This window comes from Streptomyces albicerus (assembly GCF_008905045.1).
Taxonomy (GTDB): domain Bacteria; phylum Actinomycetota; class Actinomycetes; order Streptomycetales; family Streptomycetaceae; genus Streptomyces; species Streptomyces albicerus.
The window spans coordinates 23476-79197 of sequence record NZ_VWMY01000054.1 but is presented as its reverse complement, the minus strand read 5'-3'; the positions used below and the strand labels follow the sequence as shown (position 1 = coordinate 79197).

The 55722-nt window shown below is 68.9% G+C and carries 53 protein-coding genes, 1 tRNA gene and 6 pseudogenes; 30 read left to right on the top strand and 30 right to left on the bottom strand.

Features of this window, described 5'->3' with window-relative positions:
- Nucleotides 1-393: 393 nt before the first annotated feature.
- The 4 genes from GAS53_RS38865 (at nt 394) to GAS53_RS38850 (ending at nt 3992) form a co-directional block, all read left to right on the top strand.
- Nucleotides 394-825 carry a cupin domain-containing protein gene (locus GAS53_RS38865; protein ID WP_151482469.1) on the top strand — a complete coding sequence of 144 codons (432 nt, stop codon included), beginning with the start codon at nt 394-396 and terminating at the stop codon, nt 823-825.
- A 445-nt stretch (nt 826-1270) separates the two neighbouring features.
- Complete coding sequence (locus GAS53_RS38860) at nt 1271-1516, top strand: hypothetical protein (protein WP_151482468.1); 246 nt, start codon at nt 1271-1273, stop codon at nt 1514-1516.
- Nucleotides 1517-1980: 464 nt separating this feature from the next.
- Nucleotides 1981-2580: a hypothetical protein gene (locus GAS53_RS38855; protein ID WP_151482467.1), complete on the top strand. Its 600-nt coding sequence runs from the start codon at nt 1981-1983 to the stop codon at nt 2578-2580.
- Between the two features lie 545 nt (nt 2581-3125).
- Entirely contained in the window at nt 3126-3992 is an 867-nt protein-coding gene (locus GAS53_RS38850) for an alpha/beta fold hydrolase (RefSeq protein ID WP_225859371.1), read from the top strand.
- 96 nt (nt 3993-4088) lie between these two features.
- On the opposite strand, the gene GAS53_RS38845 is transcribed toward GAS53_RS38850, so the two are convergent.
- From GAS53_RS38845 to GAS53_RS38805, 9 genes are all read right to left on the bottom strand, one after another.
- Nucleotides 4089-4430: a hypothetical protein gene (locus tag GAS53_RS38845; RefSeq protein ID WP_151482465.1), complete on the bottom strand. Its 342-nt coding sequence runs from the start codon at nt 4428-4430 to the stop codon at nt 4089-4091.
- 495 nt (nt 4431-4925) lie between these two features.
- Nucleotides 4926-6281 (bottom strand): NAD(P)/FAD-dependent oxidoreductase, encoded by a 1356-nt coding sequence (locus tag GAS53_RS38840; protein ID WP_151482464.1) that lies wholly within the window; start codon nt 6279-6281, stop codon nt 4926-4928.
- A gap of 198 nt (nt 6282-6479) precedes the next feature.
- Entirely contained in the window at nt 6480-7598 is a 1119-nt protein-coding gene (locus GAS53_RS38835; RefSeq protein ID WP_151482463.1) for a PQQ-dependent sugar dehydrogenase, read from the bottom strand.
- A gap of 40 nt (nt 7599-7638) precedes the next feature.
- Nucleotides 7639-8790, bottom strand: coding sequence for a pyrroloquinoline quinone biosynthesis protein PqqE (pqqE, locus tag GAS53_RS38830; protein ID WP_151482483.1), 1152 nt, complete (start codon nt 8788-8790; stop codon nt 7639-7641).
- Complete coding sequence (gene pqqD / locus GAS53_RS38825) at nt 8778-9044, bottom strand: pyrroloquinoline quinone biosynthesis peptide chaperone PqqD (RefSeq protein ID WP_225859374.1); 267 nt, start codon at nt 9042-9044, stop codon at nt 8778-8780. Before pqqD ends, pqqE begins: the two co-directional genes overlap by 13 nt.
- 104 nt (nt 9045-9148) lie before the next feature.
- A complete protein-coding gene (pqqC, locus tag GAS53_RS38820) occupies nt 9149-9877 on the bottom strand; it encodes a pyrroloquinoline-quinone synthase PqqC (protein ID WP_404829389.1) in 729 nt (242 codons plus the stop codon).
- Nucleotides 9874-10764 (bottom strand): pyrroloquinoline quinone biosynthesis protein PqqB, encoded by an 891-nt coding sequence (gene pqqB / locus GAS53_RS38815; RefSeq protein ID WP_151482462.1) that lies wholly within the window; start codon nt 10762-10764, stop codon nt 9874-9876. The genes pqqC and pqqB overlap by 4 nt, the downstream gene beginning before the upstream one ends.
- A gap of 9 nt (nt 10765-10773) precedes the next feature.
- The gene (pqqA, locus tag GAS53_RS38810; RefSeq protein WP_225859369.1) at nt 10774-10932 is read right to left on the bottom strand and encodes a pyrroloquinoline quinone precursor peptide PqqA; all 159 of its coding nucleotides are present in this window, start codon (nt 10930-10932) and stop codon (nt 10774-10776) included.
- Nucleotides 10933-11645: 713 nt separating this feature from the next.
- Nucleotides 11646-13232, bottom strand: coding sequence for a glycoside hydrolase family 32 protein (locus GAS53_RS38805; protein ID WP_225859368.1), 1587 nt, complete (start codon nt 13230-13232; stop codon nt 11646-11648).
- Between the two features lie 197 nt (nt 13233-13429).
- Here GAS53_RS38805 and GAS53_RS38800 point away from each other — a divergent pair, with 197 nt between their 5' ends.
- The 4 genes from GAS53_RS38800 to GAS53_RS38785 all read left to right on the top strand — a co-directional run bounded on the left by GAS53_RS38800 (nt 13430) and on the right by GAS53_RS38785 (nt 18163).
- On the top strand, nt 13430-14839 hold the full coding sequence (locus GAS53_RS38800) for an extracellular solute-binding protein (RefSeq protein WP_151482461.1): 1410 nt from the start codon (nt 13430-13432) through the stop codon (nt 14837-14839).
- Nucleotides 14836-15831, top strand: coding sequence for a carbohydrate ABC transporter permease (locus tag GAS53_RS38795; protein WP_151482460.1), 996 nt, complete (start codon nt 14836-14838; stop codon nt 15829-15831). The genes GAS53_RS38800 and GAS53_RS38795 overlap by 4 nt, the downstream gene beginning before the upstream one ends.
- Nucleotides 15832-15896: 65 nt before the next feature.
- A complete protein-coding gene (locus GAS53_RS38790) occupies nt 15897-16757 on the top strand; it encodes a carbohydrate ABC transporter permease (protein ID WP_151482459.1) in 861 nt (286 codons plus the stop codon).
- A gap of 5 nt (nt 16758-16762) precedes the next feature.
- The gene (locus GAS53_RS38785) at nt 16763-18163 is read left to right on the top strand and encodes a glycoside hydrolase family 32 protein (RefSeq protein ID WP_151482479.1); all 1401 of its coding nucleotides are present in this window, start codon (nt 16763-16765) and stop codon (nt 18161-18163) included.
- Here GAS53_RS38785 and GAS53_RS38780 read toward each other — a convergent pair.
- The 3 genes and pseudogenes from GAS53_RS38780 to GAS53_RS57790 all read right to left on the bottom strand — a co-directional run.
- The gene (locus GAS53_RS38780; RefSeq protein WP_151482458.1) at nt 18126-19190 is read right to left on the bottom strand and encodes a LacI family DNA-binding transcriptional regulator; all 1065 of its coding nucleotides are present in this window, start codon (nt 19188-19190) and stop codon (nt 18126-18128) included. The two genes, GAS53_RS38785 and GAS53_RS38780, sit on opposite strands and share 38 nt — an antisense overlap.
- A 185-nt stretch (nt 19191-19375) precedes the next feature.
- Complete coding sequence (locus GAS53_RS57795; RefSeq protein WP_151482457.1) at nt 19376-19744, bottom strand: protein-arginine deiminase family protein; 369 nt, start codon at nt 19742-19744, stop codon at nt 19376-19378.
- Nucleotides 19722-21074: pseudogene (locus GAS53_RS57790) on the bottom strand (protein-arginine deiminase family protein); the annotation flags it as partial. The gene GAS53_RS57795 and the pseudogene GAS53_RS57790, both read right to left, overlap by 23 nt.
- A gap of 16 nt (nt 21075-21090) precedes the next feature.
- On the opposite strand from GAS53_RS57790, the gene GAS53_RS38765 reads away from it, so the two are divergent.
- From GAS53_RS38765 to GAS53_RS57785, 3 genes are read left to right on the top strand one after another with little or no spacing between them, the layout of a single operon-like run.
- Complete coding sequence (locus GAS53_RS38765; protein ID WP_192583466.1) at nt 21091-21396, top strand: transposase; 306 nt, start codon at nt 21091-21093, stop codon at nt 21394-21396.
- A complete protein-coding gene (locus GAS53_RS38760; RefSeq protein WP_151482454.1) occupies nt 21303-21644 on the top strand; it encodes a transposase in 342 nt (113 codons plus the stop codon). The genes GAS53_RS38765 and GAS53_RS38760 overlap by 94 nt, the downstream gene beginning before the upstream one ends.
- Before the next feature lie 27 nt (nt 21645-21671).
- Nucleotides 21672-21797, top strand: coding sequence for a hypothetical protein (locus GAS53_RS57785; protein ID WP_263974207.1), 126 nt, complete (start codon nt 21672-21674; stop codon nt 21795-21797).
- 346 nt (nt 21798-22143) lie between these two features.
- Here the strand turns inward: GAS53_RS57785 and GAS53_RS38755 are convergent.
- A tRNA-Ile gene (locus tag GAS53_RS38755) sits at nt 22144-22219 on the bottom strand.
- A gap of 138 nt (nt 22220-22357) precedes the next feature.
- Complete coding sequence (locus tag GAS53_RS38750; RefSeq protein ID WP_151482453.1) at nt 22358-23383, bottom strand: alcohol dehydrogenase; 1026 nt, start codon at nt 23381-23383, stop codon at nt 22358-22360.
- Between the two features lie 380 nt (nt 23384-23763).
- Between GAS53_RS38750 and GAS53_RS38745 the strand changes: the two genes are divergently transcribed.
- Nucleotides 23764-25671: a TerD family protein gene (locus GAS53_RS38745; RefSeq protein ID WP_151482452.1), complete on the top strand. Its 1908-nt coding sequence runs from the start codon at nt 23764-23766 to the stop codon at nt 25669-25671.
- Between the two features lie 481 nt (nt 25672-26152).
- Here GAS53_RS38745 and GAS53_RS55525 read toward each other — a convergent pair whose 3' ends face one another.
- Entirely contained in the window at nt 26153-26494 is a 342-nt protein-coding gene (locus GAS53_RS55525; protein ID WP_192583469.1) for an AMP-binding enzyme, read from the bottom strand.
- A complete protein-coding gene (locus GAS53_RS56975) occupies nt 26491-26640 on the bottom strand; it encodes a hypothetical protein (protein WP_225859367.1) in 150 nt (49 codons plus the stop codon). Before GAS53_RS56975 ends, GAS53_RS55525 begins: the two co-directional genes overlap by 4 nt.
- On the opposite strand from GAS53_RS56975, the pseudogene GAS53_RS56970 reads away from it, so the two are divergent.
- The 3 genes and pseudogenes from GAS53_RS56970 to GAS53_RS56965 all read left to right on the top strand — a co-directional run.
- A pseudogene (locus GAS53_RS56970) lies at nt 26619-26969 on the top strand (zinc-binding dehydrogenase); the annotation flags it as partial. The gene GAS53_RS56975 and the pseudogene GAS53_RS56970 sit on opposite strands and share 22 nt — an antisense overlap.
- A 169-nt stretch (nt 26970-27138) precedes the next feature.
- Entirely contained in the window at nt 27139-27273 is a 135-nt protein-coding gene (locus GAS53_RS55520; RefSeq protein WP_192583465.1) for an SRPBCC family protein, read from the top strand.
- 451 nt (nt 27274-27724) lie between these two features.
- A pseudogene (locus GAS53_RS56965) lies at nt 27725-27865 on the top strand (NAD(P)-binding domain-containing protein); the annotation flags it as partial.
- A gap of 415 nt (nt 27866-28280) precedes the next feature.
- Here the strand turns inward: GAS53_RS56965 and lpdA are convergent.
- Nucleotides 28281-29693, bottom strand: coding sequence for a dihydrolipoyl dehydrogenase (lpdA, locus tag GAS53_RS38720; RefSeq protein WP_151482449.1), 1413 nt, complete (start codon nt 29691-29693; stop codon nt 28281-28283).
- A 413-nt stretch (nt 29694-30106) separates the two neighbouring features.
- Here lpdA and GAS53_RS58565 point away from each other — a divergent pair.
- Nucleotides 30107-30349, top strand: a pseudogene (locus GAS53_RS58565) (hypothetical protein); the annotation flags it as partial.
- A gap of 106 nt (nt 30350-30455) precedes the next feature.
- Here GAS53_RS58565 and GAS53_RS38715 read toward each other — a convergent pair.
- From GAS53_RS38715 to GAS53_RS38705, 3 genes are all read right to left on the bottom strand, one after another.
- Complete coding sequence (locus GAS53_RS38715; protein ID WP_151482448.1) at nt 30456-31517, bottom strand: LLM class flavin-dependent oxidoreductase; 1062 nt, start codon at nt 31515-31517, stop codon at nt 30456-30458.
- Complete coding sequence (locus tag GAS53_RS38710; RefSeq protein ID WP_151482447.1) at nt 31517-32050, bottom strand: SRPBCC family protein; 534 nt, start codon at nt 32048-32050, stop codon at nt 31517-31519. The genes GAS53_RS38715 and GAS53_RS38710 overlap by 1 nt, the downstream gene beginning before the upstream one ends.
- A gap of 115 nt (nt 32051-32165) precedes the next feature.
- Nucleotides 32166-32663, bottom strand: a complete 498-nt coding sequence (locus tag GAS53_RS38705; RefSeq protein ID WP_151482446.1) for a winged helix-turn-helix transcriptional regulator — start codon at nt 32661-32663, stop codon at nt 32166-32168.
- A gap of 93 nt (nt 32664-32756) precedes the next feature.
- Here GAS53_RS38705 and GAS53_RS58115 point away from each other — a divergent pair, with 93 nt between their 5' ends.
- Together GAS53_RS58115 and GAS53_RS38695 are read left to right on the top strand one after the other, a co-directional pair.
- The gene (locus tag GAS53_RS58115) at nt 32757-32918 is read left to right on the top strand and encodes a hypothetical protein (protein ID WP_318723324.1); all 162 of its coding nucleotides are present in this window, start codon (nt 32757-32759) and stop codon (nt 32916-32918) included.
- A gap of 197 nt (nt 32919-33115) precedes the next feature.
- Nucleotides 33116-33814 (top strand): SDR family oxidoreductase, encoded by a 699-nt coding sequence (locus GAS53_RS38695; RefSeq protein ID WP_151482445.1) that lies wholly within the window; start codon nt 33116-33118, stop codon nt 33812-33814.
- Between the two features lie 243 nt (nt 33815-34057).
- Here the strand turns inward: GAS53_RS38695 and GAS53_RS38690 are convergent, their stop codons facing one another.
- A complete protein-coding gene (locus GAS53_RS38690; RefSeq protein WP_151482444.1) occupies nt 34058-34930 on the bottom strand; it encodes an alpha/beta fold hydrolase in 873 nt (290 codons plus the stop codon).
- Between the two features lie 64 nt (nt 34931-34994).
- On the opposite strand from GAS53_RS38690, the gene GAS53_RS38685 reads away from it, so the two are divergent.
- The gene (locus tag GAS53_RS38685) at nt 34995-35600 is read left to right on the top strand and encodes a CGNR zinc finger domain-containing protein (RefSeq protein WP_225859366.1); all 606 of its coding nucleotides are present in this window, start codon (nt 34995-34997) and stop codon (nt 35598-35600) included.
- A 16-nt stretch (nt 35601-35616) separates the two neighbouring features.
- Here GAS53_RS38685 and GAS53_RS38680 read toward each other — a convergent pair whose 3' ends face one another.
- From GAS53_RS38680 to GAS53_RS38655, 5 genes are all read right to left on the bottom strand, one after another.
- Nucleotides 35617-36090, bottom strand: coding sequence for a winged helix-turn-helix transcriptional regulator (locus GAS53_RS38680; protein WP_151482477.1), 474 nt, complete (start codon nt 36088-36090; stop codon nt 35617-35619).
- Nucleotides 36091-36544: 454 nt separating this feature from the next.
- Nucleotides 36545-37429, bottom strand: coding sequence for an alpha/beta fold hydrolase (locus GAS53_RS38670; protein WP_151482443.1), 885 nt, complete (start codon nt 37427-37429; stop codon nt 36545-36547).
- A 553-nt stretch (nt 37430-37982) separates the two neighbouring features.
- Nucleotides 37983-38573, bottom strand: a complete 591-nt coding sequence (locus GAS53_RS38665; protein WP_151482476.1) for a TetR/AcrR family transcriptional regulator — start codon at nt 38571-38573, stop codon at nt 37983-37985.
- Nucleotides 38574-38628: 55 nt separating this feature from the next.
- Entirely contained in the window at nt 38629-39720 is a 1092-nt protein-coding gene (locus tag GAS53_RS38660; RefSeq protein ID WP_225859364.1) for an SMP-30/gluconolactonase/LRE family protein, read from the bottom strand.
- 118 nt (nt 39721-39838) lie between these two features.
- A complete protein-coding gene (locus GAS53_RS38655; protein WP_151482442.1) occupies nt 39839-40654 on the bottom strand; it encodes an oxidoreductase in 816 nt (271 codons plus the stop codon).
- A gap of 338 nt (nt 40655-40992) precedes the next feature.
- On the opposite strand from GAS53_RS38655, the gene GAS53_RS38650 reads away from it, so the two are divergent.
- Nucleotides 40993-41211, top strand: a complete 219-nt coding sequence (locus tag GAS53_RS38650) for a hypothetical protein (protein WP_151482441.1) — start codon at nt 40993-40995, stop codon at nt 41209-41211.
- Nucleotides 41212-41488: 277 nt separating this feature from the next.
- The gene (locus GAS53_RS38645) at nt 41489-42412 is read left to right on the top strand and encodes an NADP-dependent oxidoreductase (RefSeq protein ID WP_151482440.1); all 924 of its coding nucleotides are present in this window, start codon (nt 41489-41491) and stop codon (nt 42410-42412) included.
- A gap of 613 nt (nt 42413-43025) precedes the next feature.
- Here GAS53_RS38645 and GAS53_RS38640 read toward each other — a convergent pair.
- Nucleotides 43026-43937, bottom strand: coding sequence for an alpha/beta fold hydrolase (locus GAS53_RS38640; RefSeq protein ID WP_151482439.1), 912 nt, complete (start codon nt 43935-43937; stop codon nt 43026-43028).
- 127 nt (nt 43938-44064) lie between these two features.
- On the opposite strand from GAS53_RS38640, the gene GAS53_RS38635 reads away from it, so the two are divergent.
- From GAS53_RS38635 to GAS53_RS38615, 5 genes are all read left to right on the top strand, one after another.
- Nucleotides 44065-44682: a TetR/AcrR family transcriptional regulator gene (locus GAS53_RS38635; RefSeq protein WP_151482438.1), complete on the top strand. Its 618-nt coding sequence runs from the start codon at nt 44065-44067 to the stop codon at nt 44680-44682.
- Between the two features lie 239 nt (nt 44683-44921).
- Entirely contained in the window at nt 44922-45182 is a 261-nt protein-coding gene (locus tag GAS53_RS38630; RefSeq protein ID WP_225859363.1) for a GNAT family N-acetyltransferase, read from the top strand.
- A gap of 30 nt (nt 45183-45212) precedes the next feature.
- Nucleotides 45213-45416: a CYTH domain-containing protein gene (locus tag GAS53_RS38625; protein ID WP_151482437.1), complete on the top strand. Its 204-nt coding sequence runs from the start codon at nt 45213-45215 to the stop codon at nt 45414-45416.
- Nucleotides 45417-45543: 127 nt separating this feature from the next.
- Nucleotides 45544-46092 carry a DUF4262 domain-containing protein gene (locus GAS53_RS38620; RefSeq protein ID WP_151482436.1) on the top strand — a complete coding sequence of 183 codons (549 nt, stop codon included), beginning with the start codon at nt 45544-45546 and terminating at the stop codon, nt 46090-46092.
- A gap of 26 nt (nt 46093-46118) precedes the next feature.
- The gene (locus GAS53_RS38615) at nt 46119-46583 is read left to right on the top strand and encodes a hypothetical protein (protein WP_151482435.1); all 465 of its coding nucleotides are present in this window, start codon (nt 46119-46121) and stop codon (nt 46581-46583) included.
- Between the two features lie 156 nt (nt 46584-46739).
- On the opposite strand, the pseudogene GAS53_RS56955 reads toward GAS53_RS38615, so the two are convergent.
- Nucleotides 46740-47498: pseudogene (locus GAS53_RS56955) on the bottom strand (nuclear transport factor 2 family protein); the annotation flags it as partial.
- A 27-nt stretch (nt 47499-47525) separates the two neighbouring features.
- Nucleotides 47526-48464: pseudogene (locus GAS53_RS56950) on the bottom strand (NADP-dependent oxidoreductase); the annotation flags it as partial.
- Between the two features lie 331 nt (nt 48465-48795).
- Between GAS53_RS56950 and GAS53_RS38605 the strand changes: the two are divergent.
- Nucleotides 48796-49755, top strand: coding sequence for a GlxA family transcriptional regulator (locus GAS53_RS38605; RefSeq protein ID WP_151482433.1), 960 nt, complete (start codon nt 48796-48798; stop codon nt 49753-49755).
- Between the two features lie 167 nt (nt 49756-49922).
- On the opposite strand, the gene GAS53_RS38600 is transcribed toward GAS53_RS38605, so the two are convergent.
- Nucleotides 49923-52700, bottom strand: a complete 2778-nt coding sequence (locus GAS53_RS38600) for an AAA family ATPase (protein WP_151482432.1) — start codon at nt 52698-52700, stop codon at nt 49923-49925.
- 130 nt (nt 52701-52830) lie between these two features.
- On the opposite strand from GAS53_RS38600, the gene GAS53_RS55515 reads away from it, so the two are divergent.
- The 3 genes from GAS53_RS55515 to GAS53_RS38590 all read left to right on the top strand — a co-directional run bounded on the left by GAS53_RS55515 (nt 52831) and on the right by GAS53_RS38590 (nt 55596).
- Entirely contained in the window at nt 52831-52971 is a 141-nt protein-coding gene (locus GAS53_RS55515; RefSeq protein WP_192583464.1) for a hypothetical protein, read from the top strand.
- Between the two features lie 301 nt (nt 52972-53272).
- On the top strand, nt 53273-54019 hold the full coding sequence (locus GAS53_RS38595; protein WP_151482431.1) for a response regulator: 747 nt from the start codon (nt 53273-53275) through the stop codon (nt 54017-54019).
- Between the two features lie 125 nt (nt 54020-54144).
- Nucleotides 54145-55596 (top strand): MFS transporter, encoded by a 1452-nt coding sequence (locus GAS53_RS38590; protein ID WP_151482430.1) that lies wholly within the window; start codon nt 54145-54147, stop codon nt 55594-55596.
- Nucleotides 55597-55722: the final 126 nt, after the last annotated feature.

Below are 55722 nucleotides of genomic sequence, written 5' to 3'. Positions count from 1 at the left end.
GAGGTTCCCGAGGCGGCACCTGTGCCGGGACTGAGATGGGTGAGGCGCTGCGCCTGCGGGAGAACGGGAAGCGCCGGACAGAAGAGCGCCTGTCCGTGCGTGATGCTGCTCGCGCGGGCGTATCGGAAGTCAGCGCGGCTGAGTATGCCCGTCTGCCGAGCACACCCCTGACGGGACCGACGGGTTGCGCCCGTTGTGGACCAGCAGGAATAACACTATCTCACACTCTGCTGTGTTGACATGGTGAACGGTTCAACCATGTATGCGGTCGTGGCCTAAGGTGAGGGCCGGGCCGGCCGCTCAACTCCGGAGAACACCGTGTGACGTCATTGAGCGGGCAGCGATCTGCAGGGGCCCGACATTCACCCCCACTCACCACGAGATGGAACAATTATGCGCAATCTGTCACGTTTAGGAGCCGTTGGCGCTCTCCTCGTCGGTCTGTCCCTTCCTGGGGTCGCGTACGCCACCCCAGGGGGTCCCGGTGTGACGGGCACCGTCATCGCCCGGTCCACCATCGGCGGGACCGACTACATCCTGCGGGAAGTGACCATTCCGCCGGGCCAGGCGACCGGCTGGCACTTCCACGACGGCCCTCTGTACGCGTATGTCAAACAGGGGACCCTCAGCCATTTCGATTCCACGTGCTCGTCCGACGGGGTGTACCCCAAGGAGAGTTTCCTCAAGGAGCCCTCCGGCGCCGACCACGTGCACATCGGCCAGAACCTCGGCACAACGGACGTCGTCCTGGAGGTTCTCTACGTCCTACCGCACGGCGCGCCCTTCTCCCGCGACGCCGCCAACCCGGGCTGTGACTTCGAGTAGTCCTGCTCCAGGGCAGTACCGGCGCACTGCGCCAGGGGCACGCGGCTGATCGACACCGACTCACCTCCGCCCGGCGCCGTGGCGGCCGACAGTCCGCCACGGCGCTCTCCCGGCGAGGGCGTTCTGCGCCCGCGCCGGGCCGGCCCACACGGCAAGCAGCGTCCATCGCTCGGCTGTCACACCTCCCTCAGCTGTCCGGTCAATGCGGAGGGCGCCTCGCGCGCCGCTCGCACCAGTCCTCGCAGCGAGGAAGGAAGCACGCGTGGCCTCAGGAAGAACCGGCCGCTGAGCGCCTCGGCACCGTGCTGCCGGGCCTCCCGGGCCTGCCAATGCTCTGCTGCCCGTCCGCACACACTCCGGTTTCGTACGACTACCAGCTTGAGCCGCAGAAAGACGCGTAATGCCACGAGACCCCGACAAGCACTCCGACCCTGCAGCCGCCAGTGTGTCTCTGGCAGCCGAGGCCGCCCTGCTCGAGGCCCGCCTCCGCCTGCTTCAAGAGGCAATCGACACTGTCGACGCACGCATCAAGACAGTCTCCGACACACTGCACCTGCTGCGCCGCACATCGTCCGCCTCCGCCGAAGGTGCGGACAGTGAGAATCACTGCGGCTCATCCGGCCGCAAGGATGCCGACGGTTCCACCGACGACGCCTGCCGGGAGGCGTCGAAGCGTTCCATGCCCTGCTGACCGCGACGAGTCGGAACAGGCTGGTAGCAGAGTCGGCCCGCACAGCCGGGCGGGCGGCGTGGTTCGTCCACCGGTTCGCGGCCACACTGAGCGGACCGCGGCAGGAACCATCAGATTACGGACAGCCGCGTGTTTTCCTACCCGTTGCTTCTGCCGCGAACAGTGGCAATAATTGGTGCGATACTGTTCGCTGTGTGCCGAACTGTCCTCAACATCCTCCGGTGGTTCGGCCGTTCCCGCCGCCTCGGTAACAGCCTTCCGGCGCCACGGTGACCTGCCCTGTTTCGTGCCCCGTCATCAGTGGGGTGAGTCTCTTGGGAACGCCTGGGACCCGTCGGGTGCATCCACAGTCCGAATGGGGGCACTGCATATGATGTCGAGGGAACCCATTCCCCGCGTTCAGACCGAGCGACACCGCACGTGAGCCGGGGCGCGGCAGGAGGGCTTAAGGATGAGAGGAACACATGGTCTCTGCAACCCGCGCGGCACACAACATTGAGATCACCGCCGAGAGCCTTCAAGAGGAACTGGCCCGCCTGCAGATCCAGAAACAGGCGCTGGAAAGGGAGCTGGCCGCGGTTGTGGCGCATCTCGGCTCGGTGCAGCGGGCCCTCAGCGCCCTCGAGACCCTGATGCTCGACCCGGCTGCCGCGGCCTCGACGGCTACGGCCGGTGCTACAGGTGCGCAGCGGGGCCAGGCCACTGTGGCGACCGCCGAACCGCAGACCGACAGTGCCTCCGCCGAGCCTGCGGACACCACAACGAAGGCCGCGCCGCAGCCGCCTCGGAAGCCGCAGAGTGGCAAGGACGCGGAACGTCCTGTTGCCGTCGGCACCGACATGGACGGGCAGAAGCAGTACGGCAAGCTCACCGAGCAGATCATGGAGTACTTCGCCAGCGTCGGTGACGTCGACGTCCGGGCCCGTGATGTCGCCGCGGCTCTCGGCCGTGACACCGACAGCGGGAGCATCAACGGCGTCCGCAGTACGCTCGACCGCCTTGTCGGTGCCTCCCGTGTCCGGCGGACCGGCCGGGGTCTCTACCGCGCCGCCAAGCGTTCCTGATGAACATCATTGACCGGTGTCCTGCGGCAGTGTCGGCCTACCGGCGAACCCGTCGCCGTCGAACGGCTGCCGGCCCGGTGGCGGCGAATGGTCCCGGGCGCCACCCATCGGGGGACCGCGTGGCGCCCGGGCGCTGCACCTGCGGGCTCTAGTCGCAGGTGTCGCGTTCCGGACGCCTCTTCACGGGGGTGTTCTGCGGCATCCGGAACGCTGTGATCAGCGTACCAAAGGTTTGCTTTTTGGCTGAACCGAGCCGACGGTGACGCGAAGACAGTGTTGGCGTGGACGGATCGATGATTTGGCTACTTTGGCCCCATTTATCGGCATGATGAACAGCTCGAAACGAGGCAAATCACCGCACTGGCATGGACGCGAGTGCACTCGTCAGTGGATCGCCCAATCAGTGTTATGACAAGCTTCACAACATCTTGAGAGTTCTCGTTCGTTGGCGCAGCATCTGGGAAGTGAACGCCTCTTCTGAGCCAACGCCCCTTCCCTCCCCCGCCGCAGACCTCGCATCACCCCTATCTCCCGGCACTCACACAGTGGCAGTCCGCCATGGATCCTCCCTCACCGAGCAGCGCTACCACGTCGCCGGCACGGGTCCCGTGTGCATCGCCCACTCCGGAGGGCCCGGGATCGGCTGGGACTATCTGCGTATGCCCCTGCTCGAGCAGCACCTGACCATGGTCTACATCGAGCCTGTCGGCACCGGCGCGTCCGGCCGGTTGCCCGACCCACGCGCGTACAACCTGGCCACGTACACCCACTTCCTGCATGCGGTGATCGAGCACCTCGCACTACCCGAGGTCGCCCTGCTCGGCCATTCGCACGGAGGGTTCGTCGCTCAGCGGTACGCACTCGATCATCCCGAGCGTGTCGTCTCTTTGGTCCTGTACGACACCTCGCCGGTGACAGGCGAGGATTTCTGGTCCGTCGCGGTCGCCAACATGGAGCGGTTCGCGCAGCGCCATGTCGTCGAACACCCCGAGGCGGCCACCTATGTCGCCGGTCTCACCACACGGATCGACCAGCTGACCGACGACGATGCGACCGCGGTACTGCGCTCCATCTCTCCCGCCTACTTCTTCGACTACTGGGGACGCGAGGAGGAGTTCGGCCCCGCGCGCGCGGCGCTGCGCATGTATGCCGCTCCCTCACGCGGCGAGGGCCCGCCTTTCGACGTCCGCGAGGAGCTGCCCGACGTTACCTCGCCCACGCTGGTCCTGGTCGGAGAGGCCGACTTCATCTGCGGGCCGCACTGGGCACGAATGATCCACGAGGCGATCCCCGGGGCCCAGCTCGTGGTCCTGGACGGAACCGGCCACCTGGGGCACGTCGAGCGCCCAGAGGAATTCACCACGGCCGTGGTCACCTTCCTCGCCTCGACGCGCGAGCACGCCGAGAGCTGAGTGAGCTGATTGAGCTGACGCAGCAATGCAGCGATGGCCCGGCAGCGGGCCACGGCATCGCTGCAGAACAGATATGAGGTGACCGGTGCCGGTGGTTCAGCCCGACGTTCCCAGAATCACAGCCACGCACCCGATCATCACCACAGTGATCAGAACCATCGCCGCCAGCGTGCCTCTCAGCCATCGCCCGAAGCGGACGTGATGCTGCTTCTCCACCACACTGATGCTGTCGGCGATGTGCTCCGTCACCATGCGGGCAACGTATATCTGCTCCTTGAGATACCACCGCTCGATATCCATCTTCTGTTCCGGGGTCAGCCCCGGCGCCCGTGCGGTGAAGTCGGCCACGCGCTGATGTGCCGCTTGCAGATGAGCCTCCCGGTACAGGAATGTCTCGATGTCGGTCAGGCCGCGCGCGGCCTCCTCGCTTGCGTCCATGGTGTGCTCCAGAGGGAAAGCAAGAAGCCCAGTTGTGGCGATGCCGGATCTGGGCGGGTCAAGTGCCGGGACGCACGCACAGCGGGTCCCGGCGCACTGAGTTGCGCGGCGCACCGCCGGCACAACGTCGCCTGTTCACCGGCAAGAAGGTCGCCGCGCCACAGGCCGGCGCCGCAGTAGGGAAGTTCGGGAGTCGTCTCGACGGCCGTGAGTCCACCGTCGTCGATCACAACGTCCTTCATCGATAAACCTTCCCCTCATGCGGAGCCTGCTCCGGGAAGCCGCAAGGACATCAACCACTGCACCGTCGCAATGCGGCCTTCACATCACATAGACGGGACAGCACGCCCATCTGTGACATACACCGTTGAGGACCAGAGCCGTCGACACCACCTCCATGAGCAGACGGCAGGGCACTACCTCCTCAGCCTTCGCCCCGGAGACTTGGCCCGTGCCCTGATGCCGGCCGTCAGCCGCTGAGCGCTTCCGGCGTGCTCACGCTGCCGGGCGGTCGCTCGCCCGGCTCCCGCCGGAGCCCTGCATGTCGCTGCTCGCGACGAACGCGTCCCGCGGGTGCTGAACCGAGGCGAGGGAGACCAGATCCCGGCCGAACAGGGCGGCAGTGAGCCACACGGTCAGAACGCGGATCTTGCGCTCCCAGGTCGGCACCGCCAACACGTGGTAACCCCGGTGCATCAGCCAGGCGGGAAGTCCCTTGATGACAAGGCTCTTGTACTGAAAGATGCCCCGCCCCAGGCCCAGCGTCGCCACCACTCCCAGACTGCTGTGGCGGTAGTTGCGGATTCTCCCGCCGTGCAGGTCGGCTGCGATGTTCTTCGCGAGGCGCTTGCCCTGCCGCACGGCGTGCTGGGCGTTCGGCACCGTGCGCGCTCCCGGGCCGGGCAAAGCCAGGTCGGGAACGGCCGCGTCGTCTCCGGCCGCCCACACGTCCGCCACCGGCTCGCTGTCGGTGCCCATACGAAGATCGGGACGGACCACGAGCAGGCCCCGCTCGTCGACCGGCAGATCCGTGTGATTGTGCACCACCGGGTTCGAGGCGTTGCCGGCGGTCCAGACGATCAGTGCCGAGTCGAACTCCTCCCCGCTGGAGAGCACCACATGCCCGTCCACCGCGGAGACCAGCTGCGTGTTGAGGTGGACGCGCGCGCCGCGGCGCTCCAAAGAACGCACCACCCAGGCACCGGGCTCGTCGCCCACCTCGGGCAGGATGCGTCCTCGGGCCTCGACCAGATGGAAGGACAGGTCGTCCAGACTCAGTTCCGGATAGGACTTCAACATCGCGGTCGCCAGCGACAGCAGCTCACCAAAGCCCTCCACACCGGAGAACCCGCCGCCCACGAACGTGACCGTGAGCAGCTTGCGCCGCTCGACACCCGGCGGCAGTGACGCCGCCTGATCGAAGGCGGTCATCAGCCGGTCGCGGATGGCCACCGCCTCCTCCACGTGCTTCAGGCCGATCGCCTGCTCGGCGAGCCCGGGTATGGGGAAGGTGCGCGTCACGGCCCCGGCAGTGACCACAAGAGTGTCGTAGCCAAGGTCGTAGTCGGCTCCGCCGACAGGCCGCACAGTGATCGTCCGGTCCGCATGGCGGATCTCGGTCACGGTGCCGGCGATCAGCCGGGTGCTGCGCAGATGCCGCCGCAACGACACGGCAGCATGACGCGCCTCGATCGAACCAGCCGTCACCTCCGGCAGGAACGGCTGGTAGGTCATGTAAGGACGCGGGTCGACCACCGTGACCCGCGCCTCCCCCGCACGCAGCGACTTCTCCAGACCCCATGCGGTGTAGAAGCCCGCGTAACCACCGCCCACGATCACAATCTCACGCATGATTCCCTCACCTCGTAGCCGACGCCAGTTAGACCGGACGACGCCGACGGATGTGACAGGCGACAGCGGCCGAGCCCGCACCGTCTCGCCCGCACAGCGGACGGACCACCGCATGGGATTCGGGGAGCGGATCGGCCGCTGGTACCTCGGCGGTTGAGAGCGACGTACAGCTCCAGGCGGACCTCGATGGTGAGATGGTCAGCCGAGGGTTACCCGCAGGACGCGGTCCGCGCCGTCCGGCTCGCCTCCGTTGGCGTCGGCGTTGGTGGTCGTCAGCCACAGCTGTTCGACGCCGGGCACCTTGACCACCGTACGGAGCCGGCCGTACGTACCGACGTAGTACGCCGCCGCCGTGCCCACGTTCTCGGTGTCGCCCTCGATGGGGATGCGCCAGAGTCGCTCGCCGCGCAGCGCGGCCATGTAGACGACGTTGTCGGCGATGGCGATGGCGCTGGGCGAGGCCTCGCCGGTGGTCCAGGTCTTCTTCGGGTTGGTCATCCCGTCGACCGAGCAGGTGCCCTCGCAGGTGGGCCAGCCGTAGTTGGCGCCGGGCTTGATCAGGTTCAGTTCGTCGAATCGGGTGTTGCCGAACTCGGCCTCCCACAGCCGCCCGTTGCGGTCGAAGGCGATGCCCTGCGGATTGCGGTGGCCGAGGCTGTAGACATGGTTGCCGAAGGGGTTGCCGGGGGCCGGCTCCCCGGAGGTGGTCAGGCGCAGGATCTTGCCGTTGAGGGAGTTCCGGTCCTGGGCGAGGGCGGTGTTCTGTGCGTCGCCGGTCGTGGCGTACAGATAGCCGTCGGGGCCGAACGCGAGCCGTCCGCCGTTGTGGTAGCGGGCCTTGCTGATGCCTTGGAGGATCACCGTGTAGCCGCTGAGCGAGGTGCCGTCGTACGTCATGCGGGCGATCCGGTTGCCTTCGGCGGCGGTGTGCATGAAGTACACGTAGTGGTTGGTGGCCCACTTGGGGTCGATGGCGACACCCATGAGTCCGCCCTCGCCGTTGGTGGTCTGGCTGTTGGGGACGGTCCCGACCTGCGTCTTGGCACCGTCGGGGGCGACCTTCCAGACCCGGAAGTCGTCGCGCTCGGTGACCAGGGCGTGTGAGCCGTCGGGCAGCCAGTCGAGGCCCCAAGGGATGGTCAGCCCGGTGGTGAGGGTGGTGACGGATGTCGGTACGCCCTCGGGTGCCGCGGGGGTGGCGGTGTCGGCCTGGGCGGATCCGGGTCCGGTGAGGCCCGCGAGCAACAGCCCGGTCAGGGACAGGGCCGTGCTCGTGGTCAGCGCTCTACGGGTCCTGCGTTTGCTGGTCGGTCGCATCGGTCCTCCAAGTGGGGGGTTGGAAGGGAGCTGGTACGGGTCACGGGCGCCGAGGGCCCTGCGAAGCGCCCTGCGGGGCACCTCGCGGAGGATAGGAACGGGGGATCGTCGGAAGGGCGGACCGCGATACAGGCCCATCGACGAGCGTCCGGACCAGACCGTGATCGGGGGCCAGTCGGCACACGGGATCGGTGCGGGAGGCGTCACCGGTCAGCGCGTACGCCTGGCAGCGGCAGCCGCCGAGATCGGTGTCCCGCTGGGGACAGGAGCGACAGGGGTCGGCCATCCAGTCGGTGCCCCGGTAGCGGTGGAACGCGGGCGAGTGGTGCCAGGTCCACTCCAGGGAGCGGTCCTTGACGTTCGGGGCGTCCAGCCCCGGCAGTGTGGCGGCGGCCGGGCAGGGCAGCACCGTGCCGTCGGGGGCCACGGTCAGTGAGACGGCGCCCCAGCCGCCCATGCAGGGTTTGGCGGTCCCGTCGACGTAGTCGGGCACCACCCACACCACGTCCATGCGTCCGGCCAGCCGCTCCCGCCGGGCCTCGACGACGGCCCGCGCCCGGTCGATCTGCTCCCGGCCGGGCAGCAGCCGGTCCCGGTTGACCAGCGCCCAGCCGTAGAACTGGGTGTTCGCCAGCTCGATCCGCTCGGCTCCCCAGTCAAGGGCCAGATCGAGGAGGGCGTCGAGCGCGTCCAGGTTGTCCCGGTGCAGTACGACGTTCAGGCCGAGCGGCAGTCCCGCCTCCCGGACCAGGGCCGCGGCCTTCCGCTTGGCGGCGAAGGAGCGGTGCCCGGCGATCCGGTCGGAGGCGGCGGGCTCGGCATGCTGCACGGACAGTTGGACGCTGCGCAGCCCGCGGTCGGTGAGGGCGGTGAGCCGTTCCCTGGTCAGGCCGACACCGCTCGTGACGAGTTGGGTGTAGATGCCCGCCGCGTCGGCGGCGCCGACGATCTCGGGCAGGTCGCGCCGCAGCAGCGGTTCACCGCCGGAGAGGTGCGTGTGGACGACGCCCAGCTCCCCGGCCTGGCGCATGACGTCGGCCCACTCGTCGGTACGCAGTTCGGCGGATCTGCGGACCAGTTCCACGGGGTTGGAGCAGTAGGCGCAGTGCAGCGGGCAGCCGTGGGTGAGTTCCGCGAGCAGCGCCCAGGGAGGGGCGACGGACGCGACGGGGGCCTCGGTCACCGGATCCAGCCCTCCTCGCGCAGCCGTCCCAGGAACTCCGGGACCTCGGTGGCGACGGGCGCGCCGGGAAAGCACTCGGCCAGCTCGGCGACGATCGCGCCGACCGCGTGTTCGCCGTCGCAGAGCCTCAGGACGGCGCCCGCGCTGCCGCGCAGCACGACCACGCGTTCCGGCATGACCAGCAGGTCGGTGCCGCGCACCCGGTCGTGCCGGAGCATGACGGAGCGGCTCAGCACCGGGCTCCAGTCCCCGACGTCAGTCACGGTGTCCCCGGCGTCAGTCACGCTGTCCCCGGCGGCGGTCACGGTCCCTTCGCCGTCGTTCGCGGTCAAGACGCAGCCACCGGGGGGTGCCTCCCTCATGGGTTTCATGGCCGCTCCCCCGCTCCGTCCACGGCATCGAGCAGCGACCACAGCACCTCGCACTTGAAGGTGAGCGCGGCAACGGCCCGTTCCTGCTCCTCGCGGCTGCGCGCCCACTGCTTGACCAGGTCGAGCGCCTCGGCACTGTCCCGGCCGCCCTGCCCGACGCGGGTGCGGAAGTAGACGAGCCCCTCGGCCTCGATCCACGGGTAGTGGTGCTCGAAGGCGGCGATGCGGGTGCGCATCAGCCCGGGGGCTGACAACTCGGTGAGGGAGGCGGCGACGGCCTCCAGCGGGGACCTGAGCCGGCAGAAGTTGACGTAGCCGTCGACCGCGAGCCGCACTCCCGGCAGCACGTCCTCGGCCGACCACAGCAGCTTCCGGTCGAGTCCGGCGGCCTCGCCGAGCCGCAGCCATCGCTCGATGCCGCCCTCCCCCTCCCGTGTGCCGTCGTGGTCGACGATCCTGCGCAGCCACATGCGGCGCAGTGCCGGGTCCTCGAACTTGGCGAGGATCAGGGCGTCCTTGACGGGGATGTGCCGCTGGTAGTGGAAGCGGTTGGTGATCCAGCGGCGCAGCTCGGCCGGGGACAGGTCCCCTTCGTGCATCCGTACGTTGAAGGGGTGGCGGTCGTGGTAGCGGGTGGCGGCGACGGCACGCAGCCGCTCCTCGAATTCGGCGGGGCTCCACGGATCGTCAACCGGGTTGCCCCGCACGGGGGTTGTTGTCGTCACAGCTCGATGACCATTCCGTCGGCGGCGACCTCGAGTCCCCGGTCGGCCAGCTGTTTGTGCCGGTCGTCGTCCGGGTCGGTGAGGGGGTTGGTGTTGTTGAGATGCGTGTACAGGCAGCGGGCGCCCAGCCCGGTCAGGCGGTGCGCGGTGCCGGCCGGCCCGTCGATCGGCAGATGTCCCATGCCGCTTGCGGTTCTGCTGGAGATCCCGGTGCGCACGGGCTCGTCCTGGTCCCAGAAGGTGCCGTCGACGATGACGCAGTCGGCGGCCTCGGCGGCCTCCTGCAAGGCGTCCGGCCACGCGGCGAGAGCCGGGGCGTAGACGAGGGACTTCCCGGTGACCGGTTCGCGGAGCACGAGGGCGACCACCCAGCGCTGGTCGTCGTCGCCCGTGCCCGCCGCGTACCGGGGGCGTTTGGCTGCGATGGGCACGGCGAGTGCCTCCAGTTCCGGCCCGAGTGGCAGCGGAGCCGTGCCCAACTCCCGCCAGCGCAGCTCCGTGTACGGCCCGAGTACGGCTCCGAGGCGCGGGCCGGTGAGCAGCGCCTCGCGCACTTGGGCGGTGGCGACCAGCTCCACGCCGTCCGCCTCGCGCAGCCGCGCCACGCCGAGGGTGTGGTCGAGCTCGGCGTCGGTGAGGACGACGCCCGCGACCGGGGTCTGTCGGGCGCCGGGGCCGGGGTGCAGCGCGGGGGTGTCCTCGATCTGGTCCCCGATGTCGGGGGTGGCGTTGACGATGTACCAGCGACCGGCGTCCGCTCGCACGGCGAGGGACGCGTGGCGGCGGCGCCGCTCCGGATGGGCGCGTGCCCCGGCGCAGCCGGGACACGCGCAGTTCCACTGGGGCAGTCCGCCGCCCGCCGCGGTGCCGAGCACCTGCAGCAGCACGCGGCGGGGTTACCGCGTGGCCAGCGCGTACGCCGTCACTTCGAGCGCCGTGTCGACGACCTCGTACTCGGGTGACTGCCAGCTCGTCCCGCCGGTGACGGTGACCACCGGCTGGTCCGGCGTCTCCTGGATCTTCCGGCTCTCCCGAGGTTCCCGGATCTCCTGCATGTCTGTTCCTGCCTTCCTGCGTGGGGTTCAGGACCGAACAGATCATTACTGGTGCACCTGGACAGACCGGACACGACGTTCATAAGAGTGCCTCGTGTTCAGCCTTCTGCTTCAGAATCGCAATCTGACGGGACACGGTCAATCACTCGGACCGAATCAGGTCCGGCAGTTTTATAGAGCGCCGAAGGCAACTGGCTCGGACTCACACTTCACGATCCGAGCGGCTTCAGCCCCTCACCGAAGCCACTCGATCGCCGTTTTCCGCAGGCCAGAGAGGGTTGCCCTCGCCCCACAGTGGGGCGGGTGGGACTCGAACCCACCGCCGACGGATTATGAGTCCATTCGGGATCTTGGCGGCTCTTGCCGATCAGCGCTCATCCATGACGTTTCAGCAGCTCAGGCGAGGTGAGTGGTGTCGGTGCTCGTCAACACTTGTCGGTCTGTTCCTGTCCTTGCGGCCTCAACGCGGCCTCAATGAGGCCGCAAGGGGCAAGACCGACGGCGTCGAGAGTGATCTCGCCAGCTGGACAGGACCTCTCGAACTCGCACGCGGCGGATTCCCCTGCCGACGGGCGAGGCTCCATCACATGTGCGGGCGTGGAATCTCGTGCCCGTTTCCGCGGTGCCGATATCTAGCCTGCCTCGGTATAGACAGCCCTGGCGCGCCGGTCGTCGGCAGCCTCTCGGCCCTCCCCGGCCACCTCCCCGTCGGATCAGACTGTGAACTCCCGGATCACCACGTTCCGGAACACCGCCTGCCCGTCGATCGTGAACAGCGCCAGTGCGGTGTCGGACGGGTCGGGGAAGGCCTCGGTCGAGTGCACGTACCGGCCGTCGCCGACGAACATCTCGACGGACGTGCGGTCGACGAGGATCCGCAGGCGGACCGTGCCGGCGGACAGGTCGAACGGCGTGCGGCTCTCCTGCCAGCGGCCGGAGGTGTCGGGGCTCACGGTGTAACCGCGGTTGACGAAGGCGTAGTCGCCGTAGACCCCCGCGTCGATGTGCCGCCCACCGTCCGACGACCGCCGCAACTGGAGGCCGGCGCCCACCAGTTGGTCCCAGGTGATCTCACAGGTCAGCTCGTACGCGGTACCCGTGTAGTCGAGCGGTCGTGTGCCGTCGACCGCGATGTCGCCGAGGTCCACCGTGCGCAACACATGGTCGTCCAGGGCCGCCACCGGCTGGGACGCCAGGTAATACGTACCCGACGCGTGCTTCAGCCGTACCTCGCGGACGATCGAGTCGGTGCCGTTGAAGCCGTCGCACTCGATCGTGGGCGTGGTGTTCGCGTAGTCCCAGTGGTTCATCCAGCCGATCGCATACCGCGCGTCAGGGTCCAGGACCCCGCTCGCGTCACGTTTGTCGAAGGTGACCGCCGCGTACCAGTCCCAGCCGTGGTCCAGCCACTGGGGATCGGACGCGTCGGCGGTGAAGGTCGTACCGTCGAAGGAACCCGTCCAGTACGCGAACGTGCTCGGCAGCCCGGAGCCCTTGCCGTTGGCGCTGACGCCCAGCACCCACTTCCAGGTCCCGTCGTCCGCCCTGATCCGGAACAGGTCGGGGCACTCCAGGACGCCGATGCCTCCCTTGACGAAGCCGCCGACGTACGTCCACGCCTTGAGGTCGGCGGAGTGGTAGAAGCCGACTTTGTCGTTCTCGGCGAGCAGCATCACCCACCGCCCGCGCTCCTCGTCGCGGATCACCTTGGGGTCGCGGAAGTCCCGTACGCCGGGGTTGGGGAGGACCGGGGCGGTGCCGTGGTTCGTGAAGGTGCGGCCGGCGTCCGTCGAGTAGTACAGGTACTGGGCCTGGGTGACATCGTCGGGCGCCATGGTGGCGATGACGATCACCGCACCCGCGCCGAAGCCCGCCGTGTCGTCCGTGTCGACCACCGCCGAGCCGGACCAGACATCGCCGTTGGGCGTCGTGTCCTTCGGCACGGCGACGCCCCGGTCGGTGAAGGAGACGAGGTCGGTGCTGGTGGCCAGGCGCCAGGCGGTGCCGGCCGTCGTGCCGCCCGTCGAGTAGTCGGGGTTGTAGAGGTAGTAGTAGTGGTACTCGCCGTCGATCCAGATCGGGCGCTGCGGGTCGTTCATCCACTGGTCGGGGACCGTGAAGTGGTACTCGGCACGGTAGCTGCCCGTGCACGCGGCCGTCGCCCCGCGGGGCACCGCCACCGCCGGTCTCACGAGGTCCGGCAGCAGAACACCGGCGGCGCCGACGGCCGAGGCCGTCAGCAGCGACCGCCTGGACACGGTCTCCTCTGGGCCGAGCGAACTCCTCTTCATGCCACGCATCGTGCGGCTCCCTTCCCCGACGTCGTCGTCGGGACACGGCTCATGGGACCGGAACCGTATACCTAACTCGTTAAAGGTCAAGCCCTCGCGCACCGGCCGTCCCCCCAACTTCCCATCCGCGCATCCCTTGACAGAGCCGCAGCTGGGTTCCCATCATCATGAAATCAAACTTCGGCTAACACGAGTTAGGCTCGCCGATGACCGACTCGCTCCTCTCCCGACGGGCCCTGATGCGCTACGGCGCATACGGCGCCGGAGCCGCCGCTCTCGCCGGTGTCGCGGCCGGCTGGGACCGCCTCACCGCCGCCGACATCCCCGGCCGCGACGACGGCTCGCTCGTCATCGCCACCCTGGGCTCCGCCTTCAACCCCGAGGCGCAGCGCGCCCTGCGCGACGGATTCCGCGAGGTCCACCCCGACATCAGGATCCGCATCAACCCCGTACAGGCCTACGACTGGTCGGACTTCTTCTCCAAGATCCTCACCCAGATCGCCGCGGGCACGGCACCCGACCTCGTGTACGTCGCCACCGAGGGCGTGCAGCTCTTCGCCCAGCGGCTCGGTGTACCGCTGGACAGGTGGGCGAAGCGGGACGCGGCCGAGCTGCGCACGTACTTCGCCGACGTCCATCCCTCGCTGGTCGAGTCGATGATGTACGAGGGGAGCCTCTACCAGCTGCCGGTCGAGTTCAACGCGGCCGACATGTACGTCAACAGCCGGGTCCTCGAACGCGCGGGTGCCGACCTCCCCGACGACGACTGGACCCACGACGACTTCACCACGCTGCTGCGAGCGATGAAACGCAGCAACGGCGACCGGTTCACGCCGTACTTCTGGACCAACCGGCTGTGGGGCGGAGTGGTCCCCTGGCTCTTCGCCAACGACACCAACCTCCTCACCGAGTCCAAGGCCCCCGGCGGCGACTGGCTCTGGAACTCCTTCTATCCCGAGGCGCAGCGGCGCGGCCGGGGCGGCGGCTACCGGTGGACGACACCCCTGGCCGACTCCGACCGCGTCGCGGAGGTCTACGACTACCTCTCCTCCCTCGTCCAGGAGGACCTGTGCACCCGGCCCGAGGGCGGCGACGGCCGCAACCTCGTCGGCGTCTTCTCGACCGGCCGTGTCGGTGTCACGCCCGCGGGCGGCTTCTGGGCGGGCGGCCTGCATGAGGCGGGCATGAAACCGGCCGACTACGACGTGCGGTACTTCCCGCGCTGGCGCACCCGGCGTCACCAGTTCGGCGCCGCCGGGTACGCGATGCTGCGCACGTCGACGATGCGGGACGAGGCCTGGGAGTTCATCAAGTACACCGCCCGCAAGGACGTGATGACCCAGCTCTTCGCGGCCAACCAGACCACTCCGGCCCGCCGCTCCATGGTCGACGAGGCCCGCTACCGGGAGACCGGCCCGGCCCACTGGCAGGTCTTCTACGACACCCTCGACAAGATCCCCACCACCGGCCCGATCCCGGCCCCGCCGCAGGTCAACGAGGTCGAGCAGCTGCTGATCAAGCACACCGGAACCGCCCTCGCGAGCCCCGGCGTGGTACGTCCCGCGCTGCGCCGGCTGCAGGGGGACCTGGAGCAGGCCATGGAGCGTGAAGTGTGACGAACACCGAGATCAGGCCCGTGGGGCCGGAGCCCGCCCGCACCCGCAAGAGCCGCAGGAACCGCAGGACCGGTCAGACCCGTAAGGCATCCGAGTCCACGGCCGCCACCACCATCCGCACCCGGGGCACCCGCCTCCTCGCCGTACTGTTCCTCGCGCCCACCGTCGTCGGCATCGTCGTCTTCACGGTCGTACCGATCGTCGGCTCGGTCGTCCTCAGCCTCTTCCAGTGGGACGTGATCGACGACCCGCGGTGGGCCGGAGCGGCCAACTACCGGGAGATCCTGACCGATTCGACGGTCCTCGTCTCCTTCCGCAACACGCTCGTCTTCATGGTGCTCGCGGTCGCACTCCAGTTGCTGATCGCGCTCGTGCTGGCGATCGCGGTGAACGGCCGGATGCCCAAGTGGCTGCGGTCCGTGTTCCGTTCGGCGTTCTTCTTCCCGCTGGTGCTGTCCGCCGCGTCCATCTCGGTGGTGATGAAGTACCTGTTCAACCAGGACTTCGGCCCCGTGAACTGGCTCCTCGGCACGGTCGGTATCCCCTCGGTCCCGTGGCTGACCTCGGAGAACGGGGCGATGGCGGCCGTGGTCCTGGCGTACGTCTGGCAGCAGTTCGGCTTCTCGTTCCTGCTGTTCGTCGGCGGCCTGAACAACATCCCGAAAGAGGTGCACGAGGCGGCTTCGCTGGACGGCGCGAGCGGGGTGCGCAAACACCTCGCCATCACCCTGCCGCTGCTGTCGCCCACGCTCCTGGTGGCGTCCGTGGTCGGCATCATCAACGCCCTCCAGGTCTTCGAGCAGCCGTACGTCCTCACGGCGGGCGGTCCCGGCGACTCGACGCGCACGGTCGTGATGGTCATCTACGAGACGGCCTTCGAGCAGCTCCGCTTCGGCGAGGCGTCCGCCGTGGGCGTCCTGCTCTTCGCCCTGATCATGGCGGTCACCGCACTCCAGTTCCGGCTCAGCCGGCGTTACGTCCACTACCAGTGAGCCGGGTGAGTCAGATGAGTACGAGTTCCCTCTCAAGTCCGGCACCGAGTTCGGCATCGGGTTCGATGCCGGGTCCCCGCACGAGCCCCACCGCGTCACGCGTACGGCACGGCCTGGCGCCCTGGGGCCGGATCGCAGGCCTGGCACTGTGCGCCCTGTTGACGCTCGGCCCGGTCATCTGGACGGTGTCGACGTCACTGCGCACGCCGGCGGAGTCCTTCGACCTGCCGCCGGAGATCATCCCCACGAACCCCACCGTCGACGCCTACCGCGGGGTCTTCGACCAGATCGACGTCTGGCTGTACGCACTGAACTCCACCCTGGTGACCGCGCTGATCGCGGCCGGCCAGATGATCACCGCGGGCCTGGCGGGCTATGCCTTCGCCCGCCTCGAATTCCGCTTCAAGAAGCCGCTGTTCGCGCTGGTCCTGGCCACGATGATGGTGCCGTTGCAGGTCACGATGGTCCCGGTCTTCCTGGAACTGAAGACGATGGGTCTGACCGACACCCTGCTCGGCCTCATCGTCCCGGCCTTCCCGACGGCCTTCGGCACCTTCCTGATGCGCCAGTACTTCCTGGGCATGCCGAAGGACCTGGGCGAGGCGGCGATGATCGACGGCGCGGGTCCGTGGCGCGTCTTCCGGTCGGTGTACGCCCCCTTGGCGGCCCCCGGTCTCGCCATCGTCGGCGTGCTGGCCTTCAACTACCACTGGAACGAGTTCTTCCGGCCGCTGATCCTCGAAACCTCCACCGAGAACCTCACGCTGCCCCTGGGCCTGGTCTCCCTCCAGGGCAACCTCGGCACCGGCTCGATCTCCGTCGTCCTCGCCGGAGTCGTCCTCTCCATGATCCCCGCCGTCGTCGTGTTCGTCGTCGGCCAGCGCCCTCTGCGCGAGGGCATCACATCAGCAGGAGTCAATCGTTGAGTTCCGTGAGCCGGTCGACCGACGCCAACAGCCCGCGTTTCAGGGTCCGCCCGCCGGCCAACTGGATGAACGACCCGAACGGCCCGTTCCGCTGGGGCGATCGATACCACCTCTTCTACCAGCACAACCCCGACGCCCCCGTGCACACGAACGTCCACTGGGGCCACGCCTCCAGCCCCGACCTCGCCCACTGGGACGACCACGGGATCGCCCTGCGCCCCACGCCCGACGGCCCGGACGAGGCGGGCTGCTGGTCCGGCTGCGTGGTGGACGACGGTGGTGTACCGACAGCGGTGTACTCCGGGATCGACCACGACCACCAGGGCCTGAGCGTGATCTGTCTCGCCGTGGCCGAGGACGACGGCCTCCAGAAGTGGAAGCAACTGCCGGTGCCGGTGGTCGCCGGCCCACCACCCGGCCTGGACGTGACGATGTTCCGGGACCCTTTCGTCTTCCGCTTCGCCGGACGCCGCTGGGCGCTGATGGGCGCCGGCCACGCCGACGGCACCCCGTCCGTCCTGGTGTACGACTGTGAGGACCTGCACGACTGGCGGTTCGCCGGGGTCCTGCTGGACGGCCGGGACCCGGCGGCGGCCCGCGCCTTCGGCAAGCGGGCGATCGGCTGGGAGTGCCCGCAGTTGTGGGCGCCCCCCGGGGGCGACTGGGTGCTGGCGGTGGCCCTGTGGGACGGCGACCCGCTGAGCACGGCGTACGTCACGGGCCGTCTGGTGGAGCAGACGGACGGTGCACCGAGGTTCGCGGCCGGTACGGGCGGCGGCCCGCTGGACCTCGGCCGTGACTTCTACGCTCCCTCCGTCCTCCAGGACACGGAGTCCGGCCGCGCCCTGCTCTGGGGCTGGTCCTGGGAGTCACGCCCACCCGAGGAGGTGGACCGCGCGGGCTGGTCCGGAGTCCTCACGGCACCCCGCGTGATGGACACCCACGACGACGGCACGCTACGGGTCGTACCGGCTCCGGAGCTCGAACTACTGCGAGCGGCCGTCCCGTTCACGGCCGCACCAGGACCGCACCGGCCACTCCCCCTCGCGTACGACCTGCTGGTGACTGCCCGTTCAGCGGCGACCGTGAGTCTGCTGCGGGCCACGTCCGGGGCCGAACTGACCGTGCGACTCGATCCGGCGTCCGGCACGGTGACCCTGGACCGCACGGCCTGGCCACGCTCCCGCCCGGACGGCACGGCCCCCCTGGTCCTGCCGACCCCGCCGGGCGAGACCCTCACCGTACGGATCCTCGTGGACGGCTCCCTGCTGGAACTGTTCGCGGGTGATCGGGCGACGGCCACGGAACGGGTGTACCGACGGGACGACGACATCGCGGAGCTGACCGTGACGGGGACGGACGTCGAGGTCACGGGCTGGGAGCTGGTCCCACCGAACCCCGCGTGACGACGGGACACTCCAGCCGCCGGGTGGTGACCGGCGGCGCGGTCCCGCTGTCGATAGCGTCCAGGAGCAGGCGGACGGCCGTCTCTCCCATCGCGCGATGGGGCAGAGCGACCGTGGTGAGGGGCGGGCTGAGGAAAGCCGCCATGTGTTCCTGGTCGTCATAGCCGACGACGGACAGCTCGGCGGGCACGTCGAGGCCCAGGCGCGCGGCGGCGTGGAGGACGCCCGCGGCGACCCGGTCGTTGTAACAGACGATCCCCGTGGGCCGCCGGTGGGCGGGAACACCGTCCAGCAGCCGCAGCGCGCCCTGGTACCCGGCGGCGATCTCCCCTCCCGTCCGCATAATCCAGTCCTTCTCGGCGGTCAGCCCCACCGTCCGCAGCGCGTCCCGGAAGCCGCGCAGCCGTTCCGCGGTCGCGATGTCGTCCAGACCGCCCACCAGGGCGACACGGCGGTGGCCCGCGTCGAGAAGGACGCGTGCGGCGCTGCGGCCACCGGCCCGCTCGGCGGGGATGACGGCCGGGAGGGAGCCGTCCTCGGGAAGACAGTTGGCGAACACGGCGAACGTGCGGTGCAGCCCTTCCGGGACTCGGGCGCGGCGCAACGACAGCGCGGCGTAGATGATCCCGTCGACCCTCCGGTCGAGCAGTTCGGCGACAGCCGCGTCCTCGGCGACCGGGTCCTGCCCGGAGTCGACGGTGAGCACCAGGTGCTCACTGCGCCACGCCATGTCCATGGCCCCGCGCAGCAGCCGCCCGGCGAACGGCGAGGTGGCGATCTCGTCCGTGACCAGACCGATCACGGCGGTACGACTCCGGCGCAGGCCGCGGGCGACCGCGTTCGGCCGGTAGCCGAGCTGTTCGGCCGCCTTGCGGATCTTCTCCTGCGTCTCGGCGGAGAGGTTGCCCTGGGCACGCCCGTTGAAGACGAAGGACACGGCAGTGTGCGACACCCCGGCAAGCCGGGCGACATCCCGCGAGGTCGCCCGCTCAGCCCCGCCACCCCGCGTCTTCTCGACCCCGCTCATGCCTCGTCCCCGCCGACTTTGCCTGGTCAGGCAAAGCCTACCCGCGGGGAGATGTCGCGGAGCCCGCCGCCGCAGACCGAATGGGACACCGGGGCGGAACAGCCGCTGACCTCGGCACGCCGGGGCGCAGGTCGCCGTGCGACCGTGGACGTCCGACCGCCGTCCCTCGCGGCTGTCAGCACGCCTCAACGAGACTCGGCCTCGACCGCGCTCGACAACCTTCGAGGGCCCCCTGCGAGGTCGCTTTCTCTCGGGGCCGTTTCCTCATCACTTACGGGGGAGTTCCACCAGGCGGTGCCGGCGGCGCGGATCGTGTTGGTGCCGCAGTGCACCTCGCCGCCGAAGACGTGGTGGGTGCGCCAGTCGTCCAGGTAGCGCACCCGCGTGCCGACCTTGGCGTACGCCTTGGTCACCGCCTCAGCGAGGATGTCCTTGCCGGCCACGATCGGGCCCCACTGCTTGGGGGCGAGGTACTTGTGAGGGGCGAGTACGACCCCCGTTGATGGCTCCGGGGTAGTAGGCGGCGAGCTTGGGGGCCCCGTCCGACGGCTCACGCTGTCCGGGGAAGCCTGCGAAGCGCTCGAACATCGCCGGGATCTTCACGATCTCGTCGTCCGTGACGCCGGTCTCGCGCTTCAGCAGCCCCAGGTTCTCCTTGATCTTCCGGCCGGCGTAGGCGTTGTCCTTGAGCAGCTTCTTGTTGGACAGGGCCTGGTCGATCGTGGGGGTACGGCCATCGGCGTAGGAGCGCGGGATGGAGAACGCCTTCGTGTGGCCGTGCCCGTCGTGCTGCGCCTTGCGCAGCAGGGCGAGCGTGCCCTCCGGGTCGGCGATGCCGATCTTCCAGCCGCGCGGGGTGTCGGCGGGCAGGAACTGCACGAACTCGTCCACGTGACCGATGGCGAGCCAGCCGGTTTCCAGCAGCAGCGGGTCCTGGGCGCCCTGGGCCTTGACGAAACCCGTGTGCGCCGGCCGCTGCGAGCCGTGCCCGCCGGTGATGATCCGGCCCGCCGGGTAGGACTTGCCCTTGTGGGTGTACGGCGGGATGGTCTCCAGGTTGCCCGTGGAGTTGATCTGGTCGTACTTCCCCTTGTTGACCTGCACGACGCCGACACCGGGGCCGCGCAGCTCGAAGACCTGCCGGCCGGCCGCGCGGTCCATCTGCGCCGACCGCATCATCACCCGCAGGACGCGCGGCTTGCCGCCCGGGCCGGGCATGCTGACGTAACCGGGCTCGACGAAGTCCTGCGTCCAGATGTCGGAGCCGTCCTTGAACCGGTACGTCGGCTTGGTGATGCCGGCCTTGCGCACCTCCTTGGCGAACTCTCGCGCGAACTTCCGCTGGTTGGGGTCCTGGCGGCTTCCGTCCACGACCAGCGCCTGCTCCGCGCGCTGCAGGTGGTGCTGGGTCAGGAGCGGGGCGGCGCGCAGCATCACCTCGTCCGTGGAGGTGCGGTCGCCGTCGGTGACGGTGAACTTGACGGTGATCCGGCCGTCCCAGTCCTCCCGTATGACGTCCCGCCCGTCCAGGCCGAGCCGGAGCCCGGCGCGCAGTTCGGCGGCGGTGACGCGGGTGCCGGTGGTGACGTAGGTCCAGGTGTCGCCGCGCTTGAGGAACAGCCGGACCTTGGACTTGCCCGCGCCGACCAGCTGGAGGCTGCCGGTGCCGGCGTCCGAGACGTTGCCGACCGGGACCGTGCGCAGCGGCGCGAGGTACTCGGGCGCCCGTACGACGTTGCCCTGGGCGTCGTTGCAGGCCTCAAGCTGAGCATTGGACAGCCACCGGCCGTCCGGCGTCCTCGTCTTGCAGCGCCGCTGCTTGTCACCGATGTTCGGCAGGAAGATCGCGCCCCGCCCGCTGCTCCACGTCGTTTTGCGGTTCAAGCGGCGACCGTGCCTCGTGGACAACGGGATCAAGTGGCGGTCGATGCCCGGGGACTTCCCGCCGTGGGAGCGGGTCTATGCGTTCTTCCGCCGCTGGCGTGACCATGGTCTGGTCAGGGACTTCCCCGACCGGCTGCGCGGACAGGTCCGCGAGAAGCTGGGCCGGGATGCGGAGCCGACGGCCGCAGTGATTGACTCGCAGTCCGTCAAGGCGGATGCCGTCGTCGGATCGGACAGCCGTGGCTTCGACGGCGCCAAGCTGGTCAACGGGCTCAAGCGGCATGTCGTGGTCGACACGCTCGGCCTGCTGCTGGGGGGGTGATGGTCACGAGCGCGGATGTCGGCGACCGCACCGCCGCCCAGGTTCTGCTTGAGCAGGTCGCCGATGCGCATCACCGGCTGGCCCTGGTCTGGGCTGATGGCGGCTACACCGGCAGCCTCGCCGAGCACTGCCTGGCCACGCTCGCGCTAGTGCTGGTGCTGGTGCTGGTGCTGGTGCTGGTGCTGGTGCTGGCGATCGTCAAGCGCAGCGACGACCAGAAGGGGTTCGTGCTGCTGCCCAAGCGGTAGATCATCGAGCGCCTCTTCGCCCACCTGATGCGTACCCGTCGCCTGGTCAGCGACTTCGAACGCCGCACCACCAGCCCCGAGGCGATGGTCTACTGGTCGATGACCGGGCTCATGACCCGCCGCCTGGCCCGGCCACACCGCGGGCGAGCATGAACCGGCCTGGCGCCGGCTCGGCCAGCCAACCCCGCGCGACCAGGTGTTGCCGCCGTCCGGAACCAGCACCGTATCGACCCACCTGCGGGCGATCACCCACTCCTGCCACTCCCGCTCGGCCGCAGCCAACTCGGCCCCGACGCGGTCGGCCTCGCCGCAGCAGAGCCGACCAGAACACGCCTCACCAGCTACGTTCCCGGGCGCATACGTGCAGGTCAGAGCAACATCAGCTGACACAGACCAACCTGGCGTCGAACTCGCGAGCAGCGGATTCAGTCCGCTGAGCGGGAGTTGACGGTCCGACACCTCACGAGGAACGTTTCCGCAGGTCATCAACCTGCACAAGTGGGGCGGGTGGGACTCGAACCCACGGTCGACGGATTATGAGTCCGCTGCTCCTGGGTTCTGTGCCTCGCTTACCCAAACCCGAGGGAGTCGGCGGAAGTTCAACGATGGGATCAGGCGCCGGCAAGTACTCTGCTGCGGCCCCTCCTGACGCCGGGCAGTGTGCATGAGGAACTGCCAGGCGTCTCGCGGGTGGCGGACGAGGGGCGCGTACGTCAGCGGGTGGTGAGCACCATTCGGAAGCGGGCAGCGCCGGAGAGCATCTTCTGATAGGCCTCGCCGGCCTGGCTCAGCGGCACGGTCTCGACCGTCGGGCGGATGCCATGAAGGACGCTGAACTCCATGGTGTCCCGCACATCCTGCGCGGTGCCGGACGGGTGACCGCGGACGATCCTGCCGCTCAGGATCAGCTGGAACGGGCTGATCCCCATCGGGTCGGGAGTCGCCCCGATGACCACAAGCTCGCCGCGGTGGGACATCCCGTCCACGGTCGCCGTGATGGCGTCGGAGCTGCCGGCGGTGGCCAGTACGACCTTGGCACCGCCGAGAGATTGCAGGGCTTCCGCGACGGCGGTCGGTGCCGTGCTGTCTATGTAGTGGTGAGCGCCGAGTTGCTTGGCGAAGTCGGCCTTGTCGGCTCCCCGGGCGATCGCCACTGTCTCGAAGCCCATGGCGACCGCATACTTCACTCCCAAGTGTCCCAGGCCGCCGATGCCGAGAACGGCGACCAGATCGCCCGGCCGGGCGGAACTACGCCGCAGCCCGTTGTACGTGGTCACACCCGCGCAGGCCATGGGCCCCGCGTCGGTCGCCGACAGCGCGTCGGGAATCCTGGCCAGGGCGTCGGTCGGCGCGATCATCACCTCGGCGAAGCCACCGTCGTATGCCCACCCGGGGATCTTGAGGCTCTCGCACACGATGAAGTCGCCCTGCCTGCAGGGCTCGCAGTGACCGCAGCTGCCTCCGAACCAGCCCACCGTCACGCGGTCGCCCACCTGCCAGCCTCTGTCCTGGGTTCCTTCGCCGAGTTCCTCGATGCGCCCGGCGACCTCGTGCCCGGGAACCAGCGGAAATCGGACGCCGGGCATTCCGGCATTCACGAAAAAGTCGTCGCTGTGGCAGATCCCGCAGGCCTCCACGGCCATCCGTACATGGCCGGGGCCCGGCTGCGGCACCTCACGCTCAACGATCTCGAACGGCCCGCCGGCGGTCGCCACCTGCGCGACTCGATAGGTGTTCATCTGTCTCTCCGGGAACGGGTGCGACAGCCCCTGAGACCGGCAGACCAGCTCCGGGCCGATCGCGCACTAAAAGGAAGGAGTGAGGGGGCGGGCCTCGCCGAAACCACGATCCCAATCGCCGGGTTGGCCGACTGTGGAGTCGCACTCGGCACCCATCGCCTGATGCTCACCTCCTCTCGCGTTCCGACGCAAGAGCACGTCCATCCCACCACTGCTCGACCAGCCTGGCAACGGGAAGGCGACCGGTCGCAACCCGCCGCCGCGGTGCTCGGGGTGAACCTGGCCGGGCACAACACGACGGGCCCGTGACAGCCCTCCAAACCAGGGTAAAACGGCATACGGGTTGAAGGAGTGGTGAATAGCCGATCATCCTTGGCGCCATGAGTCTCGCCTCCACCTCATTCAACGTGCCCGCTACGGGCGACTACGCCCACGACTGGGCCTTGGTCGATGTGGAAACCTCGGGGCTCATGGCCCGGCGGGACCGGGTGCTGTCGGTCGCGGTGCTGACCATCGGTCCGGACGGCGAGCAGACCGGGGAGTTCTCGACCCTGCTCAATCCGGGCTGCGCCCCGGGGCCGGTGGAGGTGCACGGGCTGACCGCCGAGCGGCTGCAGGGTGCGCCGACCTTCGACCAGGTAGCCGGCCGGATCGGGGCGATGCTCCAGGACCGGGTCCTGGTCGCCCACAACGCCCAGTTCGACTACGACTTCCTGGCCTACGAGTTCGCCCGCGCGCGGATGTGGCTGCCGGTGTCACAGCGGTTGTGCACCCTGGCCCTGAATCGTCAGGTGGATCCGCCGACGGACGACATGAAGCTGGGCACCCTCGCCGCTCATTACGGCGTCCGCCAGCAGCAGGCGCACGATGCTCTGGACGACACCCGGGTGCTGGCCGGGATCCTGCAGGCGTCGCTGCGCGAGGCGGCGCGGCTCGATCTGCCGTTGCCACTCGTCGCCTGCCCGCCCCGGGCCGAGTCCCAGTTCACGCCTAAGCCGCCCAAGACGCCGTGCGCGTACCGGAATCCGGGACATCTGGCTCCCGGCGGGCCGCTCCAGCAGGGGATGAAGATCGCGATCACCGGTGAAACCGCCCACGCCCGGGCGGAGCTGGTCGGGCGGGCGGTTGCCGCCGGGCTGAACATGATGACCTCCGTGAGTCGGCACACCAGCGTGCTGGTCACCAACGAGCCGGCGTCCGATTCGGCGAAGGCCCGACGAGCAGTCGCCGAAGGCGTGCCCGTCATCGACGAGCACACCTTCCTGCGGCTGCTGGCCGACGTACGAACCGGGACAGCGCATGAGGCGACGGCCGCTTCCGCCGTGCCGATTGCGCCCGTGGCGGCACCGGCGACGGCACGAATCCAGGTCACCGAGCCCGAATCCACCACGGCGCTGGTCCCGGACGTGCCTGTCCTGCCGCCGCCCTCCCCTGGCGTATCCATTCCCGCCCCGCGCCAAGTCGGCGACTCGGCCGGCCTCTTGGACCAGCCGCTGACGGGTCACCGGGTACTGGTGCTCGGTGGTGTCCATGCCGTTGCCGCCGCGGCCCGTACCCGTGTCGTCGAGTTGGGCGGATCTGCGGCGATCAACCTGTCGGCCAGCGTCACCGACGTCGTCCTGCTCACCGGCGGCCAGAACGACCGCCGCATGAACCGCATCACCGCCCTTGAACTCCCCGTGCACGACGAGCATTGGCTCACCGCGCCGACAGCCGCCGACCAGGGCACGGCGGCCGTCCGGGCACAAGAGCCACAGGTGATGCCCAGGGGCGGCGTCATCGACCTGCCCATGCCACACGGCGCACCCGCGCCCGAGTGGTACGTCACGGCCAGCTGGGCTCCGCAGACCGGCTGCGAGATCGACGTCGTCGCGTTCCTCCTCGACGAGGACGAACAGGTCACCTTCGACGAGGAGTTCATCTTCTACGGCGCCCCGGAAAGCCCCGCCGGCACCGTGCGGCTCCTCACCGGCGGCCCCGCCGAACAGACCCTCGCCGTCGACCTCGCATCCCTGCCGCCCTCGACCCGCAAGGTCGTCGTCGCCGCGGCCATCGACGGTGCCGCCACCTTCGGGACGGTCGGCGCGATCCAGATCGGTGCGGCCCCGGGTAGCAGCGGAGCACCCGTCGCCCGGGCGACCCTGGACGCCGCCACCACCGAACGCACCATGCTGCTTGCGGAGATCTACCGCAGAGGTCCGGTCTGGCGCCTGCGCACCATCGGCCAAGGCTACGACCACGGTCTCGACGCCCTCGCACGCGGATACGGGGTCGACATCGCCGACTGAACGGCTATGCCGGAGATGAAGGTCTGGGTGCCAGCTGGTGCATGCTTTCGCTGTGACTGGCGCCGGCATCGTGGAGCGCAGCGGTGCACTGCGGCAGGGACGTGGCCCTGTCCCCGGGCGAGTCATGGTCGAACCCGATCCCCCATCCGCCGCCTGTGCGGCGAAGGGATCGGCCCCGTGAAAGGCCCAGCACCTCGAAGCCCCACAGGCCGCACTCCCCCAACTCTCGCCGGACGAGGTCGTGTTCCACGATCAGGCGGTGGGGGCGGCGCCTGTCGCTGTGGCTGTCACGACGACAAGCTGACGGCCGACAACAACCGCCTGCGGTCCGCCGACCGAGACCTGGCCGAGCGGCTCGACTTCGCCACCACCGCGATTCAGCGATTCAGCGGCTCCGCATCGACAACGATCGCCTGGGACGCGGCCGCGTTGCCACGGACGTGCCGCAGGCGACGTCACTGCCTCTCCTCTTCGAGTGCGGTCAGATCGCCGTCGATGATGCGGTGGCGCAGGACAAACTTCTGGGTTTTCCCCATGGCGTTGGCGGGGATGTCGCCCGCCACGTACCACTGGCGTGGCGTCTTGTGGGGAGGGCCAGGACGTTGCGCAGGTGGTCGTGGAGTTCGGCGGCGGTGGGCGGGTGGCGGGGATCGGCGGGGCTGATCACGGCGGCGATCTGTTCGCCCCACCCGGGGTCGGGGACGCCGAGCACTGCCGCCTGCCGGACGAGGGGATGGGCTGCCAGTACGGTCTCGATCTCCGCGGGGTAGATGTTCTCGCCGCCGCGAATGATCAGGTCCCTGAGGCGGCCGGTGATGGTCACATAGCCGCGTTCGTCCGTGCTCCGAACCTGCGCTCGGCCTCCGCTATGAGCTCTGGCGGGACCAAGTCGCCGCCGGACACCAGGATGTCGAGGGCCTGGAGGTCGTAGGAGTCGAAGCCGGGGTGTGCCAGGAGGGCGGCGTGCATCTGCGGAACGCCGGCGAACAGGGTGGCCCGCCCAGGCGATCGTGCACAGCCTCCAGGTGACCGCCGGCGACACCGTCCTGGTGCACGGGGCGGCGGGTGGCGTCGGACACCTCGCCGTCCAGATCGCCATAGCGCGAGGCGCACGCGTGATCGGGACGGGTTCCGAGGCCAGCCAGGCGTTCATCGAGTCCCTGGGAGCGACGCCGGTGCGGTACGGCGACGAGCTCGTCGAGCAGGTGCGGAAGATCGCCCCGGACGGGGTCGACGCGGTCCTCGACACCGCGGGGCGTGGCTCCCTGGCCACGACACAAGCAGTCGCCGTCCTCGGGGCGCGGGTCGCTTCCATCACACGGTCCACCACCGAGTACGAAGGGACCATTGACGTCTTCCTCCACCTCGACGGCGATGATCCCAGGCGGCACAGGCCCAGCAGCTGCTGGCCGGCGGCCACGCCCGGGGCAAGATCATCCTGGAAAACCGCAGGGAGGCCTGAGAAACATGCAGCACAACCCAGTCATCAGCGCGGTCACCGACATCGCCTCTCCCCCCGAGGAGGTGTGGAGGGTCCTGACCGACTTCGCCGGATACGCGCAGTGGCACCCCGACCTGAGCTTCGTCGATGTCCCCACCTAAATCCTGCCCGGAACCCGGCTGCGGGCCCGTCTGTCGAACGGATCCGAGATCGACGGGGAGTACGACTTCACGGTCCTCCACTACGAGGCACCGCGACGGCTTGCCTGGGAGGGCGGCATTCCCGGCGTCGTCACGGGGGAACATTCCTTCCTCCTCGACCCACGCGACGGCGGAACGCGATACACGGAATCCGAGGAGTTCACCGGCCCGGCCGCCGTGGAAACCGTGGAGCCCAACCGGGCCAAGTTGGAGGAGGGCTCCGCGAGCTACGGCAGGGCCCTCAAAGAACGACTCGAATCCGGGCACTGACCGCCCCGCGCAGCCCACACCCCGGACAGCCGTCCGCACCGGAACACTTCCGCGCCCGCAGACCGCAGTTACACACCCGCCACGGTCTGCGGGCGCCGACGGGTACGCCCAAAGACGAAGACCATCACCACAAGGAAAAGCAATGAACCACACGCTCGGCATCATCGGAAGCGGCAACATCGGCGGCGCGGTGGCGCGCCTGGCCGTCGACGCGGGGATCGACGTGGTGCTCAGCAACTCGCGCGGTCCCGAGACCCTGCGAGGTCTCACCGGCCGCCTCGGCTACGACACGGTCGACGCCGGCGCCACGACCGAGAGCTGGCGCGTCCAGGAGGGCAGCCCCGCCTACGTCCTCCCCTACCTGTCGGATCCCCGACTGCCCTGGCCTCGCGACCCGGGAAAGCCGGCCGACGCCAAGGAGATTCGTACGGCCCTGGAAGGGGCACGCAGCAGGCCCTGAGAAGGATCGAACGACACCTGTGCGCCGAGGTCCCTACGAATGACGGTGCCCGGCCTTCCCCAGCAGACGCGTTTGCGAATGGCTGAAACGGCAACGGGAGTTGGGCTTCTCGAACACCCCCGGGAACCACCCCTGCCTCGGATCTCCCCAACAAGGGATCAGGGCCCCTTGGCAGCTCGAGGTCGCGAAACCGATCCGAGCACCAACGGGCCCTGTTGCCGCTGCGCCGAGCGCCCCGCTACATGTTGATCATGTGGCCTGCGAGGCCGTGGACGGCTTCCTTGACCGCCTCGCCCAGGGTGGGGTGGGCGTGGACGTTGCGGGCGACCTCGTGGACCGTGAGGTCCCACTGCTGGGCCAGGGTCAGCTCGGGGAGCAGCTCGGTGACGTCGGGGCCGATGAGGTGGCCTCCGAGGAGCTCGCCGTACTTGGCGTCGCTGATCAGCTTCACGAAGCCGCTCGCGTCGCCCAGGCCGTGGGCCTTGGCGTTCGCGGTGAACGGGAACGTGGCGACCTGGACGTCGAAGCCCTTCTCCCGCGCCTGCGCCTCGGTGTAGCCGAAGCTGGCGATCTGCGGCTGGCAGAACGTGGCGCGCGGGATCATCACGTAGTCCAGCTCCATGGTCTCCGCGTCCGCGATCGTCTCGGCGGCGACCACGCCCATCGCCTCGGCGGCGTGCGCGAGCATCAGTTTCGCGGTGACGTCCCCGATGGCGTAGATGTGCGGGACCGAGGTGCGGCAGCGGCCGTCCACGTCGATCGCGCCGCGCTCAGTGACGCGTACGCCGGTCTTCTCCAGGCCGTAACCGGCGACGTTCGGCGCGAAGCCGATCGCCTGAAGCACCTTGTCGGCCTCCAGGACCTGCTGCGCGCCGTCCTTGCCGGTGACCGTGACACGGACCTGCGGGCCGGACTCGTCGATCGACTCGACGCGGGTCGAGGTGAGCACGTCGATGCCCAACTTCCGGTACTGCTTGGCCAGTTCGGCGGAGACCTCGGCGTCCTCCAGCGGGGCGACGCGGTCCAGGAACTCGACGACGGTGACCTTCACGCCGTAGTTGTGCAGCACGTAGGCGAACTCGACGCCGATGGCCCCGGCGCCGGCGATCACGATCGACTGCGGCAGGTCCTCGGCGAGGATCTGCTCCTCGAACGTCACCACGCGGGAAGTGCGGCGGGTGCCCGGCAGCAGCTTGGGAGTCGCACCGGTGGCGATGACGCAGTGGTCGAAGCCGATGGTGCGGGTGTTGCCGTCGTAGTCGGCCACCTCGATCGTGTGCGGGTCCAGGAACGTGCCGCGGCCGCTGACTTCCGTGATCTTGTTCTTCTTCATCAGGTAGTGGACGCCCTTGACCCGGCCGTCCGCGACCTTCCGGCTGCGGCGGAAGGCCTCCCCGTAGTCGAAGGAGACCTGCCCGTCGACCTTGATGCCGAAGGTCTTCGCCTCGCGCGTGAAGATGTGCGCGAGCTCGGCGTTGCGCAGCAGGGCCTTGGTGGGGATACATCCCACGTTCAGGCAGACGCCGCCCCAGTACTTCTCCTCGACGACCGCGACGCGCTTGCCCAGTTGGGCGGCCCGGATGGCGGCAACGTATCCGCCGGGGCCCGCGCCGAGTACGACGACGTCGAAGCGCTCACCCTGCTCGTCCATGGACTGCTTCCTTTCCACTGGGGCGGCCGGCTCCCGCGAGGGACCGGCTCGCTCCCGATCGAACAACCTGTTCATCAACTCGACAGCGGCGGCATCCGCCACCGCCCGCCGCAAGGGAGCCGGTGGAGGACGAGGGAGGCGCCCATATGGTTCACCACCTCGGCCCGGTTCCCCGGACGTCCGCTTCAGCGCCCCGGCGCCGTGATCTATGCCCGCTCAGCCATCATCGACGGCGGGCCGACGCCCCGTCGACTTCGTGTACTCCGGCCTCGGCGGCACCGAGCCTGAGGGTGCCGGGGCCGAAGGCGGCAACCGGGCCGTGCGCACCGGGCTTGCGGACGCATCCGGCTGACACCAGGCAACGGCCATCGGGCCCCGGGCGAACCATCGACGACCCCCTGCGCTGACAGCTGATGGCCCAGGCACCCTCGGTCCTGGGAGCGCAGTACCGGCACATCAACGACACCGTCGCCCAGCCTCCGATCGAACGGCTGCTGACCGTTCTGGCCGAACGCGGTGAACTGCGACCGGACGTCCCCGTCGCCACTGTCGCCTGGTTGCTGTTGGCCGGCCTGTGCGAGGGCAACCAGATCATCGCCGCCGCGGCGGACCGGAAGGACGCCCTGACCCGGACGTTCCATGCGATCACCCTGCTGATGTCGGGCCTGGCGGCCGACGGCGTCAGCGCCCGGTCGACCTGGACCGGGGCCCGGCGTCCGGCGTCGGCACATGGCGACGTGCCTCGGCCGCCACGACCTGTCGCTACCGTGCAGCCTCTTCCTCGATGTCGCGGACCAGCTCGATGGCCCGGCCCAGGGTGGCGAGTCGGGCATCGAGGGTCTCGCCGGCGGGATAGAGACGAACGGTGTCGACACCGGCATCGCGCCACACGCGCAGCCGCTCGCGCACCATGTCCTCGGTTCCGATCAGCGTGGTCGCCAGCACCATCTCGTCGGTGACCAGGCCGGCCGCGCCATCCCGGTCCCCGGCCTGCCAGCGGGTCCGGACCTCGGCCGCCACCTCGGCCCAACCCTGGCGACTGTAGGCGTTGTTGTAGAAGTTAGTGGTCGCGGAGCCCATGCCGCCCAGGCTGAAGGCCAGCTCCTTCTTGCGCCCGGCCACCATCGCGCGCAGCGCGTCCTCGTCGTCGGCGAAGGCGACCTCGGCGCCCTGACAGATGTCCAAGTCTGCGCGCTTCCGACCGGCGGCGGCCAACCCCTGGTCCAGGTGGTCGAAGTACGCCTCCTTGGCGCCCTCCGGAACGAAGCTGGTACCCAGCCAACCGTCGGCGATCTCGCCGGTCAGGTGCAGCATCTTCGGCGAAAGGGTGGCCAGGTATACGGGGATGTCGTACTCGGCGCGCATGGACAGGCGCATGGGCTTCGCCTCCCCGCCCGGCAGCGGGAGCTGGAACTCCCGCCCGGTGTAGGAGACCTTCTCCCCCGTGGCGGCCTGTCGCACGATGTCGACGGTCTCGCGCATCCGCGACAACGGCCGGGAGAACGGCACACCGTGCAGCCCCTCGATCACCTGCGGTCCGGAGGGGCCGAGCCCCAGAAGGAAGCGCCCCTCGGAAATCTGCGACAGCGTGATCGCGGCGCGGGCGATGGCCATGGCGGTGCGGGTGCCGAGCTGGATGATCCCGGAGCCGAGCAGCATGCGCTCGGTCTTCGCGGCGAGATAGCCCAACGGTGACGGTGCCTCCGAGCCCCAGGCCTCCGCGACCCAGCAGATGTCCAGGCCGAGTTTCTCCGCCTCGGTGACGTAGTCGACGATCTCCCGCCAGTCGCCCCCGGAGGCTTCGATCGTGGTGGAGGTACGCATCAGAGACTCGCCTCGCCCGAGGTCCGGGACCTCTCGGCCAGTTTCTTGATCTCTTCGAGGGTGACGGTCATGTTGGCCTCGAACTCCCGCATGCGTACGAAGACGATCTTCTGCTCCTTCTCCGGCATGCGATCGATGGCGAAGGAGAGGCCCGAGCGGGCCGGCCCCATCTGCATCCATTCCCGCAGCAGAGTGCCGCCGTCCTGCGGCTCGAGAGTGAACCGCCAGACGGCCGTGGGGTGTTCGGGGTCCTCGACCGCCCAGGCGAACACCCTCGGCGGCTCGCACTCCACGATGTGAGATGTGGTGGCCCATTCCCCGAACGACTCGTGCTTGCTCCGACCGATGAACCGGGCCCCCAGTGCAGGGGAGCTCGCGCCATCCAGCCATTCCACCGACTGCAGCTCGGCGCTCAGACGCGGCATCAGCTCGATGTCGGCCACCAGCGTCCACACTTGTGTCGGCGGGGCGGCAATCCAGGTGTGGACCTCAACCGTCGGCTTGTCCGCATAGCGCGCACCCGTCCACTCCACGATCCTGTGGCCTCCCTACCCGTCCGAGAACCTCAATCCGGCACCCGACCAGTAAAGTTGCGTAGATAGACTCTCCTGTCAAGGGAACAGACACAGGCCCCGCGGAACTACCGGGTCAGCCCGCGAATCGCTCCCGCACATCCGGCCGTTCGGCCAAATGCGGCGGATAGCCGGGACCCACCCGGGGGCGGGTGTTGTCCGCCGTCATCGGCTCGCCGCAGGCGGCGCACACCACCTCGGCATGGGTCTCCTGCCCGCACGTGTCGTGGTGCATGGCCACCGGCGGGCCCGCTTCACCTGCGAGCCAGCGGTCCCCCCACCGGTTCATGACCAGCAGTACGTCGTAGAAGTCGCGCCCCTTCTCGGTGAGCACGTAGTCGTACCGAACCGGCTCCGTCTGGTACGGCCGCTTCTCCAGCAGCCCCTCGTCCACCAGCCGGCGCAGCCGGTCGGTCAGGGTGTTGCGGGCGATCCCCAGCGACTCCTGGAACGCGTCGAACCGCCGGATCCCGTAGAACGCCTCACGCAGCACCAACGGCGTCCACCAGTCCCCGAGCAGGTCCATGGTCCGCGCGATCGAGCAGGGCCACTGAGCAAAGGATGTCCGCCTCATGACAGCCAGCATAGGTTCGTCCAGGCGTGAACAGGCGATGCGGGCCACCTCGACGCCGAGGGCTGTCCGACCCCGATCGGGCGCTCGAAGGACATGATCATCCGTGGCGGGGAGAACATCTACCCCAAGGAGATCGAGGACGTTCTCGCGGGCGACCCGTCGGTGCTCGAGGCCGCCGTGATCGGCGTACCCGCGCAGCCTTACCGGCTACAAGCGCCCTCGCCGGGGGCAAGCGCCGCTACCGCGAAACGGTGAGGGAGGGCCTCGACAGCACCCGATGGACCGCGAAAGGGGTCTGCCGTGCATACGGCAGGCCCTTTCGCGTTGGTCGTGGGCACGGTCGCCGCGCCTGGGGCGGGCGCACCCTCTCCGCACAGTGCGCTTGCGCTCATCGACTCTTCCTGTTTAGAATTACGACCGTAATTCAATAATCCACTTCACCAGGACCCCCCATGGACCTCACTGCCAGCACCGCCCTTGTCACCGGAGCCAATCGGGGCTTCGGCCGGGCCCTCGCCGCCGAGCTGCTCAGCCGCGGCGCCACCGTCTACGCCGGCGCCCGCAACCCCGACCAGATCGACCTGCCCGGCGTCAGGCCGATCGCGCTCGACATCACCGATCCCGCCTCCGTCGCGGCCGCAGCCAAGGCCACGGGCGACGTGACGCTCCTGGTCAACAACGCGGGGTCATCCACCGGCGCCGACCTCTTGGCCGCCGACCTGGACGACGTCCGCCTGGAGATGGACACCCACTACTTCGGCACCCTCTCGGTGGCCCGCGCCTTCGCACCCCAGATCGCGGCCAACGGCGGCGGGGCGATCCTGAACGTCCTGTCCGGCCTGTCCTGGGTCAGCTTCCCGGAATTCGGCGCCTACTCCGCCGCCAAGTCCGCGGAGTGGTCGCTGACCAACGCCCTGCGCCTGCAACTCGCCGACCAGGGCATCCGAGTGGCCGGCCTGCACGTCGGCTTCATGGACACCGACATGGTCCGGGCCGTCGACGCGGCCAAGTCCGACCCCGCCGACATCGCGCGGATCGCCATCGACGGCATCGCCGCCGACGCCTACGAGATCCTCGCGGACAACGCCGCCCGCCAGGCGCAGGCCGCACTGGCCGGAGGCGTCTCCGTGCTCTACCCGCAGCTCCCCTGAGGGCCGACCGCCCAGGAATCCGCATCTGAGACCCGGACCGAGGGGCGGCCCAGCCGGTTACGGCAGGGCCGCCCCTCAGCAGCATGTCCTGCCTTCCAGGCTCGTTCGCCGCGCGGGGTCATCACACCGTGGTCGATGGCCTCTCGGACGGCGCCCCCCCGAACAGCGCGCCCCTCGGGCCGACGCTCGACCGACCGAGGGGCACCGTTTCCGTCACCGTGGGGGGCTCATCGGCTCACCGGCTCACCGACTCGTCTTGCCGGCCAGGAAAGGCCGCAGATGCGCCAACAGCGCCTCCGGTTGCTCCTCCGGGATGAAGTGGCCGCACTCCGGGATCTCGGCACCGGTTACATCGTCCGCGTAGCCACGCCAGATCTCCAGTGTCGGCAGGCGGGCAGGCAGCCCCACGGAACCCCACAGCGCCAGCAGCGGCATGGTGAGGCGGCGGCCTTCGGCGGCGTCGATGTCGTCGAGCGCGGTGTCCTCCTCCATGGCGCGGTAGTCGTCGAGGCTCGCACGCAGGGCGCCCGGGCGGGAGAACGCACGGACGTAGCCGTCGACCGCGTCGGCTGTGAGTCCGTGGCGGTTGTAGCTCCACCGCTCGAAGAAGTACTCGAGATACCCGCGGATGTCGTGCCCCACCAAGCGTTCGGGCAGATCGGGCTGCATGTGGAACAGCCAGTGCCAGTATCCGGAGGCGAGCGAGGCGTCCAGGCGGCGGAACATCTCGCGGGTGGGAACGATGTCGAGCACGGCCAACCGCTCCACCTGGTCCGGGCGGTCCAGCGCCCAGCGGTGCCCCACGCGAGCGCCGCGGTCGTGGCCCACGACCATGGCCCGCTCGAAGCCGAGCGCCTCGACGAGGCCTGCCATGTCGGCGGCCATACGTCGCTTGTCGTAACCAGTGGTGGGCTTGTCACTCAGGCCGTATCCGCGCAGGTCCGGCGCCACAACCGTGTACTCGGCGGCGAGATCCGCCAGTACCGGCCGCCAGCAGTCGGAGGTCTGCGGCCAGCCGTGGAGCAGGACGAGCAGAGGTCCGGACCCGGCTCGGACGTAGTGCAGGCGGACCCCGTCCACCTGCGTCACTCCGGTCGTCGCTGTCGGCTGTCCCATGGATGCGCCTCCCTGACACGAGCTAACCGTCTTAGACGGTTAAGCTAGCGGGCAGAATGGAGACATGGCAACGGACGACATGTGGATCTGGGATGGCGGACGGGTCTGCCTGGACTTCGCCAACACCCTCCGAAGCCGGTGGAAAACCACTCCGGAGGAGACACTCCGGGGACCGGACGACCTGATGGGCTGGCTCCGGGAGGCCCTTCTGCTCGCACCGGAGACCACCGATCCCGCCACGTCAGCCGTTGTCATGTCCGCCCGACGGCTGCGCGAGAGCGTCGACCGGGCCGTACTGGCGGTCGCCGACGGCCGACTGCCCACATCCGGCGACGTGACGCTGCTCAACCGATCGGCAGCGGCGGCCCCCAGACCCGCCCTGCAACTCGCCATCATCCACGACCGCCTGGAGCCCGCCGGCACCACGACCCTCGCCGCCGACCCCACACTCGCGCTGGCGCTCATCGCCCAGGACGCCGTCGACTTGCTCCTGTCCGCCGAGATCCGGCGCGTACGCGTCTGCGTCGCGGACCGCTGCGCACTGCGCTTCCTGGACCGCTCCCCGGCCCGCAACCGCCGCTGGTGCTCCATGTCCCGCTGCGGAAACCGCACCAAGGTCCGCCTCCATCAGGCGCGTACACGACAGAGCGGCCGGATCACGGAAAGCTGACGGAGGAGTCCTCAGCTCACTCGGGCGACCTCATACGAAATGCCGGGCCGGGAACGCTCTCGATGTCTTCCGCCTGCACGGCGTGGCCCCGTTCGCAACGAATCTGGACGTCGACATGCGCGCCGCACTCGCGGTGTCGAGCCAGTACCGCCGGCCCCTCCGGGTCGGCGCGGTAACGGTCACCCCACTGCAGCAGCCCCATCACGGCCGGCACCAGATCCATGCCCTTAGGGGTGATCACATACTTCGGCCGACTCCGCGAACCGGGCTCCTTGTACGTCTCGGTCGCCAGGATCCCTTCCTCCACCAGCATCCGAAGCCGCGCCGCCAGAAGGTTGCGAGGACAGCCCAGGACACGTTCGAAGTCACCGAACCGGGACGAGCCGTACCACACCTCACGCAGGATCAGGATCGTCCACTTCTCGCCCACGATCTCAAGAGTCCGCGCGATCGAGCAGTTGGACGTGTCCCGATCGAGTCGGTGGTCCATGCCGGTGTCTTGAAGAACTTCGGTCCACGCATCCATGGGAGTGATTCTAACCGAGTTTGAGTTTACTTATAGATACTCAGCCATTGGTGCCGCGATCGGCCACTCGATCCAGCCGCGCACGAGAAGCATCCGCCGCCACGGCCCACCTGGGGTCGCTATCTGTCCGCCGAGCACCGTGACCAACCCAGCGCCGGATGCCCCTCCGCCGCACTGCTCGACGAGACCGGCCGCTGCACGGACGTCACCAAGCAGGCATACACCGAGGGCGCGACAGCCATCGTGGAAGAGATCGCCGCCCGACTGGCGCCTGCGGATCCGCAGTCCGCTCGCGGCAGGGCCATCGGGCCCTTCACCACGATGGTGGGGACGCTGCAACTGTCCCGCGCCCTCGCCGACCGCAAGTTCGCCGACGAGGTCCTCGATCAGGGCGCCCGTCACCCGTCCCTGACAGCCACTACCGCTCAAGGAAGTCGAGCGCTTCCGCCACGAACTGCTCGTGGAACTGGAAGATGCCTCCGTGGCCGGCGTCGGGGTAGACGACCACGTCGGCGTTCGGCAGTCGCCGGGCCAGGTCGAACGAGTTCTTCGTCGGCACCATCCTGTCACTCGCGCCGTTGGCGACGAGCACGGGCTGATGGATGACGGACAGGTCCTGGGGCTGCGCGAGCCCCCAGCGGTGGATGGCCTTGAGTTGGGCGAAGTACGACGTGAGGGAGATCGCCTTGTCCCGGTCGTGGGTGCGCTCCTTGAGACGGGCCAGGAACTGCTTTCCGGCTCGACGCCCGCCCGCGGTGCGGGTGAAGAAGAGGAACTGCTTCGGGTCCTGGAGGGTGAACAAGGCCCGGACGGTGTCGAGATGGGACAGTCGGCTCACGTTCTTGATGCCCTCGCCGCCCGCGGGGCCGGTGCCCGTGAGGATCAGCTTGCGGACGAGCTGCGGTTCGTCCTGCGCGATCACCTGGGCGATCATGCCGCCCATCGAGAAGCCGTGAATGTCGACATACTCCAGCCCGAGTCCCCGGATGAAGGTGACGGCATCCTTCGCCATCTCCTCGATGGTCTTCGGTGTCGAGCCGCTGGAAGCGCCGACGCCCCTGTTGTCGAAGGTGATGACGCGATGCCTGGCGGCGATGCCGTCGACGACCCGGGGGTCCCAGTTGTCGAGGACCGCGGCAAGGTGGGTGATGAAGACCACCGGGACGCCGGTCTTCGGCCCGAGGTCGCGGTAGGCGAAGGTCACTCCCCCGGCGGTGAGGGTGCGGGTGGGTGCCTTCTTGTACGACGTCACCGCGTCGCCTCGTACTCCTTGTGCGTCGTTCACGGCCGTGCCCTTCTGCATGGGGGTTCTGGACTGCGGCTGCAGTCAGTTCGGTCGACGGCAGAAGGTCCGCAGGAGTCGGAACCCCGTTCGGTTGAGTCCCTCAGCATCACGTCGACCATTAAAGTATGACCGTAATCCAATGCGGCCGCAAGAGGTACGCCGCACACGATGACGGTGAGGCCGCGACAGCGAATCGACTCCGCCGGAAGTCCACCCCCTCCCCCGTGGAGCAGGCTCTCGATGTCACGGCGGCGCACGAGGCCACGTCACCGAGGCGCACCGCCTGCCAGCCGGGCCCCAGGTCAAGTTCCGCCTGCACCTCACCGCACCGGGACGCCAGGAGCTGGGCGGCCGCGGTGAGCCTGCTCCGCCCGGCGAGTTGGACCCCACGCACGCGAGCGCGAAAGACCGCGGCAACGGGCCTCCTGGTGATCGGTTCGGTTCGCACCCCCGAACTGCCAACAGGCCCCGCTGTCATGCGTCGACTCACGCGCGATCACCCGATCAGGAACCCCGTTCGACCAGACCAGCCCCGTGATCGACACCCCGTGATCGATACGCGGATGGCGTCTCAGTTGTGCTGCTCGGCGTCCAGCAGTGCGAGGGCGGTGCGGACGCCCTGTTCGAGGAGTTGGTCGGCGAGCTGCCGGTCGGTCAGGGCACGGGAGAGCTGCAGCGTCCCGGCCATCATGCCGAGGAGGCTGAGTGCTTTCAGGCGCGCCGACGGCGGATCGTGGGGTGCCAGGCGGGCGGCGAAGTCGTCGATGAGGACCAGTGCGCCGTCGGTGTACGCCTGCCTGGTGGGATCCGTGGCGCGTCCGATCTCGTCGAGCAGGGCGGCGTTGGGGCAGCCGTCCTCGACGCTGTCGCGCTGCTCGGTGGAGAAGTACCAGCGCACGATCTGCTCGAGTCCGGCACGGCCGGGCGGCGCCTGCGCGACGATGTTCGCGTGCTGTGCGCGCATCTGGTCGGCGACCGCAGTGGCGACGAGTTCGTCCTTGGACGCGAAGTAGGCGTAGAAGGTGCCGCTGGTCAGGCCCGCGTCCTTCATGAGCGTCGCGACTCCGGAGCCGTCGATACCGTTGCGCTTGAGCCGGCGACCGGCCGTCGCGATGATCCGCTGCCTTGTCTGCTGCTTGTGTTCTTTCGTGTACCGCACTATGCGTTCCTCCATCGCGGCAGCCGGGGCTTGCGCCCCGGCTGCCGCCCTGGTCAGGTCAGTGTGCCGCGCCTGCAAGGAGAGCCGGGAAGTTGATCCTGGCGGTCTGCAGTTTCGCGTCGTGGGGCTCGGGGACCCCGCCGTCGGTGATGTACAACCGGTCGCCGCGAACTGCGGTCGCGGAGGGTGAGGCGAGACCGTCCGCGCTGGTCAGAACGGCCTTGTAGGTGCCATTCGGGTAGACCACCACGACCCTGTCCGGACCGTTCTGCGAGGAGGAGCCGTTCTGCGCCGCGAACACCACATCGGACCGGGGGGTCAGGAAGCTGAAATCGTCGATGTTGGGCAGGCCGGCCGCGACAGGGCGGATGGGACCGGCCGCGCCGGTACCGGTGACCGGTACCCGCAGCAGTGTTCCCTGGTTGAAGTTGCTGACCCACAAGGCGCCGTTGTGGAACCTGAGCCCGTTGGCGCCGATCGGCAGGGCTTCGGTCGGCACCGGCGCGAGAGCGGCATCGGTCAGCCACGGGGTCGCCGATCCGCCCGAGACGGGAACGGCCCAGATGATGCCCTTCAGGCTGTCCGCGATGTAGAGGGTGCGTCCGGCCGCGTCGATGGCCAGCCCATTGGGGCCCGAGTCGGCGGGCAGAGCGGCGATGCGCTCAGGGGTACCGTCCCCACGCAGCGAGTACACGCCGTTCCTGGCCGCGTCGCCCGGGGCCCACACGCTGTAGTAGACGGTGCCGTCACTGCCACGGGTGTTGCCGCTGATCGCCTCACCCACCTGCCCGGTGACGAGCACGGTGCGCTCTCCGGACGCAGAGATACGCATCAGCTGCGGCCCATGGGTGCGCTCGCACACCGCGCAACTGCCGAGCATGGACAGGGTCACCGAGCCGTCGGGGTTGGCGGTGATGTTCTCGGGGATCTCGCCGGCGGCGTAGTCGAACGTCGCCACGGTCCGTACGTCAGTGACAACGGATCCGCGATACGAGGGTCCCGAGTGTCCCGTCCCTGCGGACGCGGACGGCGCCGACCCCAGGACGGCCGCCGTCGCGGTGACCGCCAGCGCGATGCCGACGTTCTTCTTCAGGAAACGCTTTGCGCTCGATGAACTGCGCCGGGCCGTGTGCTGGCGTTGCTGCTGCATGACTCTCCTCGGTAAATCAACGAGTGACTGATCAAAGGACTTTCGGCGACATCAGCGATGTCGGGCACAGCGGAGACATCCGGGCGGAATCGGCGCCCTTGAAACCCGGACCGGGAGGTCAGCCGGGCAGGCGGTTGTTCTTGCGGATCTGCTTGTCGAACGTTCCGGCGGGGACGAGGCGGCGCGCCGTGGTGACGCGTGAGGCCAGCGGGCCGGCGGTGTAGCGCAGCTTCGGCTTCTTGTCGGTGGCCGCGGTGACGATCACCTTGGCGACGACGGCGGGGGCGTCGCCCTTCTCCATCGCATCCGCGATCATCTCGTCGAAGTCGCGCCGTCGCTCCGCGTACAGCGGCAGCGGGGTGTCGGGCTGCGCGGCGTTGGTGTCGAAGCTGGTCTTGGTGTAGGCGGGCTGGACGATCAGGACCCGGACGCCGTGCTCGCGGACCTCGTGGTCCAGCGACTCGGAGTAGCCCTCGATGGCGTGCTTCGACGCGACGTAGAGGGCCATGAAGGGCTGGGGGGCGACCCCGAGGACGGACGAGATGTTGATGACGCGTCCGCCGCCCTGGGCGCGCATGTGCGGCAGGACGGCCTTCGTCATCCGGATGACACCCAGGACGTTGATGTTCAGGACACTCTGGGCCTGGGCGACGGAGTTCTCCTCGACGGCGCCCGCCGAACCGACGCCTGCGTTGTTGACCAGGACGTCGATGCGTCCGAACCGGTCGATAACCTCTGCGACTGCGGCGGTGGCCGAGTCGTCACTGCCCACGTCGAGATCGAGGTACGTCACACCGTCGGGCGGGGTGAGTCCGGAGGTCTTGCGACCGGTTCCGATCACCTCGAAACCCGCCGCGACGAAGGCGCGGGCCGTCTCCTTGCCGATCCCCGATGAGGCACCTGTCACGAGCGCCACCGGCCGAGTTGTCGCCATCACGATCTCCTTTGGTTTTGACTTACGGTCGTACGTCTTACGTTCGTACGACCATAGAGTGGTCGTCGGTCGAATGGCAAGTGGTCACGTCCGGCGATCCGAGAAAGATCCGGGAAACGTGGGGTGCGGTAGGGGAAGGACCACGAGCGGACGACGAGCAGTTGACCGAGACGGCCGGTCCTCGCATCACCCGAGACGGCGAGCGAACGGTTCGGGATCACAGCTGGTGGCCCAGGGGGCGCCACCGGGTACAGCCGGTGGTGCAGTCCCGGCTGGTGCCGTGGACGACGGACCGGTGGTTTGAGGCGCTGCCGCTGCGTGGGTGTCTTGGGGAGCGCATGCGTCCCAAGACCACTCCTGGCGCGGCATCTCTGACACGGACGCGCCGACGCCTCGCGCCGGCCGGACCGATCGTCGCGCTCACCGCCACACTTGCCGGTGTCGCACCGGTGGCCTGGGCCGACACGTACAGCTGCAGCGGTCGGCAGTACTACCTCTACGACCTGGAGGGCAAGGGCAGCCAGGCCGGGGCAAGAAGGAACGACTCGTCCTGCTGATCAACGGATCCGGCGGGTGACGGAGGGGCTGGGAGATGGCCCACTGGAAGGCCATGCAATTGGCCCAAGAATGTGGGCCGCTTTGCTCTTAGGGTCGTAAGCGTGACCACGGCGGAGCCTGCCGGCCCTTCTTGTTCGCGACTGTGTGCGGTGGCGGGCATGGGCGGGCGGGGCTGGGTTGGGTCAAGGCGGGCAGTCGGCCTCCTGAGGGAGCGATGCCTGCGCCCACAAGGCGCGATGTCCGTCTCCTGAACGTCTCTTCTCAGAGGAACCCTTCATGCGAGCCATCACCGTCCAGGACCGTGACGCCGGCGTCAGCGGCCTGACCCTCACCGAGTTGCCCCATCCGCACGCTGCCGAGAACGACGTGATCGTGCAGGTCCACGCCGCCGGGTTCACCCCGGGCGAGCTGGCCTGGCCCGGCACCTGGACCGATCGGGCTGGACGCGACCGGACTCCGAGCGTGCCCGGCCACGAGCTGTCCGGCGTGGTCACCGAACTGGGCTACGGCACCACCGGTCTGACGGTCGGGCAGCGGGTGTTCGGGCTGACCGACTGGACCCGCAACGGCTCGCTGGCCCAGTATGTCGCGGTCGAGGCCCGCAACCTCGCCCCGCTCGCGGCCGATGTCGACCACGTCACGGCCGCCGCGCTGCCGATCTCCGGGCTCACCGCCTGGCAGGCCCTGTTCGCCCACGCCCACCTGACCACCGGCCAGAGCGTGCTCATCCACGGCGCCGCGGGCGGTGTCGGCTCCATCGCTGTGCAGCTGGCCCGCGGGGTGGGCGCCCGGGTGATCGGCACCGGCCGGGCAGAAGACCGCGACACCGCTCTCGGCCTGGGCGCGGATGCCTTCGTCGATCTCCAGGCCGAGAGCCTGGAGGACATCGACGAGGTCGACGTGGTGTTCGACGTCATCGGCGGCGAGATCCTGGAGCACTCCACCAGACTGGTCCGCCCCGGCGGCACCCTGGTCACCATCGCCGAGCCGGTCACTGTCCACCCCCGTGACGGGCGGGCCGTCTTCTTCGTCGTCGAACCCGACCGGGCCCGCCTTGCCGACCTCGCTCAGCGGCTGCGAGACGGACGCCTCAAGCCGCTCGTCGGCGCGGTCCGGCCGCTCGCCGAGACGGCAGCCGCGTTCGCCCCGGACAAGCGCACTCCCGGCAAGACGATCATCCGCGTCGCCGAAGATGAGTGAGAAAGCCCGGTCGACTGCCTTGTCCCCAGGTGTGCTCCGCTGAGGACCTAGTCCTGCTCAGTCCGCTGGCGATCCCTCGGACGCAAGGATCAGCGGCGGACTTCGTGTTGTCCGTGCCCAGACCGGCCGCATAGCGCGCTCACCGGCCAATTCGAAGGTGGTGACCGATCTTCCGTGAAGGCCCAGCCTGCCGGCGGCCCCGAGTGCTTTCGGCGACAGAGTTCCGCGCCGCCCAGGTGGTTGCACGCTGGCTGGCTGGCCTGGACGCGGACCGTCTTTCTGGCGTGGTCGTCACGGAAGCGCGGTCAGAACCAACCAACGTACTCAGTCACACACCGGCGTACCGCGGTTCACCGGGAAGCTACGCACTTCTTCACGGGACGCCCACGGCTCGGAGTTCGCGTTTCAGCAGGTCAGCGAATTCCGTCAGTTGGCCGTGGGTTCGTTTCGAGCCTTCTTCACAATTCGCGAACCCACGGAGGTGGGGTTGAAGGTCAGTCGGTTCGCCCAGGTGGACGGCCATGACATTCCCCATCGCTGAGGGCACGTAATTGCTCAGGTCTTGGCCGCGTGGAGGGTGAGTGGCGCCTCGGCCCGTCAGCTTTGGCGGCGGTCAGGTGACGGAGTCCATGAAACTCAGCATTCGGCGGTTGACCTCCTCTGCGTGGTCAATCTGTGGTCCGTGGCCGGTGTGGGAGACGATTTCGGCGCGGGCGCCGGGTATCAGGCGCGGGATGCGCTCCACTTGCCGGTGTGGGTGCACGAGGAGGCTTCGCTTGCCGAGTACCAGGTAGAGCGGGGTGTGGATGGTGGACAGTTCGTCCTCGGACAGGGGCGGGGGAGCCGGGCGGCGTATGCGGTATGCACGGACGCCCAGTCTGATCATCGTGCGCAACTCCGGTACGGCGAGGACCGGCTGCTCCAGCCAGGCTGCCAGTCGTGGGCGTAGCGCCTTGGGCGCGAACGTCGCGAAGAGGCTGGCGAAGAGCCAGACGAAGAAGCGCAGCCCCACCTTCTCCAGGCCGCCGGGGTCGAGCAGCGTGACCGAGGCGAGGCGGTCGGGCCTGCGGTGCGCCTGGTTGAGGGTGAGCCATCCGCCGTAGGAGGAACCGACAAGGTGCACCCGGTCGAGCCCGAGCCCGGCAAGTGTCTCGTCCAGCCACTGCGCGGCACGTTCGGGTTGGTGGATGGGTTCGCGCTGCACACTGCGTCCCGGATCACCTGGGGTGTCGATCGCATAGACGGGACGGTCGGCGCTGAGGGCCGGGGTGTTCGGATACCACATGGCAGAGCAGGAGCCCGCCCCGTGCACCAGGACGACGGGGGTGCGGGACCGGGCGGTCGGGTCCGCGGGGCCGTACCGATAGACGTGTGTGGTGCCGAAGGAGGTCTCCACGTCCTCCTCCGCGAGCGCGGGCGCCCCTAGTGCGTATACCGCGTCGCACGCTGCGAAGTAGCGGTGACGCAAGGCATCGCTCACGTAGCGGCCGACATTGGCCTGGCTGCGGGTCGTGGTCTCGGACACTGCCACCTCCGGGATCTCGATTCTTCGTGATACGAACGTACCACGATGGTGGTACGGCTGTATCATCATGAATTGGCGGCGCCCCGACCAGGGCAACCGGCGCAACGGACGAGCAGAGAGGCGGCCGATGCCCAAGCGCGTGGACCACGCAGAACGGCGTACAGAGATCGCCAAGGCACTCGTCCGGGTGGCGGGGCGACGCGGCCTGCACGCCGTGGGGATGCGCGACGTGGCGGCGGAGGCCGGAGTGTCGCTGCGGCTGGTGCAGTACTACTTCGAGACCAAGGAGAAGTTGCTGCTCTACGGGCTGCAGCATCTGGCGGAAAGGTTCGGGGAACGCGTCGCGGCCCGGTCCCGGACCGTCGGGGACAACCCAGGCCCGCGCGCGATGATCGAGGCGCTTCTGATGGCGTCGCTGCCGACCGACGAGGAGAGCCGGGCCTTCCACCTCGTCTATACCTCGTACGCCGTTCTGGCCGTGACCGACCCGGCGCTCGCCGCCCAGCCATTCATCCGGAACCCTGATGCCGCCGAGGACGTCCTGGCAGGACTCCTCCGGCAGGCACAAGAGGCGGATCTCGTTGCGCCCGGTGTGGACGTCCAGTTGGAAGCGGCCAGCCTGTTGGCCATGTCCGCGGGACTTGGCACCAGCGTCCTGGTCAACCAGCGCAGCCCGCGATCCGCCGTCGCGGTGCTGGAGCACCACCTCAACCGGATCTTCCAGGGCAGTGATCAAGATCCGTGAGCCGGCCTGACGATTGGCACCTGGGTTCCAACACCCTTGATCCAACACCCTTGATCATTGCTGTTGTTGAAGGTGAGCGAGGCGAGTCCGTGTTGAACCGAAGACGAGATCCGGGATCTTCATATGCGTGACTGGAGCCTGGCAGCTGAGGAGTTGCAGACCGCCCGGCTGTCGCTGCGGCGTCAAGCGAAGCTGATATCGACGCGATCTTTGAGATCCATAGTGATCCCGGGACCTGCGTGCACAATCCTTTCCTCAACCTCTTCTACCGCTTCGCCACCTCGGCATCGGGTCAGGGTTTCGCGGGCGACGCCGCCAGCGAGGTCACGGCCTGGGTGTCCCGCCGCGTTCCCGATCTCCCCCTGATCGCCAGGGTTCGACCGGCCAACATGGCTTCCCAGCGCGTGGCAATCCGGGCCGGCCTGACTCGGGCGGTGCACCTCGACACAATCGGATACGACGGTCCCGAATGGATCTATACGGCGAAACTCCCAACCTGAACAGCCTCGCCCTGTCATCCGGTGTGCACGTTGACCTCTCCAGCTCACAGATCGAGGGACGGCTACGACTCCGGCCCGAGTGCTGCGCAGGGCCTGGTGCTCGCAAAGGCCGAGTTCAGCACCGACGAAGAGGCACAGTCCTTCGTGCCCCCTGCCGAGTGCGTGGCAGAGGTGACCGATGACGCTCGCTTCACCGGAGGACGCCTCGTCCAGACCTCCCGCCACGAGCTGTGACATCAAAACTCGGTTCTGGCACAGATCTTGGGGAGCGGTCGCGGAGGGTGACATTGTCCTTCGATGGCAAGGGAAGATCACGAACCCCGGATGCCCGGCTCAAACGCCTACCTCGTAGCCTCCGCATATGACTGATGATCCGTTCCAGTGCCGCTGCGTCCTTTGCCATGACTACGGCGACCGGGACGAAGCGGACCGGGCTGATCTGGCGATGATCGAGAATGTGCAGCAGCACGGATGGCATGTCGTCATGGTTCCCGAGGACGAGGCCGGTCCTGGATTCGCCTATACGATCGGACTGGCGCACTCTCACGGCGCACCTGAACTCGCCATGTTCGGGCTCGATATCCACGTCATGCACCGCATTCTCAACAGGCTCGGCGGGAAGTCCGCGGCGGGCGCTGTACTGGCTGGCGGTCAGATGCATCATGACGTTGTCGACGGCCACCAAGTCGCACTCAAGCAGGTCGATCTCCGCTGGTACCGGACCTTCTTCGGGTGGGCCATCGGGTTCTACCGTCGGCCCCCTTTCCCTGTGCTGCAGGTTGCGTGGCCCGACGCGGATGACCGCTTTCACTGGGAAGAACAGGCCGAGGAGAAACATCGGAAGTCGCAGCCTCAGTTGTGGCTGCCACCGAGTGAGCACCCTGTCGGAATCTGGACAACCGAACTCTGATCTCAAAAGCACCGACCAGCGACGCCATGGAGATCACCGTCCAATGGATACGGACGTCCTGGACGAAGCGGTCCCGGGGCGGGGAGGCTGCCTCGCGCAGGAACGCAGCGCCAATCGGCTTCGCTCTCCCGTCTGCCGAGACCGCTTCCGCGCACGTGATTCGCATGCATGAGCGAGACGGCTTCAAACCGTACGACACCCAGGAAGACCGCGGAAGAATCGATGTCCAGCTGCGTGAAACCGACGGACGGCTGCGGGTCTTTCCTCGAGTGCAGCCCTTGTTCGCCCTGCCGCCCAGGCCCCCGGCAGTGCGCCTCGCGCCCGGCCAGTGGGTTCGCTGGCAGCTCAACTATCGCTTCAGCAGCACGGCGGGGATGCAGGACTGGTCGTACTGGCTGGACACGTTCAACATCGCCTACGGCCCGGTGAACGCCGAGGTGTTCCTGTCCACGCCCACCGTGTTCGTCGACGAGCAAGGGCCGCTCCGATAACCCCAACTTGAACGTCGGCCACGGCTCCAGATGACGCTACGTCACCGAGACGGACCCCGGGAAGGCTCAGGGCGCTGGAGGGTGAAGATCAGTTGCGGGCGCTGCCCAGGGTCGTAGCGCGGCCGCTACGACCCGGCGGCCGTCAGAGCATCGTCGTCAGAACATGGTGTTGTCGTTGGCGGAGGTCTCCGGCACGTCCTGCACGGCGTCCCAGTGCTCGACGATCTTTCCGTCCCTGACCCGGAAGAGGTCGAGGACCGCCCGGCCGCGCTCGCCCGGTGTGTCGATGTAGTGGCTGTGGACGGCCACCAGGTCGCCCTCGGCGATGACCCGCTTCGGCTCCACGCTCAGCTGCGGGAACTGCTCGATGTACGCGCCCAGTCCGGCCTTCACGCCTGCCGCGCCGTCGGGGATGTTCGGGTTGTGCTGACGGTACTCGGGGGCCACGTAGGTGTCGATGGCGGCGAGATCCTTGCGGACCATGAGCTGGTCGACGAACGCGGTGACCAACTTCCTGTTGTACGCGGTGAACCACCGCTGCTCCGGTGCCTCGGTCTGCGGCCCGCTGAGGGTGGAGAACATGTCGTTGCCGTTGGCCGTGGTCGCCGGCACCTCCTGGAGGATGTCCCAGTGCTCGGCGATTTTCCCGTCCTGGAAGCGGAAGATGTCGAAGACGGCCATCCCGGGAGTGCCGGGAACGAGGACGACGTTGGAGTGCAGGAGCACCAGGTCGCCCTCGGACAGGACCCGCAACACGTTGTACTTGGCGTCCGGGAACTGCTGTCGCATGCCGGCGCCGAAGGCCTTCATGGCCTCGGGGCCGTCGGCGGCGAGCGGGTTGTGCTGGATGTAGTCCGGCCGTACGTGGCGGTCGATGACGGTCGTGTCGCCCCCCTCGAACACGGTCGTGAGGGATTGGGCGATCTGCGTCTTCACCGTCCCCTCCACGGTCAGCACGATCTTGCCTGTGGTGCGGCCGGTCTCGCCCAGGGTGTGGGCCTTGGCGGCCTCGGCGAGCGGGAAGGTGGCCTCGATGTGGGCGCGCAGGGCGCCGGTTTCGACGAGGTCGGCGATGGCTTGCATGCCGGCGCGGTCGGCCTCGACGAGGAGGGCCTCGTAGCGGATGCCCCGCTCGGCGATGTCCGCCAGTTCGTCGGGGTCGATGGGTACCGGCAGGATCGAGACGAGGGTGCCGCCCGGGCGCAGCACGGCGAGGGAGCGGGCGCGGGCGACGGTGTCCAAGGAGATCGGGTCGAGGACCACATCGATGTCCTTGGCGGCCTCGGTGAAGTCGACCGTGTGGTAGTCGATGGCCTCGTCGACTCCCAGGGAACGCAGGAAGTCGTGCTTGGCGGCGCTGGCGGTGCCGATGACGTACGCGCCGCGGGACTTGGCGATCTGGACGGCGAGATGGCCGACGCCGCCGGCGGCCGCGTGGATGAGGACGCGCTGCCCGGGCTGGACATCGGCGGTGTCGACGAGTGCCTGGTATGCGGTCAGGGCCGCGAGCGGGAGCGCGCCGGCCTGGACGTGGTCGATGCCGGCGGGCTTGTACGCGAAGGCACGGGCGGGGGCGGTCACGTACTCGGCGTGGGCGCCGACCCCGTGGGGGTAGGGCAGCATGCCGAAGACCTCGTCGCCCGGCTTGAACAGGGTGACGCCGGTGCCGACGGCCTCGACGACTCCGGAGACGTCCCAGCCAAGGATGAGGGGCAGGCCGTTGGCGGTCATGGGCTGGGCGCGGTTCCACCAGTCGGTCGGGTTGACGCCGGCCGCGCGGACGGCGATCAGGATCTCACTCAACCCCGGTTCGGGCCTGGGAACTTCGACCTCTTTGAGCACCTCGGGGGAACCGTGGGTCTCCTGGCGGATGGCGCGCATGGTGGCGGTATTGGAGTTCGTCATGCGTCCAGCGTTGCGGCCTGCGACTCCCAGGCGCCATGGCATGAATGCCAACTTTCAACGGGATCACGCCATGGCGTACGTTCGACGATTCATTGCGTCGGCCACACCCAGACTCGCCGCGCTGGAGGGAGTCGACGCGTGAAACGTAGTACTCAGGGTTCCGGCGCCTGTCGCCGGAACCCTGACATCTCGTCGTCAGAACATGGAGTTGTGGCGCGCAAGGTGACCCTGCGCGTCATGCGTCCAGCGTGTTGCCGTCACCGTCCGATATCGTGGCATGAATTCCAATCTTCGACGGGATCACGCCATGACACCCATTCACCGAGTCGTCGTTCTGGCCGTAGACGGTGTGTACCCCTTTGAACTGGGCATCCCAAGCCGGGTCTTCGAGGCGGCGGACGGCCGCTACGAGGTCCTGACCTGTAGCGTCGACGGCCGCCCGGTACGCACCAACTCCGACTTCTCGATCACCGTCGAGCACGGCCCGGAGGCGCTGCGCACCGCCGACACCGTCGTCATCCCGCCTTTCGTCCCCAGCGCCGCCCCCCGGGAAGTGCCGCAAGCCGTGGTCCAGGCGCTCGCGTCCGTGGCTCCAGGCACCCGCCTGGTATCGATCTGCACCGGCGCCTTCGTCCTCGCCGCAGCCGGTCTCCTCGACGGCCGGCCGGCCACCACCCACTGGATGGTCGCGGACCTCTTCCGCGCATGGTTCCCACAGGTCGCACTGGATCCCGACGTCCTTTTCATCGACGACGGAGATGTGCTGACCTCGGCCGGCGCCGCCTCCGGTCTCGACGTCTGCCTGCACATCATCCGCAAGGACCACGGCAGTGAAGTCGCCAACCAGGTGGCCCGCATGTGCATCGTCCCCCCGTGGCGCGACGGAGGACAGGCGCAGTACATCCAGCACCCGGTGCCCGAGGCCACGGCCAGCGGAACGGCCACCGCCCGCCAGTGGGCGCTGGAGAACCTCCACGAACCCATGACTCTGACGGACCTCGCCGAGCACTCCCACATGAGCCTGCGCACCTTCGCCCGCCGCTTCACCGAAGAGGTGGGCATGAGCCCGGGACGCTGGCTGATCCAGCAGCGCGTCGACCGGGCACGACACCTCCTGGAAACCACCGACCAGCCGGTGGACGAGATCGCCGGCCAAGTCGGCTTCGCCGGCGGCACATCGCTACGAGAACACCTGCATGCCGCCATCGGCGTCTCACCGCTCGCCTACCGGCGCACCTTCCGCGGCGCTCTGTCCCCCACCCACTGAGCACCACCGCACCTACCGCTCTGCGAACGCGATGACGAACCGGCCGCATCGGTGCACCGCCACGGCCGGAGGAATGGCGTTCGCCATAGTCCCGCCGTACCGGGTTCCCTTCGTCCGAATCCTGGCAGCATCGGCGAGCCACTCGGGCAGCCCCGGGATACCGCCGGTCACCCCATCAAACGCAGTCCGTCCTCGAAGTCGACGCGCGCGAGGTCGGCGCGCGAGACGATGCCGAGCTTGGGGAACACGTTGGCCAGGTGATGACCCACCGTGCGGGGACTGATCAGCAGCTGTGCTCCGATCTCCCGGTTGGTGAGTCCCTCCGCGGCCAGCCGTACGACTCTCAACTCCTGCGCCGTGAGGGTCGTTGGGGTGTCCTGTGCCCGTGCCCGCGCGGAGTCCCGTTGCGGTTGCTGCCCGGTCAGCTCCTGTTCGGCCCGGGTGCGGGCGAGCAACGGAGCCGCGTCGAGTCGCTGGAAGGTTTCCGCGGCTTCGGCCAGCTGTATCCGGGCGTCGGTACGACGGCGGGCCCGCCGCAGCCACTCGCCGTACAGCAGGCGCGTGCGGGCGTAGTTGAAGGGCCGAGACGCGGCTCCGGGGACATCCAGTGCAAGCCGGAACTGCTTCTCCGCATCCGCCCCCGACGCCAGCAGTGCATGGACCAGGTGCGTCGCGGAGATCACCCACGCCGCGTTGGTCCGCTCGGCCCACCGCCGCAGCAACCGCGCCTGTTCCTCGGCCGTCGCCCGCTGCCCGGCCTGGACCGCGGCCTCGGCGGTGTCCGGCGCGGCGAGCAGCGCGACGGTGGCGTTCGCCGCGTGGTGTCCGTCCTCGCCCAGCCGGACCAGGCGGTCCAGCGCCTCCTCGGCCCGGCCGGCGAAGAGCGCCGACATACCGAGGTTCCACTCCGCGCAGGCGCTGAAGACGCGCACCCCACGCGGCACCCAAACCTCGATGGTCCGGTCGGCGACGTCCCTGACGGTCCGCTCATCGCCTTGCGCGGCTGCCAGCCATCCGAGACCGGTGCGGCACTGCCCCGCCAAGTGGTCGTCGCCGGTCCCCTGGGCCACTTGGAGCCCCTCAAGGGCGTTCGCCTTGGCCGAGGTCCAGGAGCCTTGCGCGATGTCGGGCGCCACGGTCTGGGCCAGCGCCTGGGTCAGGGCAGTGACCTGGTCCGTGTGCCGCAGCGTGTCGATTTCACGGCGGAGCGCCTCCTGGAGGGCGGACTCGATGCCCCAGGCCACCGCCAGCGGTGCCGGTGGCATCAGGAGCCAGGAACTGCCGCTGAGCCGGGTGAGGATGTCAGCGACGGGGGCCACGCCCTGGTCGCGGTCATCGGCGCCGCCGCCCCCGTCCTCCGTCCACCATTGGCGCAGCAACGGCAGCAGCTCGGCGTTCGAGAAGCCCCCTTGCGGGAGCCGCCGCTCGAGCCGCTGGAGCGCCTCGCGCTGAAGTGCGCCACGACTGGCCGCCCACGCAGCCCGCAGCGCCATGCTGCCGAGCCTGAACGCCTGCCCGGGATCGGCCACCCGCTCCATGTCCCGGGTCAGCTGACGGCAGGCGGTTTCCAGATCGCCGTGCGCGAACTCGATCAGCCCGCGCAACCCCTCGCTGAGATCCGCGACCGTGGATGCGGAGGAGACCCCTTCGGCCCGCTCCAGCATTCCCCGCGCCACGTCGACGTGGCCGGCCTCCCAGGCCGCCCTCGCTCCGTGAGCCAGTCGTCTGGCCGCGTCGTCCGTGGAGGGGGACAGCTTCGCCGCACGCCGCAGGGCACGAGCCGCCGTGGCACAGCCACCGCGTGCCCAGGACCGGTGGGCCGACTCTTCCAGCAGCCGGGCCACCTCCTCGTCAGGTCGGCCCACGGCCTCCGAAGCCGCGGCGAGGTGCCACGGGCGCAACTCGTCGGCGTTCTCACCAGTCAGTACGGAGGCGAGCGCATGATGTACGGCCTGGCGGTTGGCGGGCGGCGCCTCCTCGTAGACCACCGCCTCCATCAGTTGGTGGCGGAAGCGGATCCGCCCGTCCGAGCGCATGGTGAGCAGGCCCGAGTGCAGCGCCTCGTCCCACGCGACTGCGTCGAGGCCGAGCACGACACCGGCCTGGTACACGGTGTTGCGATCACTACGGTCATCGGCGGCGGCGAGAAGGAGCGCGGTGCGGGCAGGCGCGGACAACCTCTCGATCCGTGCTCGGAAGGCACGGCGCAGGCGTGGCCCGACGGCGATCCGCTCATCGGCAAGAGGGTGCGCCGAGATGTCGCCGGCCGCCACGGACGTGGTCAGCTCCTGGAGTGCGAGGGGATTTCCGGCTGCCGCGCGGATCGTGCGGCGGATCACTGACTCGTCCGCGTGCGGAGCGACGGCACTGGCGAGGAGCCGGGCGTCCTCGTCGCCCAGCTCCCGGACCTCCATGGCCGCCAGTTTCTCCCAGGGGCCGTCGACGGGGTCGTCGTGTCCGGTGAGGAGCATGACCACGGGCCCGTTGCGCAGTCGGCGCGCGGCGAAGGCCAGGCACTGTGCGGATGGCTCGTCGAGCCATTGGGCGTCGTCGGCGATGATCAGCACCGGCCGTTCTTCGGCCAGCTCGCCGACGAGCGTCAGTACGGCCACGCCGATCAGGAACCGGTCCGCCACGTCGTTGCTGGTACCGAGCGCCCCGTTCAAGGCGTTGGCCTGCGGCTCCGGGAGCGTACTGATCCGCTCCTTCACCGGCCACAGCAATTCGTGCAGTGCGGCGAACGTCAGCCCCGACTCCAGGCGAGTGCCCCCGCATCGCAAGACGGTGAAGTCCGCAGCCGCGGACTCGGCCACGTATTCCAGCAGGGCGGTCTTGCCGATGCCGGGGTCACCCCACAACACCAGCGTTGCCCCGTCGCCCTGCCGAGCACCGTCAAGGATCCGGTCGAGGGCTGCCTGCTCCTGGCGCCGTCCGTATAGGTCCATTTGTTGAAAGCTTAAGGGGCTGCTGTCGCCCGGAGCCACTCCCGGTACCCGCGTTCAACCAGATTTGGCAGTTCCATGACGGATACGGTGACGGATCCGCTGCCACCCCTTCGTCAGTAGCGTCGGAGACGTGATCAGCGCATTCGCGAAACTGCGCTGCACCGTCGGCCCGACCACCGGAGGCATCAACACGCTCCGCCATGTCGTTCCCGCACGGGCCTTCGACAGACAACTCCGCACACTCAACCGGCCGGCCGACCGTCGACCGTGAAGCAACCACCAAGATCTCAAAGCAACGGCAGCAAGGAGAAGTACGCCGCCCCGCACACCGCGGCACGCGTCATCGTCACCCCCGCCCTCGACGCGGTAGACGTCACCGCCGAGGACACCGGACCGTCGTGCACCCACGGGTGGACGGCCGTGACGGCGGTGACCAGAGGCCTTTCGGCATACGTGAGCGGGCCGCCCTCTGCCAAGTGGAGTCGCCGCGGGCCCCGACGCCCGCGGCGACCGGACCGTCCGTGCCCTTCTCGTCCCCACCACCCCCACCACCGCCCACACGGAGACTTGGCATGACCACCGTTCTCATCGTCGACGACCACGCCCTGCAGCGCTTCGGCTTCCGGATGCTTCTGGAACAGCACCCCGATCTGACCGTGGTGGGCGAGGCCGCCCACGGAACCGAAGCCGTCCGCAAAACAGCCGAACTGCGCCCCGACGTCGTACTCATGGACGTACGGATGCCCGGCATGGACGGCATCGAGGCCACTCGCCGCATCGTCGAGTCCGGAGGCCGTTCCCACGTCCTGGTCCTGACCACCTTCGACATCGACGAGCACGCGTACGACGCCCTGCGCGCCGGTGCCAGGGGGTTTCTGCTGAAGGACGCCCTGCCCGACGCACTCGTCGCCGGTATCCGGTCCGTGGCCGCCGGGGACATGGTCATCGCCCCCGGCCTGACTCGCGAGCTCATCGACGTCTTCTCCGACCGGCTGCCCGGCCGCGCCCCAGGCCAAAAGAGGCAGCTCGCCGTCCTGACCCAGCGCGAACACGAATCCCTGACCCAGCGCGAGCGCGAGGTGCTGACCGCCATTGCCTCCGGCTGGAGCAACCTCGAGATCGGCCAACGGTTGTCGTTGGCCGAATCCACCGTGAAGACCCACGTCAGCCACATCCTCGCCAAGATCGGCGCCCGCGACCGCGTCCAGGCCGTGATCTTCGCCTACGACACCGGACTGGTCAGACCCGCACGACCAGCACCACCGCACGCAGTCAGCGCCGGCCGCAGAGGTCCTGACGCTCTGCCCGCGACCGGCTGAGGTTCCCTCACTCCCTCACGCGGGGATCCGCACGCAGCCTGCCGCTGACGGGGCCCGGCTTCACACCGAGCACCGGCAGCGTCATCCAAATGATCAATTACCAACCCAGTCCGTCAAGGGAAGTCATGGAACAGCAAAGCAAGCAAGCGGCCCGGCGCAGCAGCACCGTGTGGGCCGTGTTCATCACCAGCACGGCGGGATTCATCACCGCGCTCGACAACCTGATCGTCACCACCGCTCTGCCCTCCATCCGCGATGACCTCGGCGGCGGCCTGGAAGATCTCGAGTGGACGGTGAGCGCCTACACGCTCACCTTCGCCGTGCTGATGATGTTCGGCGCTTCCCTGGGTGACCGTTTCGGCCGCCGACGGCTGTTCGTCCTCGGTCTTGGCATCTTCACCGCCGCGTCCGCCGCGGCCGCACTCGCTCCGGGCATGAACGAACTGATCGCCGCCCGCGCGGTGCAGGGCTTCGGCGCCGCGATCATCACCCCGCTCACCCTGACCCTGCTGTCGGCCGCCGTCCCCGCCGAGCGGCGCGGTGTCGCCTTCGGCATCTGGGGCGCGGCCAGCGGCCTCGCCGTCGCCATGGGACCGCTCATCGGCGGCGCGCTCACCGAGTACGTCTCCTGGCAGTGGATCTTCTGGGTGAACGTCCCGATCGGCCTGGCGCTGATTCCTCTGGCCCTGCTGCGCCTGAGCGAGAGCCAAGGCCCCAACCCGAGCCTGGACCTGACCGGAACCGTGCTGGCCAGCGGCGGTCTGTTCGGCATCGTCTACGCCCTGGTCCGCGGCAACGCCGACGGCTGGACCAGCACCCCGGTACTGGGCGGCCTGATCGGCGGCGCCCTCCTGCTGGTCGCCTTCGTCGCCTGGGAACAGCGCGCCAAGCACCCGATGCTGCCGATGCACCTGTTCCGTCACCCCTCCTTCAGCGCCATCAACGCCGCCAGCCTGCTGATGATACTCGGCACATTCGGAGCGGTCTTCCTGCTCACCCAGTACTTCCAGGACATCGGCGGCTACTCGCCGATGGAAGCAGGCATACGGATGCTGCCCTGGACCGCGATGCCCATGATCGCCGGACCGCTCGCAGGAGCCCTCTCCGACCGCATCGGCGGCGGACCGGTCGTCGCGGTGGGGCTTGCCCTACAGGCCGTGGGCCTGGGGCTCTGGGCGCTGGCCGTCGAGCCGCAGGTGCACTACCCCGACCTGCTGCCCGCGCTGATCCTCTGCGGGATCGGCACGGGCATGTTCTACGCCCCCACCGCCAACCTCGTCATGAGCACGGTCCGCCCGGAGGAAGAGGGCATCGCCTCCGGCGCCAACAACGCCATCCGAGAGGTCGGCGGCGCCATCGGTGTCGCGTCCCTGGCGGCCATCTTCTCCGCCCAGGGCGGCTACGAGTCCGCCTCGCTGTTCGTGGACGGACTGATCCCGGCGCTCTGGTTCGCTACCGGTGCGCTCAGCGTGGCGGCGGCACTGACGTTCCTTATCCCCAGCCGGCGCAAGACCGGTGGCCCAGTTGCCGACCTCGCCCCAGGGGATACTCCGGCCGGCGCCCCAGCCGCCATCTGAGCCTCGCGCCACCCAACGCGCCTTGTCCGCCCGCATCGTCGAGGGCATCCAGACCGCCGCCAACGAACAGGGCTGTGCCGGACCGGACAGACACCGGATCGTGTGGATCACCTGCCGGTGGCAGTA

Excerpts from the sequence above, each read along its gene's own strand:
- GAS53_RS38865 (WP_151482469.1), top strand. The coding sequence starts at position 394 with ATGCGCAATCTGTCACGTTTAGGAGCCGTTGGCGCTCTCCTCGTCGGT.
- GAS53_RS38855 (WP_151482467.1), top strand. The coding sequence starts at position 1,981 with ATGGTCTCTGCAACCCGCGCGGCACACAACATTGAGATCACCGCCGAG.
- GAS53_RS38845 (WP_151482465.1), bottom strand. The coding sequence starts at position 4,430 with ATGGACGCAAGCGAGGAGGCCGCGCGCGGCCTGACCGACATCGAGACA.
- GAS53_RS38840 (WP_151482464.1), bottom strand. The coding sequence starts at position 6,281 with ATGCGTGAGATTGTGATCGTGGGCGGTGGTTACGCGGGCTTCTACACC.
- GAS53_RS38835 (WP_151482463.1), bottom strand. The coding sequence starts at position 7,598 with ATGCGACCGACCAGCAAACGCAGGACCCGTAGAGCGCTGACCACGAGC.
- pqqA (WP_225859369.1), bottom strand. The coding sequence starts at position 10,932 with ATGCAGGAGATCCGGGAACCTCGGGAGAGCCGGAAGATCCAGGAGACG.
- GAS53_RS38805 (WP_225859368.1), bottom strand. The coding sequence starts at position 13,232 with ATGCGTGGCATGAAGAGGAGTTCGCTCGGCCCAGAGGAGACCGTGTCC.
- GAS53_RS38800 (WP_151482461.1), top strand. The coding sequence starts at position 13,430 with ATGACCGACTCGCTCCTCTCCCGACGGGCCCTGATGCGCTACGGCGCA.
- GAS53_RS38790 (WP_151482459.1), top strand. The coding sequence starts at position 15,897 with ATGCCGGGTCCCCGCACGAGCCCCACCGCGTCACGCGTACGGCACGGC.
- GAS53_RS38780 (WP_151482458.1), bottom strand. The coding sequence starts at position 19,190 with ATGAGCGGGGTCGAGAAGACGCGGGGTGGCGGGGCTGAGCGGGCGACC.
- GAS53_RS57785 (WP_263974207.1), top strand. The coding sequence starts at position 21,672 with ATGCGTACCCGTCGCCTGGTCAGCGACTTCGAACGCCGCACCACCAGC.
- GAS53_RS38750 (WP_151482453.1), bottom strand. The coding sequence starts at position 23,383 with ATGAACACCTATCGAGTCGCGCAGGTGGCGACCGCCGGCGGGCCGTTC.
- GAS53_RS38745 (WP_151482452.1), top strand. The coding sequence starts at position 23,764 with ATGAGTCTCGCCTCCACCTCATTCAACGTGCCCGCTACGGGCGACTAC.
- GAS53_RS56975 (WP_225859367.1), bottom strand. The coding sequence starts at position 26,640 with ATGCACGCCGCCCTCCTGGCACACCCCGGCTTCGACTCCTACGACCTC.
- GAS53_RS55520 (WP_192583465.1), top strand. The coding sequence starts at position 27,139 with ATGCAGCACAACCCAGTCATCAGCGCGGTCACCGACATCGCCTCTCCC.
- lpdA (WP_151482449.1), bottom strand. The coding sequence starts at position 29,693 with ATGGACGAGCAGGGTGAGCGCTTCGACGTCGTCGTACTCGGCGCGGGC.
- GAS53_RS38715 (WP_151482448.1), bottom strand. The coding sequence starts at position 31,517 with ATGCGTACCTCCACCACGATCGAAGCCTCCGGGGGCGACTGGCGGGAG.
- GAS53_RS38705 (WP_151482446.1), bottom strand. The coding sequence starts at position 32,663 with ATGAGGCGGACATCCTTTGCTCAGTGGCCCTGCTCGATCGCGCGGACC.
- GAS53_RS58115 (WP_318723324.1), top strand. The coding sequence starts at position 32,757 with ATGATCATCCGTGGCGGGGAGAACATCTACCCCAAGGAGATCGAGGAC.
- GAS53_RS38695 (WP_151482445.1), top strand. The coding sequence starts at position 33,116 with ATGGACCTCACTGCCAGCACCGCCCTTGTCACCGGAGCCAATCGGGGC.
- GAS53_RS38690 (WP_151482444.1), bottom strand. The coding sequence starts at position 34,930 with ATGGGACAGCCGACAGCGACGACCGGAGTGACGCAGGTGGACGGGGTC.
- GAS53_RS38685 (WP_225859366.1), top strand. The coding sequence starts at position 34,995 with ATGGCAACGGACGACATGTGGATCTGGGATGGCGGACGGGTCTGCCTG.
- GAS53_RS38680 (WP_151482477.1), bottom strand. The coding sequence starts at position 36,090 with ATGGACCACCGACTCGATCGGGACACGTCCAACTGCTCGATCGCGCGG.
- GAS53_RS38670 (WP_151482443.1), bottom strand. The coding sequence starts at position 37,429 with ATGCAGAAGGGCACGGCCGTGAACGACGCACAAGGAGTACGAGGCGAC.
- GAS53_RS38660 (WP_225859364.1), bottom strand. The coding sequence starts at position 39,720 with ATGCAGCAGCAACGCCAGCACACGGCCCGGCGCAGTTCATCGAGCGCA.
- GAS53_RS38655 (WP_151482442.1), bottom strand. The coding sequence starts at position 40,654 with ATGGCGACAACTCGGCCGGTGGCGCTCGTGACAGGTGCCTCATCGGGG.
- GAS53_RS38650 (WP_151482441.1), top strand. The coding sequence starts at position 40,993 with ATGCGTCCCAAGACCACTCCTGGCGCGGCATCTCTGACACGGACGCGC.
- GAS53_RS38645 (WP_151482440.1), top strand. The coding sequence starts at position 41,489 with ATGCGAGCCATCACCGTCCAGGACCGTGACGCCGGCGTCAGCGGCCTG.
- GAS53_RS38635 (WP_151482438.1), top strand. The coding sequence starts at position 44,065 with ATGCCCAAGCGCGTGGACCACGCAGAACGGCGTACAGAGATCGCCAAG.
- GAS53_RS38620 (WP_151482436.1), top strand. The coding sequence starts at position 45,544 with ATGACTGATGATCCGTTCCAGTGCCGCTGCGTCCTTTGCCATGACTAC.
- GAS53_RS38615 (WP_151482435.1), top strand. The coding sequence starts at position 46,119 with ATGGAGATCACCGTCCAATGGATACGGACGTCCTGGACGAAGCGGTCC.
- GAS53_RS38605 (WP_151482433.1), top strand. The coding sequence starts at position 48,796 with ATGACACCCATTCACCGAGTCGTCGTTCTGGCCGTAGACGGTGTGTAC.
- GAS53_RS38600 (WP_151482432.1), bottom strand. The coding sequence starts at position 52,700 with ATGGACCTATACGGACGGCGCCAGGAGCAGGCAGCCCTCGACCGGATC.
- GAS53_RS38595 (WP_151482431.1), top strand. The coding sequence starts at position 53,273 with ATGACCACCGTTCTCATCGTCGACGACCACGCCCTGCAGCGCTTCGGC.
- GAS53_RS38590 (WP_151482430.1), top strand. The coding sequence starts at position 54,145 with ATGGAACAGCAAAGCAAGCAAGCGGCCCGGCGCAGCAGCACCGTGTGG.